This is a genomic window from Polaromonas sp. P3_A5 (assembly GCF_056403055.1).
This window is the reverse complement of the sequence record NZ_JBFUGF010000002.1, coordinates 1-57,420: the sequence shown is the minus strand read 5'-3', so window position 1 is coordinate 57,420 and position 57,420 is coordinate 1. Positions and strand designations below refer to the sequence as shown.

At 62.7% G+C, this 57,420-nt stretch carries 47 protein-coding genes (1 of these 47 only partly in view); 23 read left to right on the top strand and 24 right to left on the bottom strand.

Annotated elements, in window-relative coordinates; all coding sequences use genetic code 11:
- The 4 genes in view from AC1DU8_RS17805 to AC1DU8_RS17790 are tightly spaced (at most 32 nt apart) and all read right to left on the bottom strand, a layout consistent with a single transcriptional unit that may run on beyond the window.
- Positions 1-1,534, bottom strand: partial view of an ABC transporter ATP-binding protein gene (locus tag AC1DU8_RS17805; RefSeq protein ID WP_477727072.1) — the 5' portion only. It extends 155 nt beyond the left edge of the window; only the first 1,534 of its 1,689 coding nucleotides appear in the window; its start codon is at positions 1,532-1,534; its stop codon lies beyond the left edge, outside the window.
- A complete protein-coding gene (locus AC1DU8_RS17800; protein WP_477667382.1) occupies positions 1,531-2,352 on the bottom strand; it encodes an ABC transporter permease in 822 nt (273 codons plus the stop codon). The genes AC1DU8_RS17805 and AC1DU8_RS17800 overlap by 4 nt, the downstream gene beginning before the upstream one ends.
- The gene (locus tag AC1DU8_RS17795) at positions 2,349-3,293 is read right to left on the bottom strand and encodes an ABC transporter permease (protein ID WP_457282571.1); all 945 of its coding nucleotides are present in this window, start codon (positions 3,291-3,293) and stop codon (positions 2,349-2,351) included. Before AC1DU8_RS17795 ends, AC1DU8_RS17800 begins: the two co-directional genes overlap by 4 nt.
- Before the next feature lie 32 nt (positions 3,294-3,325).
- Positions 3,326-4,225 (bottom strand): alpha/beta hydrolase, encoded by a 900-nt coding sequence (locus tag AC1DU8_RS17790; RefSeq protein WP_457282572.1) that lies wholly within the window; start codon positions 4,223-4,225, stop codon positions 3,326-3,328.
- Positions 4,226-4,446: 221 nt separating this feature from the next.
- Between AC1DU8_RS17790 and AC1DU8_RS17785 the strand changes: the two genes are divergently transcribed.
- Positions 4,447-5,397, top strand: coding sequence for a LysR family transcriptional regulator (locus AC1DU8_RS17785; protein ID WP_457282573.1), 951 nt, complete (start codon positions 4,447-4,449; stop codon positions 5,395-5,397).
- Positions 5,398-5,446: 49 nt separating this feature from the next.
- On the top strand, positions 5,447-5,851 hold the full coding sequence (locus tag AC1DU8_RS17780) for a DoxX family protein (protein WP_457282574.1): 405 nt from the start codon (positions 5,447-5,449) through the stop codon (positions 5,849-5,851).
- A gap of 71 nt (positions 5,852-5,922) precedes the next feature.
- On the opposite strand, the gene AC1DU8_RS17775 is transcribed toward AC1DU8_RS17780, so the two are convergent.
- The 5 genes from AC1DU8_RS17775 to AC1DU8_RS17755 all read right to left on the bottom strand — a co-directional run bounded on the left by AC1DU8_RS17775 (position 5,923) and on the right by AC1DU8_RS17755 (position 10,596).
- The gene (locus AC1DU8_RS17775) at positions 5,923-7,383 is read right to left on the bottom strand and encodes an MFS transporter (protein ID WP_477727071.1); all 1,461 of its coding nucleotides are present in this window, start codon (positions 7,381-7,383) and stop codon (positions 5,923-5,925) included.
- Positions 7,380-8,276 carry a sigma-70 family RNA polymerase sigma factor gene (locus AC1DU8_RS17770; RefSeq protein WP_457282576.1) on the bottom strand — a complete coding sequence of 299 codons (897 nt, stop codon included), beginning with the start codon at positions 8,274-8,276 and terminating at the stop codon, positions 7,380-7,382. Before AC1DU8_RS17770 ends, AC1DU8_RS17775 begins: the two co-directional genes overlap by 4 nt.
- A gap of 12 nt (positions 8,277-8,288) precedes the next feature.
- The gene (locus tag AC1DU8_RS17765; RefSeq protein ID WP_477727070.1) at positions 8,289-8,741 is read right to left on the bottom strand and encodes a carboxymuconolactone decarboxylase family protein; all 453 of its coding nucleotides are present in this window, start codon (positions 8,739-8,741) and stop codon (positions 8,289-8,291) included.
- Between the two features lie 171 nt (positions 8,742-8,912).
- A complete protein-coding gene (locus tag AC1DU8_RS17760; RefSeq protein ID WP_477667377.1) occupies positions 8,913-9,719 on the bottom strand; it encodes an isocitrate lyase/PEP mutase family protein in 807 nt (268 codons plus the stop codon).
- Between the two features lie 109 nt (positions 9,720-9,828).
- Entirely contained in the window at positions 9,829-10,596 is a 768-nt protein-coding gene (locus AC1DU8_RS17755) for a 2-keto-4-pentenoate hydratase (protein ID WP_477667376.1), read from the bottom strand.
- A gap of 233 nt (positions 10,597-10,829) precedes the next feature.
- Between AC1DU8_RS17755 and AC1DU8_RS17750 the strand changes: the two genes are divergently transcribed.
- Together AC1DU8_RS17750 and queC are read left to right on the top strand one after the other, a co-directional pair.
- Positions 10,830-12,008 (top strand): fumarylacetoacetate hydrolase family protein, encoded by a 1,179-nt coding sequence (locus AC1DU8_RS17750; protein WP_477667375.1) that lies wholly within the window; start codon positions 10,830-10,832, stop codon positions 12,006-12,008.
- Between the two features lie 15 nt (positions 12,009-12,023).
- On the top strand, positions 12,024-12,764 hold the full coding sequence (queC, locus tag AC1DU8_RS17745; protein WP_477667374.1) for a 7-cyano-7-deazaguanine synthase QueC: 741 nt from the start codon (positions 12,024-12,026) through the stop codon (positions 12,762-12,764).
- A gap of 180 nt (positions 12,765-12,944) precedes the next feature.
- On the opposite strand, the gene AC1DU8_RS17740 is transcribed toward queC, so the two are convergent.
- The 8 genes from AC1DU8_RS17740 to ilvA all read right to left on the bottom strand — a co-directional run bounded on the left by AC1DU8_RS17740 (position 12,945) and on the right by ilvA (position 22,016).
- The gene (locus AC1DU8_RS17740; protein WP_457282582.1) at positions 12,945-14,552 is read right to left on the bottom strand and encodes an MFS transporter; all 1,608 of its coding nucleotides are present in this window, start codon (positions 14,550-14,552) and stop codon (positions 12,945-12,947) included.
- Positions 14,553-16,343, bottom strand: coding sequence for an ABC transporter ATP-binding protein/permease (locus AC1DU8_RS17735; protein WP_477667373.1), 1,791 nt, complete (start codon positions 16,341-16,343; stop codon positions 14,553-14,555). It abuts the gene before it with no gap.
- Between the two features lie 17 nt (positions 16,344-16,360).
- Entirely contained in the window at positions 16,361-17,329 is a 969-nt protein-coding gene (locus AC1DU8_RS17730; RefSeq protein WP_457282584.1) for a 5'-nucleotidase, read from the bottom strand.
- Between the two features lie 172 nt (positions 17,330-17,501).
- Positions 17,502-18,050 carry a histidine phosphatase family protein gene (locus tag AC1DU8_RS17725; RefSeq protein WP_477689929.1) on the bottom strand — a complete coding sequence of 183 codons (549 nt, stop codon included), beginning with the start codon at positions 18,048-18,050 and terminating at the stop codon, positions 17,502-17,504.
- Between the two features lie 130 nt (positions 18,051-18,180).
- On the bottom strand, positions 18,181-19,035 hold the full coding sequence (locus AC1DU8_RS17720; protein WP_477727069.1) for an adenosylcobinamide-GDP ribazoletransferase: 855 nt from the start codon (positions 19,033-19,035) through the stop codon (positions 18,181-18,183).
- Between the two features lie 17 nt (positions 19,036-19,052).
- A complete protein-coding gene (gene cobT, locus AC1DU8_RS17715) occupies positions 19,053-20,114 on the bottom strand; it encodes a nicotinate-nucleotide--dimethylbenzimidazole phosphoribosyltransferase (protein WP_477689930.1) in 1,062 nt (353 codons plus the stop codon).
- The gene (locus AC1DU8_RS17710) at positions 20,071-20,247 is read right to left on the bottom strand and encodes a cysteine-rich CWC family protein (RefSeq protein ID WP_477667450.1); all 177 of its coding nucleotides are present in this window, start codon (positions 20,245-20,247) and stop codon (positions 20,071-20,073) included. The genes cobT and AC1DU8_RS17710 overlap by 44 nt, the downstream gene beginning before the upstream one ends.
- Before the next feature lie 125 nt (positions 20,248-20,372).
- Complete coding sequence (gene ilvA, locus AC1DU8_RS17705) at positions 20,373-22,016, bottom strand: threonine ammonia-lyase, biosynthetic (RefSeq protein WP_477667370.1); 1,644 nt, start codon at positions 22,014-22,016, stop codon at positions 20,373-20,375.
- A 252-nt stretch (positions 22,017-22,268) separates the two neighbouring features.
- On the opposite strand from ilvA, the gene AC1DU8_RS17700 reads away from it, so the two are divergent.
- Positions 22,269-22,727 carry an OsmC family protein gene (locus AC1DU8_RS17700; RefSeq protein WP_457282593.1) on the top strand — a complete coding sequence of 153 codons (459 nt, stop codon included), beginning with the start codon at positions 22,269-22,271 and terminating at the stop codon, positions 22,725-22,727.
- Between the two features lie 96 nt (positions 22,728-22,823).
- Here AC1DU8_RS17700 and coq7 read toward each other — a convergent pair whose 3' ends face one another.
- Complete coding sequence (gene coq7, locus AC1DU8_RS17695) at positions 22,824-23,453, bottom strand: 2-polyprenyl-3-methyl-6-methoxy-1,4-benzoquinone monooxygenase (RefSeq protein WP_457282594.1); 630 nt, start codon at positions 23,451-23,453, stop codon at positions 22,824-22,826.
- 151 nt (positions 23,454-23,604) lie between these two features.
- Positions 23,605-24,894, bottom strand: coding sequence for a porin (locus tag AC1DU8_RS17690; RefSeq protein ID WP_457282595.1), 1,290 nt, complete (start codon positions 24,892-24,894; stop codon positions 23,605-23,607).
- A gap of 763 nt (positions 24,895-25,657) precedes the next feature.
- Here AC1DU8_RS17690 and AC1DU8_RS17685 point away from each other — a divergent pair.
- The 4 genes from AC1DU8_RS17685 to AC1DU8_RS17670 all read left to right on the top strand — a co-directional run bounded on the left by AC1DU8_RS17685 (position 25,658) and on the right by AC1DU8_RS17670 (position 30,625).
- Complete coding sequence (locus tag AC1DU8_RS17685) at positions 25,658-26,719, top strand: porin (protein WP_457282596.1); 1,062 nt, start codon at positions 25,658-25,660, stop codon at positions 26,717-26,719.
- A 355-nt stretch (positions 26,720-27,074) separates the two neighbouring features.
- On the top strand, positions 27,075-28,175 hold the full coding sequence (locus tag AC1DU8_RS17680) for a porin (protein ID WP_457282597.1): 1,101 nt from the start codon (positions 27,075-27,077) through the stop codon (positions 28,173-28,175).
- Positions 28,176-28,393: 218 nt separating this feature from the next.
- Positions 28,394-29,254: a DUF3047 domain-containing protein gene (locus AC1DU8_RS17675; protein ID WP_457282598.1), complete on the top strand. Its 861-nt coding sequence runs from the start codon at positions 28,394-28,396 to the stop codon at positions 29,252-29,254.
- Positions 29,255-29,287: 33 nt separating this feature from the next.
- Entirely contained in the window at positions 29,288-30,625 is a 1,338-nt protein-coding gene (locus tag AC1DU8_RS17670) for a M20 aminoacylase family protein (protein ID WP_457282599.1), read from the top strand.
- Positions 30,626-30,758: 133 nt separating this feature from the next.
- Here AC1DU8_RS17670 and AC1DU8_RS17665 read toward each other — a convergent pair whose 3' ends face one another.
- Positions 30,759-31,604, bottom strand: coding sequence for a MurR/RpiR family transcriptional regulator (locus AC1DU8_RS17665; protein ID WP_457282600.1), 846 nt, complete (start codon positions 31,602-31,604; stop codon positions 30,759-30,761).
- Positions 31,605-31,732: 128 nt separating this feature from the next.
- Positions 31,733-33,205: a glucose-6-phosphate dehydrogenase gene (zwf, locus tag AC1DU8_RS17660; RefSeq protein WP_457282601.1), complete on the bottom strand. Its 1,473-nt coding sequence runs from the start codon at positions 33,203-33,205 to the stop codon at positions 31,733-31,735.
- Positions 33,206-33,346: 141 nt separating this feature from the next.
- On the opposite strand from zwf, the gene tal reads away from it, so the two are divergent.
- The 12 genes from tal to AC1DU8_RS17600 all read left to right on the top strand — a co-directional run bounded on the left by tal (position 33,347) and on the right by AC1DU8_RS17600 (position 46,128).
- Entirely contained in the window at positions 33,347-34,294 is a 948-nt protein-coding gene (gene tal, locus AC1DU8_RS17655) for a transaldolase (protein ID WP_457282602.1), read from the top strand.
- Positions 34,295-34,314: 20 nt separating this feature from the next.
- Positions 34,315-35,892, top strand: a complete 1,578-nt coding sequence (gene pgi, locus AC1DU8_RS17650; protein WP_477727068.1) for a glucose-6-phosphate isomerase — start codon at positions 34,315-34,317, stop codon at positions 35,890-35,892.
- Between the two features lie 90 nt (positions 35,893-35,982).
- Entirely contained in the window at positions 35,983-36,843 is an 861-nt protein-coding gene (locus tag AC1DU8_RS17645) for a DUF3047 domain-containing protein (RefSeq protein WP_457282604.1), read from the top strand.
- A gap of 277 nt (positions 36,844-37,120) precedes the next feature.
- Entirely contained in the window at positions 37,121-38,428 is a 1,308-nt protein-coding gene (locus AC1DU8_RS17640; RefSeq protein ID WP_477727067.1) for an ABC transporter substrate-binding protein, read from the top strand.
- A gap of 45 nt (positions 38,429-38,473) precedes the next feature.
- Complete coding sequence (locus tag AC1DU8_RS17635; protein WP_457282606.1) at positions 38,474-39,331, top strand: carbohydrate ABC transporter permease; 858 nt, start codon at positions 38,474-38,476, stop codon at positions 39,329-39,331.
- A 10-nt stretch (positions 39,332-39,341) separates the two neighbouring features.
- Positions 39,342-40,166, top strand: a complete 825-nt coding sequence (locus AC1DU8_RS17630) for a carbohydrate ABC transporter permease (protein WP_477689935.1) — start codon at positions 39,342-39,344, stop codon at positions 40,164-40,166.
- 13 nt (positions 40,167-40,179) lie between these two features.
- Positions 40,180-41,217, top strand: a complete 1,038-nt coding sequence (locus tag AC1DU8_RS17625; RefSeq protein WP_457282608.1) for an ABC transporter ATP-binding protein — start codon at positions 40,180-40,182, stop codon at positions 41,215-41,217.
- A gap of 86 nt (positions 41,218-41,303) precedes the next feature.
- A complete protein-coding gene (gene dalD, locus AC1DU8_RS17620; protein ID WP_457282623.1) occupies positions 41,304-42,707 on the top strand; it encodes a D-arabinitol 4-dehydrogenase in 1,404 nt (467 codons plus the stop codon).
- Positions 42,704-43,492, top strand: a complete 789-nt coding sequence (locus AC1DU8_RS17615) for an L-iditol 2-dehydrogenase (RefSeq protein ID WP_457282609.1) — start codon at positions 42,704-42,706, stop codon at positions 43,490-43,492. The genes dalD and AC1DU8_RS17615 overlap by 4 nt, the downstream gene beginning before the upstream one ends.
- Positions 43,493-43,508: 16 nt before the next feature.
- Positions 43,509-44,180, top strand: a complete 672-nt coding sequence (locus tag AC1DU8_RS17610; protein WP_477667361.1) for a transaldolase family protein — start codon at positions 43,509-43,511, stop codon at positions 44,178-44,180.
- Between the two features lie 20 nt (positions 44,181-44,200).
- Positions 44,201-45,169, top strand: coding sequence for a carbohydrate kinase family protein (locus AC1DU8_RS17605; protein WP_477667360.1), 969 nt, complete (start codon positions 44,201-44,203; stop codon positions 45,167-45,169).
- Positions 45,170-45,180: 11 nt separating this feature from the next.
- Positions 45,181-46,128 (top strand): AraC family transcriptional regulator, encoded by a 948-nt coding sequence (locus AC1DU8_RS17600; RefSeq protein ID WP_477667359.1) that lies wholly within the window; start codon positions 45,181-45,183, stop codon positions 46,126-46,128.
- An 18-nt stretch (positions 46,129-46,146) separates the two neighbouring features.
- On the opposite strand, the gene AC1DU8_RS17595 is transcribed toward AC1DU8_RS17600, so the two are convergent.
- The 3 genes from AC1DU8_RS17595 to AC1DU8_RS17585 form a co-directional block, all read right to left on the bottom strand.
- Positions 46,147-46,827 (bottom strand): OmpW/AlkL family protein, encoded by a 681-nt coding sequence (locus tag AC1DU8_RS17595; protein ID WP_477667358.1) that lies wholly within the window; start codon positions 46,825-46,827, stop codon positions 46,147-46,149.
- 291 nt (positions 46,828-47,118) lie between these two features.
- The gene (gene groL, locus AC1DU8_RS17590) at positions 47,119-48,771 is read right to left on the bottom strand and encodes a chaperonin GroEL (RefSeq protein WP_411877453.1); all 1,653 of its coding nucleotides are present in this window, start codon (positions 48,769-48,771) and stop codon (positions 47,119-47,121) included.
- Between the two features lie 92 nt (positions 48,772-48,863).
- Positions 48,864-49,154, bottom strand: coding sequence for a co-chaperone GroES (locus AC1DU8_RS17585; protein ID WP_007872916.1), 291 nt, complete (start codon positions 49,152-49,154; stop codon positions 48,864-48,866).
- A 571-nt stretch (positions 49,155-49,725) separates the two neighbouring features.
- Here AC1DU8_RS17585 and AC1DU8_RS17580 point away from each other — a divergent pair.
- Entirely contained in the window at positions 49,726-51,330 is a 1,605-nt protein-coding gene (locus tag AC1DU8_RS17580; RefSeq protein ID WP_477727066.1) for a ShlB/FhaC/HecB family hemolysin secretion/activation protein, read from the top strand.
- 39 nt (positions 51,331-51,369) lie between these two features.
- Positions 51,370-57,420, top strand: a 6,051-nt coding sequence (locus AC1DU8_RS17575) for a hemagglutinin repeat-containing protein (protein WP_477727065.1), incomplete at its 3' end; no start/stop codon positions are given.

Genomic DNA, 57,420 nt, shown 5'->3' with positions numbered 1-57,420 from the left:
GGTTGTCGAACACCTCGTCGCGGCTGCCTTGCTCAATGATCTGGCCGGCCTGCATCACGATCACACGGTCGGCCACCTGTTCGACCACGCCCAGGTCGTGGCTGATGAAGAGGCAGGCAAAGCCGTGGCGTTCCTGCAGCTCGGCCAGCAGCGCCAGCACCTGGGCGCGTACGGTCACGTCGAGTGCGGACACCGGCTCGTCGGCAATCACAAAGGCCGGCTCACGTATCAGCGCGCGGGCAATCGCCACGCGTTGGCGCTGGCCGCCCGAGAGTTCGTGCGCGTAACGTTGCGCATGCCGGGGCTCCAAACCAACCTCATCAAGCATCTTCGCTACGCGCGTTTGCCGCTCGGCTGAAGAGAGGCCAGGAACCAGTCGCAGCCCTTCACCGACCAGCTGGCCAATGCTCATGCGCGGGTTGAGTGATGAATACGGGTCCTGGAAAACCATCTGGCAATTGAGCCGGTAGTCCAGCCAGCCCGCATCGCTGCGCGCGATCGAACGCCCGCGAAAACGGATGTCGCCTTCGGTCGGCTTGAGCAAGCCCGCAATCGCACGGCCCAACGTGGTTTTTCCCGAACCGGAGCCGCCCACCACCGCGACGATCTCGCGCGGGCGCACCACCAGGTCTATGCCGTGCAGCACGCGCTTGGCAGCGGACTTGGCAAAGAGGCGCCGCTTGCCGGGGTAATCGAACACGAGGTTGCGCACTTCGATGACGGGTTGGTCATCGGCAATCGTGCGCGCGGCTTGCCGGCGCGGGATGGCTTCGAGCAGCTTGCGTGTGTAGTCCTGCCTGGGGCCTGCCAGCAAGGCGGCGGTGTCGCCGGCTTCGACGACCTCGCCCTGCTGCATGACGATCATGCGCTGGGTGTAGCGCGCCACCATGGGCAGGTCGTGGCTGATCAGCAGCACGGCCGTATTGTGTTCGCGTGTGAGGCCGACCATCAGCTCGAGCACATCGCGCTGCACCAGCGCGTCCAGGGCAGTGGTCGGCTCGTCGGCGATCAGCAGTGCGGGCTCCAGCAGCATCACAGAGGCCAGCATCATGCGCTGGCGCATGCCGCCTGAGAATTCATGTGGCCATGCGGCGAGCGCGGCCTGCGGGTCGGTGATGCCGACGCGCGCGAGCATGGCCAAAGCCTTGTCGCGGCGCGCGGCCGGCGAGAGCTCGGGCCGGTGCAGCGCCAGGCCTTCGTCAAGCTGCCGGCCGATCGTCATCGAAGGGTTGAGCGAGGTCATGGGCTCCTGGAACACCATGCCGATGCGCGCGCCGCGCAGCTGTCGCAAACGCGCATCGCCGGCCGCCGCCATGTCTTCGCCTTCAAACAAAATGCGACCCGCGCTGCGCACCAGTGGCGGCGGCGTGAGGCCCATGATGGCGCGCGCCGCCTGGGTCTTGCCACTGCCGGATTCACCGACGATGCCGACGATCTCGCCGGGCGCGACGGTGAAGGACACATTGCGCACGATTTCGCGGCCGCCCTTGCCGATGGAAAGGCTGAGGCCCGAGACATCAACAAGGTGGTTCATTCGATGCCCCTCATGCGCGGATCCAGCAGGTCACGCACCGCGTCACCCAGGAAGTTGATGCCCAGCAGCGTGAGCGCAATGCACAGGCCGGGGAAGATGGAAAGGTAAGTCGCCTGCGCCATGAAGGGCCGGGCGGCGGCCAGCATATTGCCCCAGGTGGGCGCCGGCGGCGGCACGCCCAGGCCCAGGAAGGACAGCGAACTCTCCGCCAGGATGACCCAGCCGAACATCGAGGTGGCTAACACGGTGAGCGGCGCCACGCAGTTGGGCAGCACGTGGCGGTACATGGTGTAGAGCTCCGAGTTGCCGAGCACGCGCGAGGATTCGATGAATTCCTTTTCGCGCAGCGACATCACCGTGCCGCGCACGATGCGGGTGACGGAGGGCGTGTACGCCAGGCCCAGCGCGAGGATGATGCCGTACTTGTTGGCGCCGAAGACAGCCAGTAATGCCAGCGCCAGCAGCAGGCCGGGGAAGGCCAGCAGGGCGTTGACAAAGGCCATGATGATGCGGTCGGTCCAGCCGCGCACAAAGCCCGTCAGCACGCCGATGGCAGTGCCTGCGGTGATAGAGAGCAGCACCGTGAGAAAACTGATCCAGACGCTGTTGGAGGCCCCGGCCATGAGGCGCGAGAGCTCGTCGCGGCCGAACTCGTCGGTGCCCAGCCAATAGGTGGCGCTGGGTGGTTTGAGGCGTGCCAGGAAGTTGATCTTGAGCGGCTCGTGCGGCGTCCAGAAGAAGGCCAGTACGGCCGCCACGAGGATGAGGCCCACGATGAAGAGGCCGATCAGGGCCTGAGGGGTGAGAAATTTTTTCATTCGGCCAACACCCTGGGGTCGAAGATCGGATAGCAGAGGTCGATGACCAGGTTGGTGACCACGTAGATCACGGCGACCAGCAGCAGACAGCCCTGGATCACCGGGTAGTCGCGCGCGAAGATCGCGTCCACCAGCAGGCGACCCAGCCCGGGGATGGTGAAGACGGTTTCAACAACCGCCACGCCGCCCAGCAGGTTGCCCAGCACCAGGCCGATCAAAGTCCAGGTCGGGCCGAAGGAGTTGCGAAAGGCGTGGTGCACCAGCACAGCACGCTCTGACAGACCCTTGGCGCGCGCATGCGTGATGTAGTCCAGCCGCAGCACTTCCAGCGTGCTGGCCCTGGCCATGCGGATCAGCACGCCGATCTCATGCAGGAACAGCGTGAGGATGGGCATCAGCAGGTACAGCAGGCCCGACTTCCAGTCGTTCATGATCGAGACATAGCCGACCACGGGCAGCCATTCGAGCTTCAGGCCGAAGAAGAGCAGAAGCAACAGGCCCAGCCAGAAGGTAGGGATGGATACCAGCAGGGTGGCCGTGCCGACCAGCATCAGGTCGGGCAGGCGGTTTTGCTTCCACGCGGCGATCATGCCGGCGGGCACCGCGACCAGGGTGGCGAAGAGCACGGCAATCAGCACAATCTGCGCGCTGACCAGGAAGCGGCTCAACACAAGGTGCAACACGGGTTCGCCGGTGTTGATGGAAACGCCCAGGTCGCCGCCCAGCACGTGCCGGCCCCAGATGCCGAACTGCACCGGCCAACTCTTGTCGAGCCCGAGCTGGGCGCGCAGGTCGGCCAGGCGCACCGGGTCGGCGAGGTCACCCAACAGCAGCTGCGCCGGGTCGCCGGGGATGAGCCGGATCAGCACAAAGACCGCCACCGCGACGATCAGCAGCGTCGGTATGGCCATGAAAAGACGGGACAGCGCAAAACGCAGCATGGTCAGTCTTCAGGTTTGAGGTTGGCGTGACATCACTGGGCCCGGCCCGCCGCTTTTTTCCGGACGTCGCGCAGCACGGTCGCGAGGAAGTCCTGCACCGTGTCGACGCAGGCCAGGCCGTCGTGGGGAACGTTGTCGATCAGGTCCAGCGTGACGTTGACGCCGGCCTGCACAAAGGACTGGCGCAAGGTCTCCAGCCGCTCCGGGCGCGTGCGCCCCGCGTCGTTGGCGCCGGCCATGTAGAACTTGCCGCCTTCGCGGTGGGTGATCTCCCAGGTCTCCATGTCAGCCTTGCCGGCCACCATGTGCACCGGCAGGGTTTTGAGGGCCGCAAGGTTCAGCGGTTTGCCGAAACGCTTTTCGAAGTCGCGCACGCCGACCCACCAGTCTTGCTGGTTGTCGATGAGAGTCACCGAGCCTGGCGCGCCTATGGAAAGCGCCCAGAGGCGCTCGGGGTGCAGCAGGCCGAAGCGGTTGACGAACTGGCCGCCGCCGGAATAGCCAAAGAGCGCGAACTTTGAAAAGTCGCAACCGAACTTGAGGGCTACCTCGTCGACCATGCTGAGCAGGATCTGGTCGTAGCGGATGTCGGCTTCGCGCAGGTGCTTGAAGCCGTCGCGGTTGCCGTCGCCCTGCGGGCCGGCCGGAAACAGCGGGCACAGCACGATGCAGTCGTTCCACTTGGCGAATGCGGCGAAGGCGTCGCGGTATTCGGTGAAGGCGCGGCCGGTGCCGTGAACAACGACCACGAGCTGCATGGGCTGCTTTGACTCACCCAGGTGCGGAGGGGCATAGGTGCAATAGGAAAAGCGCGGGTCGGTGCGCGACGCAAAAATCGTGCTGTGGCCCAGGTCGTAAATGGCTGCCGCCCGTTTCTCACCAAATGAGAGTGGTGAAGCCGTGCCGGTATTCGCCAGGAGTGCATCAGACATAAATCATCGCCCCAAAAAACAAGCCAGACAAGCGGCCGGGCTGCTGCGGAAGAAGCCCGAAAAAGCCGCGCGTTTCGAGGGAGATGCGCCGTTGCGGCGGGAGACATGTGTCCGTCACACAACCCTGTTAAGCCGGATTGTTCTCCATCCGGTTTGAAAAATATATCTATATTATGTTTTGAGATGCTAAAGTTATTCTTTTGTATTGGGGCGGTGCGCGAATGAGCACGATCCGGTTTTTGAAGACCTTCCTGGTTGTCGCGCAGGGCGGCTCGTTCGCCGCGGCGTCCGATCGCGTCGCGCTGACACAGGCTGCAGTCGGGCTGCAGATGCGCGCGCTGGAGACCGAGCTCAAGACCGTGCTGTTCGAGCGTTCGGGGCGCGGCGTGGTGCTTTCGGACGCAGGCCGCGCGCTGGTTGCGCATGCGGAAAAAATTGTCGGGTACTACGACCAGATGCGCGAAGGCCTGGACGGCGAGGGAGAGATCGCCGGCACCGTGACGGTGGGCTCCATCGTCACGGCGATGGGGCTGCTCTCAAACACCGTCGTCAGGATGAAGCCGCTCTATCCGCGTCTCAATGTGCGGCTGGTCATGCAGGAGTCCAGCGGCCTGGCGCGCAGTGTCAGGAGCGGTGAGCTCGATGCGGCGGTCTTCGTCGACGACTCGCCGCAGGAGCGAAAGGGCATGCGCTGGACGCCGCTGTACACCGAGCCGCTGACGGTGGTCGCGAGTTCCCAGGTAGCGTCGCCGGGCAGCGACTTCAAAAAGCTGCTGCGTGAGCAACCCTTCCTGCGCTTTGACCGGCGCACGCAAAGCGGCATCCGCATAGAGCAGACCTTGCGCAAGCTGGGCCTGGTGCCGCAGGACTTTCTGGAGCTCAGCTCGCTCTCGGCCATCATCGACCTGGTGCGACAGAACGTCGGTGTCACCATCGTGCCGCATGTCAAGAACGCCGACTGGGCCAACGATGCGCTTCTGCGTGTGCTGCCGCTGCCGGGCCGGCCACCGACACGGCTGATCGGCATGCTGGAGCAGGGCAAGCGCGAGCACATCACCGCGGTGATCCGGCAGCATCTGGTTCAACTGCTGGCCGAGAAAAGTTCGGCGAGCGTCGCCAGCTCCGCATCGGGTGGCCCCAGGCCCCGGCAGAAACTTGCGCAGCGGCGCTGAACTTTTTCGCTACAGGCCTGTCAGACATCTTTTTAACGGAGGGAACCTCATGGCCTTTGCCCAAAACGACCAACTGACTTCACGCGCGCTTTCAGTCCTGCGCATTGTTTCTGCTTATTTGCTTATTCAGCATGGCACGGCCAAGCTGCTGGGCTTTCCCCACGTGGCTTATTTCGACGGGCTGCAGGTGTTGTCGCTGATCGGCTTTGCCGGGATTCTTGAGCTCTTTGGTGGTGCGCTGCTGCTTGTGGGCTTGTTCACGCGCCCTGTGGCGTTTGTGCTGTCGGGCCTGCTGGCATTTGCCTATTTCATGGGCCATGCGACCAAGGGCTTTGTGTTGTCGCCCATGCTGAATGGTGGCGAGTCGGCCGTGTTGTTCTGCTTTGTGTTTTTGTTCTTTGCTGCTGCCGGCGGTGGTGCATGGAGCGTTGACGCGCTGCGTTCGCGGAAGTAAGCAAGACGCCAATCTCGGTGTAAAGCCGGTGCATCCTTTGCGGGTGCGCCGGCTTTTTCACGCCTCACACCTTATGCGGCGCTGTTGGCTGTCTGCCTGAGGGCAGGCGGGTCTGGCTTCGCCGTTTGCCGTGAAGTCAGCAGGCACAGCGCGGGTGCCAGGGCGAACACGACGAACAGCCATTGCGCTGCGCCCGCCGTTCCGGGTACACCACCGGGGCTGGTGAGGCCCCCGAGGTTGGCGACCATGCCGGCCAGGGCCGCACCCATGGCGGTGGCAAACAGCTCCACTGTCATGATGGAAGAGGCAGCCAGGTCTTCTTCGCCGGGCGGCGCAATCTGCAGCACACGCGTGCTCAGGTGCGGCCAGGCGATGCCGACGGCAAAACCCACGGCCACCATGGCGGCGCAGATTGGCGCCAGCACGGGCCAGCCGCCATTACTGGGTGCGGGCATCAGCACAGCCATGCCCACCAGGCCCGCCAGTGCCAGCACTGGTGCAACGCGGATGGCCAGCCTGGCCCGGCTGCCGGTGGCGCTGGAGCTGATGAGTGAGCCCAGGGTCCAGCCCGCCGACATGATGGCGGCGAGATAGCCTGATACCAGCGGTGTCTGGGCATGCAGGACCTGAAAGAACAAGGGTGAAAAAATCTCGGTGCTGGTGACCGTCATGCCCAGCAGCCCCATCGCGAGGTAAAGGGCGCCCAGCGCCCCGGGGCGAAACGCATCCTGCGGCAACAGGCGGTTGGCGGCGTGCTTGTCGACGATGACCAGCAACGCGCTGAGCGCAACCGCTGCACCTACACCGGCCGCATTCCACATGACTTGTGTGCTGACGCTGCCAGCAGAAACGGCGAAGACCGCGCCGGCCAGCAGGAGCAACTGCATCCACGGTACGGATGTCGGCGGGCTGCTGATGGAGTTGTGCCGTGGAATCACGCAGACGGCGAGCACGGTGAACAGAACCGCCGCCGGAATGAGCGCGCCAAACGCCCAGCGCCAGGCATCCATCTGGGCAAACACGCCCCCTATGGCGGGCCCCACCAGTGTGGCCACGCCCCACATACCCGACAGCAGGCCGATGGCGCGGGACCACAAGGCCTCGTCATACAGCAGGCGAATCATGGCGTAGGGCAGGGCCAGCAGCAGGCCACCGCCAAAGCCCTGCACCACACGCCCGGCCAGCATGACGGGCATGGAAAGCGCCAGCGCACAGGCGAGCGAGCCCACGGCAAAGATCGCGGCGCCGAGCACATAGGCAAAGCGCGGCCCGAGCTTGCCCAGCACCTGCGTCGCCATGGCGGCGCTGATGATGGAAGCCACCACGAAGAGGGCGGTGTTCCAGGCGTAGAACTCCAGCCCGCCAATGTCGCGTACGACGGATGGCAGGATGGTGGTGCCGATGTAGAGGTTGATGGCATGTAGTGCGACGCCGCCGACCAGCGCCAGCGTGCGGATGGCATTGACGCCGGTCAGCAGGGTGATCCAGCCTGTGGGAGCGATGCCTGATGTGTTGCTTGAGGTGTTGTTCATTCCAGCGCCTCGGGTCCGAAGGCCAGCCCGTCAAGCTTGTCCGGGTTGCGCATGATGAAGATGTTGTTGGCCTTGCCTTCGTCGTTGTAGGCAAAGGTGATGGCGGCGGCGATCTCGCCGGTGCTCGTCCGCAGCTGGATGGCGCGGCCACCGTTGATCTCGCAGGGTACCCATTCGTAGTGGGCCCAGTAGCGGGCCAGCTGCGTCGTCAGCAGGGTGAGCACGCTGCCCTTGCCCTGGAAGATGCCTTCAACCGAGCTGACCTTGCCGCCGCTGTCGGTGCTCAGTGCGATGTCGTCCGAGAGCAGGCTGGCGAGTGATTCTGTACTGCCAGCGGTGATGGCTTCGCGGAAAGCGGTGAGCAGGTCGTCCTGCACCTTGGGCGGCGTCACGTGCCGTACCTTGCCCTGGGCGATGCTGGTGCTGGCGCGCGAGACCAGCTTGCGGCAGGCGGCTTCCTCCATGTCCAGCATCTCGGCCACTTCGGCATAGGGGGTCTCAAAAATCTCATGCAACAGGTAGGCAGCGCGCTCTTTGGGCGTGAGGCGTTCGAGCAGCAGCAAGAAAGCCATGCTCAGCGACGAGGCCAGCAGGGCGTGTGTTTCGGGTGTGTCTTCGGTCTGGGTATGGATGGGTTCAGGCAACCAGGTGCCGACATAGTCGACCCGGCTGCGCTGCGCGTCGCGCAGCATGTCGATGCAGTGGCGCGTGCAGATGGCGGTGAGCCAGGCGGCCGGTGTCGCGATGCTGGCGTGGTCGGCCGCCAGCCATTTGATGAAGACGTCCTGCACGGCGTCTTCGGCATCGGCCCGTGAACCGAGGATGCGGTAGGCCAGGCCAAACAAATGCCTGCGCCTTTCTTCAAATACGGCGGTGGGGTCGATGCTGGCCATGATGCGTAAACCTTAGTGTGCCGAGACCTGAATGCGGTTCCAGAGGTTGATCATGCCGATGGTAGCGGTCAGCGCGCCGATTTCCTTGTCGGTGAACGAAGCGCGCAGACGGCCGCGCAGGCTGGCGTAGTCGGTCTTGTGGTCGAGCGTGGTCAGGGCTTCCGTCCAGGCCAGTGCGGCTTTCTCGGCTTCACTGAAGTCGTTGACATGCGCCCAGACGACGAGGCGGTCCAGCCTGTCCTGGGTTTCGCCGTCTTCACGGGCTTCCCGCAGGTGCATCTTGACGCAGAAAGCGCAGCCGTTGATTTGCGAGGCGCGCAGGTGAATCAGGTGGTGCAGTTTTTTGTCCAGGCCCTGGGCGCCAATGGTTTGACTGACCTTGAGCAGGGCGGGGTAGACATCAGGAATCGCGAGATCGATACGGACGGGGGCAGTGTTGGCGGAGGTAGCGGTAGCGGCAGTCATGGTGTTTCCTTTAAAAACAAGTTGAAAAGTTGGGTGTCACACCGTATTGACGATTCAGCTTTGCCGTTTGTGACGCGTTGTGACGCCTGCCTTCAAAAAAAGATGAAATAAATGAAAAATCGCCTGATCCCCAAAGGAATACAGGCGATAGCGGGTAAGCGCCTGTGCGCTCTAGCGTGGCGTGTTCAACAAGGTGTTCATCGCCGAATAGTCCAGCTTGGGGCCGAGCAGCGGAGACAGGTCCTGTTTCAGCAAGGCCTCGACGCTGGTTCGGGCGTGTTCATAAGCCACCTGGAAAGGCGCCGGCCCTACGCTGACGCGCCGCACGCCGGCGGCTTGCAGCTCGGCAATGGCCGGCAGCCCGGGCATGGCCATCAGGTTCAGCGGCAGGCTGACAGCCGCGCAGATTTCCTTGACCTCCGGCAACGCCGTGAGGCCGGGTACAAAGGCGCTGTCCGCCCCGGCTTGCTGGTACAGCTTGAGGCGGGCGATGCTGGCCTGCGCCGGTGTGCCTTCGACTTTCAGCTTGCGCAGGTAAACATCGGTACGGGCATTGATAAACAGCGGTGCGCCTTTGAGTGTGCTGCGTATGGCCTTGATCTTGTCGGCCAGCAGGGCTGGGGCGCCGCTGCCGTCTTCGAGGTTGATGCCCGCCGCACCCACGGCGACCAGCTCGGCGGCCAGGCGGCCTACCTCGGCGGGGCTCTCGCTGTAGCCGTCTTCCATGTCGACGGTCAGCGGCAGGCTCAAGACACGGGTGATGCGGGCGACGGCATCGAGCAACTCGTCGGGCGGCAAGGCGCCGCCGTCGGCATAGCCGCAGGCCCAGGCCAGAGACGCGCTGCTGGTGGCCACGGCTTTGGCACCGGAAGCTTCAAAGATTTTGGCACTGGCAGCGTCCCAGGCATTAGGCAGCAGCAAAACGCCGTGGGGCGCCTGGTGGAGTTGGGCGAATTGTTGGTGGTGAAGGACTTGCATGGCGGCTCCGTCGTTGTTGGCGGGATTGGAGAATCGAGGCGCACAGCTTAGCAAGCCGGGCTGAGGCGCCTGGCCATTTCCGTCCCTTTTCTGACCTATTTACTTCAGGTTACGCGCCGCGAAATTCCACCTCAAACCGGGCCAGGCCCGCGTAGTCAAACTGCGTGCGCTTTCCGAGGGGCAACGTCAGTACACCGGCATAGGAGCCGGTGATCACCGCCTGGCCCGCCAGCAGGCCGATGCCGCGTTCGCGCAGGAAATTGGCCAGCCAGTACAGCGGCGTGCGTGGGTCGCCGTTCGGGTGTGTCGCTTCGGCGGTTTGCGCGGGCTCCCCGGCGACTTGCCAGGTCAATTCAAATGCCGCCACATCGGGCCCGCACAGTTCTGGCCCCAGCCACAGGCCGTTGTTGACGATGCCGTCGGCCAGCAGTTCGGGAAAAGGCAGGCTGCTGTGGTCGGTGTAGCGGCTGGCGCAGATTTCCAGTGCGGCATGGACGGAACCAATGGCTGCATCCACCTCGGCCTCGGTGTAGGGCTGTGCGCGCGGGGGCAGGTCTTTGGCCAGCACAAAAGCCAGCTCTGGTTCAACCACTACGGCGGTGGCACCCAAGGGAAAGGGGACGGCGCAGATCGCTGCATGGTTGAGGGCGGGCTGGTAGATGGGGGCGGCCACCAGCTTGCCGGGGCTGGGCGGTGAAGCCTTCCAGCCGGCCACCGGCTGGCCCAGCCGGCGGGTGACTTCCTGCTGCACCTGCCAGCCGTCTTCCAGGTCGACAGGACGGCAGCTGTCGGGCAAGCGTGGGCCCGCCTTTCCCGTGGTTCGCCTTGCTATTAATTCGATAGCTGCTTGCGCAAGTTTTTCGGGGGATAGAGGCATATTTCGCTTAAAAATCAGGGGTGTGAAGGTTTGGCTGCCTCCCGGGTGGCATGAAGGCAGTGTTCCGCAAGCGGGTGCGTTTTAGTGTAGCGGCGCACGCTTGGGGCCGAGACGTGTGCGTGCGCTTTTCCTCAACCCTCAGCGGGGCGCCTGGGCTTTTCGTACTTCCTTGTACTATTGACAGCTTCATACGCTTTTGTGTGCTGCCCTTCCTGTTCTTCCCTTCCAACATCATGAAAAACTCCCTGAGCCCTGCTTCCACCCTGCCTGTTGACGCCGCTGATGCCTTGCTGGTGGGGCGTGTCTGGATAGAAGGCACTGGCCCGGTGCTGGCCTTGGTCACACCCGACGGTGTGTACGACCTTTCCAGCGTTGCGCCAACCGCCAGCCAGCTGCTGGAATTGCCGGGTGTCGCCAGGGTTGTGCGGGCCGCTGCGGCGAAGCTGCCGCGACTGGCGGGCACGGCCGAAGTGCTGGCCAATTCCGCTGAGGATGCACATGACACCAAGCTGCCCTGGCTGCTGGCGCCATGCGACCTGCAGGCACTGAAAGCCTCGGGCGTGACGTTTGTCGAATCGATGCTCGAGCGCGTGATTGAAGAACAGGCCGGCGGCGACGCCAGCAAGGCTGACGAGGCGCGCAAGGCGGTGATCGCCGTGATCGGCGAGAACCTGGGCAAGATCAAGCCCGGCTCACCCGAAGCCGCCCAACTCAAAGACGTATTGATCGCAAAAGGCATGTGGTCGCAGTACCTGGAAGTGGGCATTGGCCCCGACGCGGAAATCTTTACCAAGAGCCAGCCGATGAGCGCGGTCGGCACGGGCGCCGAAGTGGGCATACATCCGGGCAGCGACTGGAACAACCCCGAGCCTGAAGTCGTGCTGGCCGTGAACTCGCGTGGCGAGACGGTGGGTGCGGCGCTGGGCAACGACGTGAACCTGCGCGACTTCGAAGGCCGCAGCGCATTGCTGCTGGGCAAAGCCAAAGACAACAACGCCTCGTGCGCGATCGGCCCCTTCATCCGCCTGCTCGACGAGCGCTTCACCATCGACCATGTACGCAGCAGCGACCTGAGCATCACCGTGACGGGACCTGAGGGCTTTGTGATGAAGGGCGGTAGCTCGCTGAAGAAAATCAGCCGCGACCCACTGGACCTGGTGGCGCAGGCCATTGGCCCCAACCACCAGTACCCTGACGGTTTCATGCTCTTCCTGGGCACCATGTTTGCGCCCACGCAAGACCGCCATGGCCCCGGCCAGGGCTTTACCCACGTGGTGGGTGATGTGGTGACGGTGGCCACGCCGCAGCTGGGCAGCCTGGTCAACCGCGTCACCACCTCCGACAAGGCCGCGCCGTGGACCTTCGGCATTTCGGCGTTGATGAAAAGCCTGGCCAAGCGCAAGCTGCTGTAAAGAAGGAGAGGGCGGATGCATACCTCTGCATTGGTGCTGTTTTCCGGCGGGCAGGATTCCACCACCTGCCTGGCGCAGGCGCTGTCGAAATACGAACGTGTCGAGACGGTGGCGTTTGACTACGGCCAGCGCCACAAGGTGGAGCTGGAGGCGCGGCTCAATGTGCTGCGCGAAATCAAACAGCAGTTTCCACAGTGGGCCCACAAGATTGGTGAAGACCACCTGCTGGATCTCGCGGTGCTCGGGCAGGTCAGCGACACCTCATTGACACGTGACGTCGCTTTCAAGATGGAAAGCTCGGGCCTGCCCAACACTTTTGTGCCGGGGCGCAACCTGCTGTTCCTCACGCTGGCGGCCGCGCTGGCCTACCGGCGAGATTTGCAGGTGCTGGTCACCGGCGTTTGCGAAACCGACTTTTCGGGCTACCCCGATTGCCGCGACGACACCATGAAAGCCATGCAGCTGGCGTTGTCGCTGGGCATGGACAAACGCTTCCTGATCGAGACGCCGTTGATGTGGATCGACAAGGCCGACACCTGGCGGCTGGCGCATGACATCGGTGAAAAATCCGGCGAGCCCAACGGCGGCGAAGCGCTGGTCAACCTGATCGTGGAACACACCCACACCTGCTACCTCGGCGATCGCGTGCACCGGCATGCCTGGGGCTATGGGTGCGGGACGTGCCCGGCCTGCGAATTGCGGGCGCGGGGCTATGCGGGCTATAAAACCACCCCCGTCCAGGCTCACTCCGTGTAGCCTGTTCCCCCCTCGAGGGGGCGGCGCCTGCGGTCCGGCAAAGCCGGTTCCGCGGCCCCCACTGGTCGCGCCCAATGAACTCTTAAGCCAGCATGAGCCGTGGAACCGGCTTTGCCGGGCCACGGGCGGGCGGCCCTCTCGGGGGGCAGGGAGCTACACGAAGTGAGCGACCGTGGGGGCCTAACTCTCGACGATGCTGCGGGTGACAAGCGGGGGTTCTTCGCCCAGGTGAAATCCGAGTTTGCGTTCGCGCAGCGCCACGTCGCTGGCCGTCACGCGGTCAAAGCGGCGCAGGTGCTCGGTCCATGACTCGTCAATGATCTGCTCGATGTAGTGGCCGGGTTTGTTGACGTCGCGCAGCAGTTCCCATTCCAGCGCGCCCTGGCGCAGGCGGCTGCGGCGGCTTTCCTGCATCAGCGCGCGAAAATCGTCGGCGCGCGCCATGTCTATCTGGTAGTGAATCCTCACCACCACGCGGCCTGCACCAGGTGGCTCTTCAGCCACTGGCGCCTTGAACTGGCGCGACGGCGTCAGGTCTTCTTCAATGCTGAGGTCCGACACGAGGTACTGCGCCACCATCATCACGATCGAGCCGCTGGCGGCAGCCATCAGCAGGCCGGTGGATACGCTGGTGAGGCCTGCCACGTGGCCCCAGAGCGCCGCACCCGCTGCGCTGGCGCCCATGATGGCCATCTGGTACATCGACATGCCGCGCGCGCGCACCCAGTCGGGCAATGACAGCTGGGCCGACACGCTGAGCGAATTGGCGCAGGTTATCCAGGCCATGCCGTTGAGCAGCATGGCCGGAACGGCCACATACACATTGGGCGCGAAAGCCATGGCGGCGGTGGATGCCGTCTGCAGGAGTGTCGATCGCATTACGAGCACGTCGCGCGGCATCATCTGGCGCAGCCGCGCCAGGTTCAGCGCCGCGATGATGGCGCCTGTGCCCATGGAGGCCAGCAGCAGCGTGAAGGTGCCGGCGTCACCGCCGTGCAGGCCGCGCGCCACCAGCGGCAGCAAAGCCAGCAGGGCGGTGGAGTGAAAAAAGAAAATGGCCACGCGCAGCAGCACCGCACGCAGGCGCGCCGACTGGCTCACAAACTGCAGGCCGACGCGCATGGCGCTGACCAGGCGCTCGCGCCCCAGCGGGCTGGGCGCGTGGTCGCGCCGCCAGCGCATGATGACAAAGCCCGAAATGACCGACAGCACGGCGTTGAGTACGAACACGTATTCGGTGCCGGCGCCGGCAATCAAAGCGCCGGCAACGAGTGGGCCGACGATGCGCGACGCGTTCATCGAAACACCGTTGAGCGCCAGCGCGGCGGGCAACTGCACGCGGGGAACCAGCTCGGGCACGATGGCGGCAAACACCGGCCAGCGCATGGCCAGGCCCACGCCGTTGGCAAAGGTCAGCGCCAGCAGCAGCGGCGGCGTCATGACATCGGAAATCACGGCGATGCACAGCAGCGTGGCCACCACCGCCACCCAGAACTGCGTCATGATGAAGTAGCGGCGCCTGTCCAGGATGTCGGCCAGTGCGCCGCTGGGCAGCCCGAGCAAGAAAACCGGCAGTGTGGAAGCCGACTGCACCAGCGCCACCCAGAGGGGCGAGGTGGTCATGGAGGTCATCATCCATGCGGCCGCCACATCGTTCATCCACATGCAGATGTTGGCGACCAGCCAGGTGCTCCACAGCATGCGGAACACCGGGCGCTTGATGGGCGCCCAGGCGGAGAGGGATTCAGCCGTTACCGGCTCGGGGGTTCTTGAAGCTTCCTCGGGCATTCAGGGCGCTTCCTGTGCGGCACGCTGGTTCAGCGTGAACAGCGCGGGTGAGCCTTCGGGCAGCTTTTCGAAAGCCCAGGTCTTGTTGTGAAAGGCTGCCACGTTGGGGCGGTGGGCGATCGAGATGATCGCGCCTCCCGATGTTTTGACGAGCGCCAGCAAACGTTCATACAGCGTTTTTTCAGCTGCCTCATCGAGCGCGCTGGTGGCTTCGTCCGCAAAAATCCATTTGGGTTTCTTCAGCAATACCCGAGCGATGGAGAGGCGCTGTTGCTCACCGCCAGAAAGCTTTTGACTCCAGGCGTCTTCTTCGTCCAGCCGTGCGGCCAGGTCGGGCAGCAGGGCTTCATTGAGGGCTTGCTTCAGTGTGTCGTCGGTGTAGCCTGCCGCCAGTTCGGGGTAAGCCAGTGCATCGCGCAAGGAGCCGTTCGGGAAATACGGACGCTGCGGGATGAACATGGCGTTTTCAGGTCGGGCGATACGGCCGGTGGCAAACGGCCAGATGCCTGCCAAAGCGCGAAAAAGGGTGGACTTTCCGCTGCCGGAAGGGCCTCTGAGCAGAATGTGATCGCCGGCGTCGGCATGCAGTTCGACGCCTGTCAGGAGAACGGTTCCGGTCGGCAGGGCCAGATTGAGGTCGCTCGACGTGAGCGATGTGGACGCACTGGTGACCAGGCCGACGTTGTCTTTTGCCTGCGCAATCATGCTGTCTTCGAAGCTTGTCAGGCGATCTGTTGTCGCGCGCCAGCTGGCGAGATTGTCGTAGTTATCCACAAACCAGCTGAGTGAGTCCTGAACCTTGCCGAAGGTCGAGGAAATCTGAATCAGCTGGCCAAGCTGGATTGCTCCGCCGAAGAAGCGAGGTGCCGCAACAAGGAACGGAAAAATCAAGGCAGCCTGGCCGAAGAAGCTCTGGAACCAGATGAGTTTTTTGTTGGCGCGTATCAGGTTCAGGTAGTTCGCCAGCACCGTCGTGAAACGACCATCGAGCTGGCTGCGCTCCACCGCCTCGCCATGGTCCAGCGCAATGGATTCGCTGTATTCACGCGCCCGTACCATGTGGTGGCGAAAATTGGCTTCGTAGCGCTGCTGCAAGAAGTTGAGTTTGATCAGTGGCCGACCGATGTAATGCGCCAGCACGCTGCCGACCAGGCAATAGGCCACCGCGGCCCAGACCATGTAACCCGGGATGAAATAGCTGCTTCCGCCCAGGGTGAAGTCCAGCGGACCCGACTGAACCCAGAGAAGGCCGACAAAACTGACCAGCGTCACGACCGCATTGAGCAGGCCCATGCTCAGTGTGATCGTGGAGGTGGTGAAAGACTGCACGTCTTCCTGAATCCGCTGGTCCGGGTTGTCCGGGCTGGCGTTGATGTCGGTTGTCGCCGAATAACGCGCGAGCTCCATCTTGTAGAAGGCGTGGTGCGACAGCCAGCGGCGCAGGTAGTCGCGTGTCATCCACGCGCGCCAGCGCATTTGCAGCAACTGTGTCAGGTAGAACTTGTAGACGGCGATGATGATCGCGCCAAAGGCCAGATAGCTGAATCGGCCCATCTGCTGCCAGAAGACGATCTGGTCGCGTTTTTCAAGTGCGTCATAAAACACGCGGTACCAGTCGTTGAACTGCACTGCCATGTAAACCGTGCCGAGGTTGAGCAGCACGATGGCCACGAGAAGGCCGCGTGCCTTCCATTTTTCTTCGGACCGGAAGTAAGGGGCGGCCAGTGCGGCTATCCGCCTGGCAAAAAGACTGAATGCGGCAAATTTTGCGAAAAGACTGGACGGATTCATGAAAGCCCTTTCGCGGCTCAGGAAAGCTGGTTGGAAACACCGCTGGCCACGTGGCCCGAGGGCACATGCTGCGAGGCGGAGTGCACGTGACCGGTCTGGTCGTCGAAGAAAAAGTCGGGCTCGAATTCGCGCAGGAATTCGCCTTTGGCGAGACCCCCCAGGAACATGGCTTCATCGACCTCGATGTTCCAGTCCATCAGCGTGCGGATGGCGCGTTCATGCGCGGGCGCGCTGCGGGCGGTGACCAGGGCGGTGCGTATGCGCATGTGCGAGGTGCCGACCTGCTGCAGGCGGTGCAGTGCTTCGAGCAGGGGCTTGAACGGGCCGGCCAGCAGCGGCTGTGTGGCCTTGTCGCGTTCGTGCTGCTGGAAGGCTGACAGGCCCTGTGCCTGGAAGACGCGCTCGGCTTCGTCCGAAAACAGCACCGCGTCACCGTCGAAGGCGATGCGCACTTCGTTGGGGTGTGCATCGCTGGCGCGCACCGAATGCGGATACACCTGCGCGGCCGGCACGCCTGCCAGCAGGGCGTCACGTACATCGCTCAGATGGGCGGACAGGAAAAGATTGGCGTGCAGGGGCTTGAGGTAGCGCCAGGGCGCCTCGCCGCGGTTGAAGGTGCCGCGTTCTATCTTGAGGCCGTAATGTTGGGCCGAGCGAAAAACCCGCATGCCGGAGACGGGGTCGTTGCGCGAGAGGATCACGACTTCGACGCGCTGGGTGGGTGCAGTGGGACTGGCCGCTTCCCCGGCGCTTTCGGGTACCTCGTTGAAGGCCAGCAGTTTTTTGACCAGCGAAAATGCTACGCCGGGCTTGGCCGGAACATCCAGGCGCTCGAGTTGCAGCTTCATGTAAGCCGCGTCTTTTTTTGCACCGGGCACGGGCTCGGCCGTCATGCCGGTTTCGAAAACCTGGTTTTCTTCTTCAAAGTCAAACAGCGCGCGTGACGAGATCGCCACCACGAGCTGACCATCCAGAGTTGCTGCCATTGTTTGATGCCTTGTTGTTGTCAGTGTGTTTTTCGGGATGGCTTCCCGGCGTTGATCGCCGAGCTACGGCGCGATGCAAGCAGATGCCGTGGAACTGGCTTTGCCAGGCCACAGGCATCGCCCCCTGCAAGGGGGGAAGGTGCTACGCGCAGCGAGCATCCGACGGGGGTGTTCATACAAGCTCCAGTTTGCACCATTGTCCATAGCTGGGTGCGTTGATCGGCCACTCGTCTGCCCTTGTGATCTGACGCTGGCCACGTGCAATCAGTTCCGCGGCGCGGATGACGCCTGCATGCGTGACCCACAAGGTATCAACCTCGCCCTGCAACTCGTCAAAGGCCGCGGCCACACGCGCCATGACTTGCATAGTGCTCTCGCCGCTGCCGCCCACGGCATGTTGGGCAAAGCCATCGGTCCAGGCTTGCAGCTCGGCCGGTGCAATGTGCTGCCAGCTGCGGCCTTCCCAGTTGCCGAAGTCCATTTCCTGCAATCGTGGGTCGGTTTTATAGGTCAAATCGGCCCGCAAGCCGCTCAGGACGAGCGCAAGGTGCTCACATCTTTGTAGCGGGGAGCTGATGACACGGGTGGCAAGAGGGAGCATCTCTGCCAGCGTTCGGGCGCATTCGGCGGTTGCGTCGGCGTCGGCCGCCACATCCTGCCGGCCGTAGCAAACGCCGGCGTCAATCAGGGGCTTTGCGTGGCGGACCAGCCAAAGTTTCATTCAAAGACCGGCCTGGGGTTGTGCTGCGAATACCAGCCAGGGCCGCGGAACCGGCTTTGCCGGGCCGCAGGCGCAGCGGCCCCCTCGGGGGGCAGCGACCCACACGAAGTGGGGAAGCGTGGGGGCCATTTCATAGACTGATGGCCAGGCCCAGGTAAAAAGCGATTTCGCAAACCTGCTGGGTGGCGCCCAGGCAGTCGCCGGTAAAACCCTGCAGCCGGCGTTTGAAGAGGCGGCCCATCCACAGCAGTGCGAGCACGGAAAAGCTGCAGGCGACGATGAGGTTCATGACGTCGAGCACGAAGGTGGCCAGTGCCAGCGCGGCAAGGCACCAGGAAAAACCCACCAGCAGGCTGCCGGGGGAGATCTGGTCCGCCAGCGGCTTGGATTTGGACTGGGCGGTGTCGCCCACGTGCGGCAGCAGGTAAATCAGCAGCAGCGGCAGGCCGCGCGACATGATGTGGCCCGTGCACAGCGCAGCACAGGCATACCAGCTGCCAAAGGGGGCTTCCTCCCAGTCACCCCAGCCGGCGGGCGCGCCTTCGACCGAGCCGAGGATGGCCAGCAGCGCGACCTTGCTCAGCAGGGCGAGCACCAGCGCCATGGCGCCAAAGGCACCCACGCGCGAGTCTTTCATGATTTCGAGCGCACGGCCTTTGTCGTGACTGCCGCCCAGGCCGTCGGCTACATCGGCAAGGCCGTCTTCGTGGAAGCCGCCCGTCAGCAGCGCGGTGGCGGCAGTGGAAAACGCCGCGGCCACCAGCGGCGAGAACGTGGTGTCGGGTAACACCGCATGAAACAGCGCGTACACGGCGGCGGCAAACAGGCCCACCAGAATGCCGACCCCAGGGAAGTGGCCGGCACTGGCGCGCAACAACTCGGGGCTGTAGCCCACCCAGGCGGCCAGCCGCCCTGTGATAGGGATGCGCGTGAAGAACTGGACGGCGAGCAGGAACTCGCGGACAAACAGGGTGATGGATGTCATGCGAGGCCCATGGTGGTTTATGCGTCTTCCCGCCCGCTCACACCGGCAGAGTCAAAGCTCGCCATTTCATTGAGAAAGCCGGCCGCCGATTGCACCAGCGGCCAGGCCAGCAGCGCGCCCGTGCCTTCGCCGAGGCGCAGGCCCAGGTCCAGCAGCGGTTGGGCTTTCAGGTGCGCCAACAGCAGGCGATGGCCGTGCTCGTCGGAACGGTGGCAAAACACCATGTAGCCCTGCACCGCGGGAGCGAGCGAGCGGGCCACCAGTGCTGCCGCCCCTGCGATGAAGCCGTCGACCAGTACCACGCGGCGCTCGCTGGCGGCCTGGAGCATGGCGCCGGCCATCATGGCGATTTCAAAGCCGCCCAGGGCGGCCAATGCATCCAGGGGCTGCGTTGCGTCGGGGTGACGGGCCAGCGCGCGCGCCAGCACGGCGCGTTTGCGTTGCAGCTGCTGGTCATCCAGGCCGGTGCCGCGCCCCGTGGCGTCGTCGATGCTGATGACGGCAAGGCGTGCCAGCAACAGGGCGGCAGGCGAGGTGTTGGCAATGCCCATTTCGCCAAACGCCACCACATTGCCGGGCAGCGCTTGCAGGATGTCCATGCCCGCCGTGAGCGCGGCGAGGGTTTGCAGGTGTGACATTGCAGGCCCGCTGCAGATGTTTTGGGTGCCGTGGGCGATCTTGCGCTGCAGCAGCTGCGGGTGCGCGGGCAAGTCCGCGGCCACGCCGGCATCCACCACGTGCAGGGCAAAGCCGTGCTGGCGCGCGAAGACGTTGATGGCGGCGCCGCCGGCCAGCATGTTGCCGACCATTTGCACCGTAACCGCTTGTGGAAAAGCCGAAACGCCTTCGGCGGCGATGCCGTGGTCGGCCGCGAAGACCACCATTTGGGGAGCTTGCAGCGTGATGTTCTCGCTTTGCTGGATCAGGCCCAGCTGCAGTGCCACACTTTCGAGCAGGCCGAGCGCGCCCAGTGGCTTGGTTTTGTGGTCGATCTTGTGCCGTAGCCTGGCCTCCAGCGTGAGGTCGGCAGTCGGCTCAATCGCGGGCAGGAGAAGGGGCGGAAAGTCGGATGCGTTCATCGGTGATTTGTTTAAGGCAGGCGGGGCAGAAGCACGACAGCGCACTGCCTTCCGGTTGGGGAGTTCGTTCAGAGGGCACGGGCATGATGTGCGGCAGTTGCACGCACCAGCATTCAGCGTCTCCTGCCGCCATGCCGCAGCGCAGGCCGGCGCCGCAGCGGGGGCACACCGAGGTGTCGGCCTGGGCAGGTGTTGGCGGGGGTGCGGCCTGTGGGCTCATGGCGGATGGGCTTGTCGGCTCTACGGTCAGCTTTGCGGTCAGCTCTGCAAGAACAGCCGGTAAACAGGGTTGGCGGTTTCCTCGACGTGAGGGTAGCCCAGCGTGTCCAGAAAATCCTTGAAGGCCTTGTTGTCGGCCTTGGGCACCTGCAGGCCGACCAGGATGCGGCCGTAGTCGGCGCCCTGGTTGCGGTAGTGAAAGAGGCTGATGTTCCAGCCTGGCCGCATGCTGGAGAGGAACTTCATCAGCGCGCCCGGCCGCTCCGGGAAGATGAAGCGCAGCAGGCGCTCGTCTTTGGACAACGCACTGTGCCCGCCCACCATGTGGCGGATGTGTTCCTTGGCGAGCTCGTCGTGCGTAAGGTCCAGTGTCTTGAAGCCGTGGCGCGAGAAGTTCGCGGCGATCTTGCTGCTCTCGCCCTTGGCCGAAGTGGTCAGGCCCACGAAGACATGGGCCTTGGCGTCGTCGTTGATGCGGTAGTTGAACTCGGTCACGCTGCGCGGCCCGCCGGGCAGCTCGCCGATCAGTTCGCAAAAGTGCCGGAAGCTGCCGCGCTCTTCGGGAATCGTCACGGCGAATAGCGCTTCGCGCTCCTCGCCGACCTCGGCCCGCTCGGCAATAAAGCGCAGGCGATCGAAGTTCATATTGGCGCCGGACAAAATCGCGGCGTAGGTTTCACCCCGGGTCTTGTTTTGGGCTACATACTGCTTGATGGCGGCCACAGCCAGCGCGCCGGCAGGCTCGACAATGCTACGGGTATCGACAAATACATCCTTGACAGCGGCGCATACCGCATCGGTATCGACAGTGATGAACTCATCAACCAGCTCGCGGCTGATGCGAAAGGTTTCCTCGCCCACCAGCTTCACTGCCGTGCCGTCCGAAAACAGGCCCACGTCGGTCAGCGTGACGCGTTTTTTCGCCGCCACCGACTGAATCATCGCGTCCGAGTCGTTCATCTGCACGCCGATCACCTTGATCTCGGGACGCACCGCCTTGATGTAGTTGGCCACGCCAGAAATCAGGCTCCCGCCGCCAATCGACACGAACACGGCGTCCAGTCGACGCGAGCCCAGGGTTTGCAGCTGACGCAGGATTTCCATTGCAATCGTGCCCTGGCCGGCAATGACGTCCGGATCGTCGAACGGATGCACGAAAGTCAGGCCCTGCTCTTTTTGCAGCTTCACCGAGTGGGCGTAGGCATCCGAATAGCTGTCACCGTGCAGCACCACTTCGCCGCCCCAGCCTTGAACGCCATCAATCTTGATTTGCGGCGTGGTTGTCGGCATGACGATCACCGCGCGGCTGCCGAGCTTTTGCGCGCTCATGGCTACACCCTGCGCATGGTTGCCGGCCGAGGCGCAAATCACGCCTTTTTTGAGCTGCTCGGGGCTCAGGTGAGCCATCTTGTTGTAGGCGCCGCGCAGCTTGAAGCTGAACACCGGCTGCTGGTCTTCGCGTTTGAGCAGCACGGTGTTTTTCAGGCGCAGGCTCAGGTTTTTCGCGGGCTCCAGATTGGATTCCACCGCCACGTCATAGACCCGTGCCGTCAAGATCTTTTTCAGGTAGTCGGCTGGTTTCAGTGCGGGCCTCGACGTTTTGCCGGAAGATTTCCCGGAAGCTTTGGTGGCTTTGGCAACTTTGGGAGCAGGGCGCGTGGCTTGTTTGGTGTGGGTTGGCATGTTTTTCTCGCAGCCTGACATCATAGTGGGCAAGAAAAAAGGCCCAGACTTTGCAGTCTGGGCCTGTAAATCCACCCTTAGAGGAGGTGGAGGAGACAACCGGTGCAAAAAGACCCTGAGTTGCCGGACAACTGATCTTGATGCGATGATTTCAGTATAGCGGGCCGATGTTGCGCTGCACAATATCTTGTGGCGTAAATTCGACATTTTTCACGGTTTAATCATAAATTTTATGCATGAGGAGAGAGATTCATGGAATGCACGGTGAGTTGGACGGGCCCGACGGCGGTCACAGGATCGCGCTCCGGCATGAGCTTTCTGGCTGAGACCGGCAGCGGCCATACCCTGGTGATGGACGGCGCGCCCGATGCCGACAAACCGGAAAACGGCGGCGCCAACCTGGCACCCCGGCCCATGGAAACCTTGCTGGCCGGCACCGGTGGCTGTACAGCCTACGACGTGGTGCTGATCCTCAAGCGTGGCCGCCAGGATGTTCGGGGCTGCTCGGTCAAATTGAGTGCTGAAAGGGCGCCTGTCGACCCCAAGGTATTCACCAAAATCCACATGCATTTTGTCGTCACAGGGCGTGGCCTGGCCACCAGCGCAGTGGAACGTGCGGTCGCCATGAGCCACGACAAATACTGCTCGGCCACCATCATGCTGGCGAAAACAGCAGAGATCACGACCAGCTTTGAGGTCATAGAGGCTTGAGATGATTTTGGCCGCAAGCCCTTTGTGGTCGGGCGCAAGTAGCTATCAAATTTATAGCTGCTGGACCTGCATCAGCTTGCGCTTCAGCGGAATCTTTCAGATGTAGTGCGCCGTTGTCGTCATGACGCGTGCCGCAGAGCGCATCAGGGCCTTGACCGGCTCGGGCAATTGCAGCGCGCCGGCCTGCTCGGCCTCGCGTGCATGCAGCGCTTCATCGTCTTTCATTTGGGCCACGATGGCGCGCGACTCGTGGTCGCCGGCCGGCAGGCGCTCCAGGTGGCTTGCCAGGTGGGCCTCAACCTGGCGCTCCGTCTCCACGACAAAACCCAGGCTCAGGCGGTCACCGAGCCGGCTGGCGACCAGGCCCAGGCCGAAGGCGCCGGCGTACCAGAGTGGATTGAGGAGGGAAGGCCGGGCGCCGAGTTCGTCGAGCCGGGTTTTTGTCCAGGCGAGATGGTCACCCTCTTCGCGGCTGGCCTGCAGGAAGTGCTCTCGCAGGGCCGGGTCGCGGGTACCCAGGGCCTGCGCGGCGTACAGGGCCTGCGCACAGACCTCACCCACATGGTTGACGCGCATCAGCGCGCCTGAACGCACCTTGTCCTGCGCGGCAAGCTCGGTTTTCTCCCCAGGTACGGTGGGACAGGTACGGCTGGCGCGCGGGGCGGCAAAAAGCGTGCGCAGGGCGCCGTCGGCGGCATTGAGGGCGGTATCGAGTGCGGTGGTCATGGTGCTTCGGTTCTTTTGGAACGATTTCTTGAGGCGGGATGGTTCCATGTTATCCCTCGTCCGGTGGAATGGAAACGGCCACAAAAAAGCCCCCATGCGGGGGCTTTTTGAAAAAGGAGGCCGGATCGGGATCCGGACGCAACCTTGATCTTTAGAACGTGTGACGAATACCCAGGGCGATGTTGGTGGAGCCAACGCCTGCAGAAGACGTCACGCCGCCGAGGAAACCGTTGCCACCGGGGGCTGCCTGGCCCGAACCCTTGTTGTCGAAGCGGGTCAGAACGGCATTCAGGTTGGTGCGCTTGGACAGCGCGTAGGTGTAAGTCACGCCGTAGGAGCTGGTGTCGGCATCTGCTGGGCGCTTGTCATCAAGGCGGTTGTACGCCACAACCCATGTGTGTGGGCCGCTGGTCATGCGGTAACCGATGTGCGCCAGGTTGGCGTCCTGCCTGAAGGCATTGTTGTAGGCGGATTGAAAGGCTGCACCTACAAGCGCGCTGCCGCTAGCGGTGGTAACGGTTGCGCCGATGGTGGAGAGACCGCTCGGGTTCTCATCCTTGATCGTGGCGTACTGGCCGTACAGGGTGCCGGGGCCCACGTCAACCGTCGCACCCAGCACATTGTTTTCCAGCGACTTTTGGCCGAGCTCGTTGTTGCGCTGGTTGTGGCCATAACCGACGGAGAATCCGGTGCCTTTATAGATGACCATGCCGCCGAAGAAACGGCTGGCAGAGTTGCCAACGGTTGCGGTAGCCGCTTCACCGGCGCCATACATCAGCGCGGCGGTGATGCCGCCCGTCTGAATGCCGTATTGCAGCGTGTTGCTCAGGCGAATGTCGAAAGCCGGCGGGAAGCTGGCAATCTGGCCGGCTGCCAGGCTGGACTGGGTCTGGGACGCGTCGAAGGTGGCGCCTACCAGGTAGCCAGGGGTGTACTGGCGGCCGAATGTGAACGCGCCGACCGGCGTGATCAGGCCCACGAATGCCTGACGGTCAAACAGCCGGCTGCCTGCGGTACCCGGCAGGTTCACACCAATCGTGCTTCCGATGGATGCATTCACGGCACTGATCAGCGCAGCCGTCGAGGCCGCCGGAATAGGGAGCGTGCTCAAGCCAAGTCCTGCGGCGGTAGACATGCGATCGGGCATTTGAGTCCCCGAGGCTGCTGAGTTCGACATGGCTCCCGTGTCGACTTCAAAACGGTTCTCAAGCGTAAAAATGGCCTTGTAGCCGCCGCCGATGTCTTCGGTGCCGCGCAGGCCGAAGCGTGACCCCTCCATGATGCCGCTGGCAATGTGGGTGATCGATCCGCTTCGCAGGCCGGTGACATGGTTGACGCCGCCATCAACAATGCCATACACGGTTACGGTGCTTTGTGCCATGGCGGCGGAAGTGGACAGCAGTCCCATGATCGCAGTTGCAACGAGGGTCAGTTTTTTCATGGAGTCTCCAGAGAGTTTTAATTGAGGGAAAACCTTCGCAGTCATTGCCGTAAATGCACACACCGGCTTGACTCGATGGAGCAAAGATTAGTGGGGATGCGGCGGCCCGTAAAGAGAGGCAATACGGGGGGTATCACTTTTGCGACAGGGGAAAACCCGATGTTTTCTTGCCCCGGCTGATGCTGGCGGCAAACCTTGGGAGGTTGCCAGGAAATTGTGTTTCCCCTCTCAAATTCTGATGCTGAAGATCGTTTTAAGCGAGGCTGGAGAACGACGCAGCCATGCGCAACCGGTGGCTAGGGTTTGACCTCTAATCCGGGGCGACTGGCGGGTTGGCGGCAGCAGAGTGACTCGCGTTTACAACGGTTCATGCCGCACTACGCCAGCCTGTCCCCCTTCTTGCTCGATTTTTTTTAGCCATAACGCTCTCCTGGAGATAGAAAACGACTTGGGTTTGTGTTTTTCACCAAGGCAGGGCATCTGGGGGCGGGTGCCCTGCTTTGGGGCAGTCTGCCCCGGCTACCTGCAAACTTCCCTCGTACGGCTTCGTTCGGCCGGCGCATCCGTGCGCGCACCTCCAGCGTGCGCAAATGCAATGCGTTGTTAGGGGCCAACAATTCGGGTATGAACGTTGCTAATAGTAGAGATAAGGCTTTGTGTGATTTGTGACTCTTTGGTTAAATTGGCCTAAGGGTAGTCACTGAGCCCTTATAAATGTTTGTTTCGTAGCAGTGTTTGTTTTCCACCTTTTGGAGATTTTCTAATGATGAAGAAAAGCCTAGTTGCTTTGGCCGTGCTGGCCGTTTCCGGCATGGCTTCTGCCCAGTCCACCGTGACCGTTTATGGACTCGTGGACGCTTGGGTTGGTACCGTCAAGGACAATGGCGTCAGCCAGTCCGGCGTGAACGTTGCCCATCCTTTTTCCGGTAGCGGCGGTGGTCTGCAGACCAGCCGTTTCGGCCTGAAGGGTTCTGAGGACCTCGGTGGCGGCCTGAAAGCCAACTTCCTGCTGGAAGCCGGCTTTGACCCCAGCACCGGTGCTGCAAACAACTACACCAACCCCTATACCGGCGCGACCTCCAATGCAATCTTTGGTCGTCAGTCCTGGGTTGGCCTTTCTGGTGGCTTCGGTGAATTGAAGCTCGGCAAAATGTGGACCCCGTACGACATGGTCAAGGGTTCCGGCGCCGCTGGCTTCGACTCGCTCCTGTTTGCGCCTTCCACCAGCGTGTGGGCCAGCAACAGCTACCAGGACCGTCCTGGCAACTCGATCTATTACCAGACCCCAGACCTGGCTGGTTTCTCTGCTGCTGCGATGTACAGCTTCGGCGAAAACAAAACCGCGACTGTCAGCGCCGGCAAGATCGCCAGCTTTAACGTTGCTTATGCAAACGGCCCCATCGGTGCTTCTTTGGCCTATCAGACCGAAAAAGCCACTGGTGCCAGCACTGCCATCAAGTACACGCAGTTGAATGGTTCGTATGACTTCGGCGTGGTCAAGCTGCTCGGCGCTTACGGTACTGTGAAGAACGGCACCACCCCCGTGACCGGTTTGGCACAGGACAAAGCGACCGAGTACCAAATTGGCCTTGACTTCCCTGTCAACAGCACGTTCACCCTGTCCGGCGGTTATGCCCGCTCCAAGAGCACCCGCCCAGCTGGTGCTTCCGAGCTGAAGCGTACCGGCTATAGCCTGGCTGGTCTGTATGCCCTCTCCAAGCGTACGAACCTGTACGCTGGTGTTCAGAGCGGCAAGGAAACCGGCGCTGGTGTGACTGATCGCAAGACCAGCACCTACGGTGTTGGCGTTCGCCACACGTTCTAATCCAGTTTGGATCTAAACCCGGGCTTGCCTGGGTTTTATCAAAAGCCGTTTCAGTGAAACGGCTTTTTTTTTGGGTCGACTGAAATCGGGCTAAAAAACCAGGTTCTGGCAAGCAGAAATCCCGGGTTTTCGCTGGCGTTGTTTCTTTTCCACGGGTCACCGTCCATTTGTGGCTTGAGCACAACGGCTTGACTGTTTTTTCGGGCATTCCTTTGCGAATTGAAGCCCAGTCTGGTGCAATAGACCCAACTTCCCGAAACGGGGGTTGGCCCGGGTCTCTGGTGGTGCCATGAAGGCGTAAGTCTGAAATGGTCCCCGTGCCGGAGCCCTATGTTTAACCTTGGAGAAACTCTCAATGAAAAAGACTCTTATCGCCCTGGCTGCACTCGCTGCAACCGCTGGCGTCGCGCATGCCCAATCCTCCGTGACCCTGTACGGCGTTGCTGATGCCTACATCGGCCAAAACGTTACCAAAGTGTCTACCGCTGGTACCGAAACCAAAGTTAGCCAAGGCCAGATCAATGGCAGCGGCTTGAGCAGCTCGCGTTGGGGCCTGCGTGGTAGCGAAGATCTGGGCGGCGGTTTGGCTGCAGTGTTCACGCTGGAAAGCGGTTTTGACATTTCTACCGGCGCATCCGCAAACAACGCTGGTGGTTCCGCTGCCGGCGCAGCCAGCACCCTGTTTGGTCGCGTGGCAACTGTTGGCCTGAAGGGCTCCTTCGGCGAAGTTCGCCTGGGCCGTCAGTACAGCGCTTATGACTCGCTCCGCGGCGCTACCAACAATACCTATGACTCCAACACCTTTGCCCAGACCGGCACTGTGTGGGGCACGGGCATTCAAGACTACAGCAACCGTGTTAACAATTCCGTGCGTTACGACTCGCCCGATTTCGGCGGCTTCAGCGGCTCGGTGGTTTATGGTTTTGGCGAAGACAAGACGGCTACCGCTTCTGCTTCCAACAGCTCCAGCATCCAGCTGAAGTACGCTAACGGCCCTCTGCTGGTCGGTTACGCATACCAGCGTGAAAAAGAATCAGTTGGTTCCACCATGTTCTCCGGTGCAACCGGTGCTGCTAACGCGGCAGGTGTTGGCGCCGCTGCTGCTGACTCGCGCAAGTACAACCTGCTCGGCGCAACCTACGACTTCGGCGTTGTCAAGCTGGTGGGTAGCTACAACACCGCCAAGAACAACACGCTCAAAGACAAAGAGTACCAAATCGGCCTGAGCGCTCCCTTCGGTGCAGCAACCGTGGCCATTGGCTACGAGCGCGCCAAGAGCGAAGGCGGCGGTTCTACCAACAAGGGTAAGGGCTACAGCCTGCTCGGTACGTACGATCTGTCCAAGCGCACGACCCTGTACGCTGGCTACATCAACACCAAGGTTGAGTCTGGCGTGAATGCCGCTACCACCAGCAAGCGTTCGCTGCTGGCCACTGGTGTTCGCCACACGTTCTAATCTGAAGCTGGCTTAAGCCAGTTTTTGATGAGAATCTAAAAGCCGTCTCGGGGTAACCCGGGGCGGCTTTTTTCGTGAAAAAATGTACGAACTGCCGCTTGATGTTGTGAGTCGTTGGAATTTGTGAAACTTTTTCGCATCTGCCGCGTTAGATACCAAGGTCTTGATATTTAGACAAGACGCAACTGACCAGGTTCATTGCTGTTCCCCCACGTTCAATGCCACTGACACATCACCGTTTCTTCGTTCGCACGTTGCGCTTGCTGGCTGCCGGCTACCTGTTTCTTGCCGCTGGCTGCGCGGGGTTCGGGACTTCCGCCCCTATAGCCAGCACGAATGTCGACTGGACTTCTGCATCGTCTACAAGCACTGATGCAGATACCGTTAAGTGGCAGCACTGCACTTTCCCGGGCAAGAAGTCGACACGTTACCGTGCCATTCGCCTGGACGGGCGCAATGCCGTTCTTGGTGAATCCGACAGCGCCGCCAGCATGCTGCGGCAGAACCTGCGTGTAGAGTCTGCAGAACTTGGAACCCTGGGCTTTTCCTGGAAGGTACCGAAGATGATTGTGGGTGCGGACATGACGCAACGCGACAGCGATGATTCACCCGTGCGTGTGGTCCTGGCCTTTGAAGGTGACAGGTCGAAGTTTTCGGCCAAGAACGCCATGCTTTCAGAGCTTGCATTGGCACTGACAGGCGAGCCGCTACCATACGCGACGCTCATGTATGTCTGGGGCTCTCACAGCGCGCCAGAAAGCGTGATCATCAATACACGGACCGACCGAATCCGCAAAGTGGTGATCGAATCCGGTCCCGGCCGCCTTGATCGCTGGCTCGACTACCAGCGCGACATTCGTGCCGACTACCAAAAGGCCTTCGGCGAGCCGCCCGGCGCTTTGGTCGGTGTCGCCATCATGACTGACAGCGACAACACGCGCCAAATCACCAAGGCCTGGTATGGCCCCGTCAGCCTCAAAAACAAAACCGCAAGCATCGTGGCCACGCCGGCACTGGCCCCGGAATTGCTGCAGGTTTCACAAACCCCTGGATTTGCACCGCTGTCCCTTCAGGACTAGTATTTAACCTGCTGAACTCGGGACTCCACTGACATGCGCGCTCCGGCAAACCTTCCAAGTGCTTCATCCATTCAGCCCGCCGCAGCGGGAGATATTGCAAACCCCGACCGCCCCTCGCCGCTTCGCGCCTCCGGCCGGGCCTTTGCGCAAATAGCGCAGTACCACCCCGAACTGACCGCCTTCCGGCGCGACCTGCATGCCCACCCGGAACTCGGGTTTGAAGAGGTTTACACCTCCAGCCGGGTAGTGCATGCGCTCAAGTTATGTGGCGTAGACGAGGTGCACACCGGTGTCGGTAAAACAGGTGTTGTGGCTGTCATCAGAGGTCAGCAGCCAGTCAAGGCTTCCGGTCAACCTGGTTTTAAGCCCATGATCGGATTGCGCGCTGACATGGACGCGCTTCCCATGACAGAGCACAACGAGTTTGGCTGGAAGTCCGCCAAGGCCGGGTTGATGCACGGTTGCGGGCATGACGGGCATACCACCATGCTGGTAGGCGCCGCCCGTTACCTCGCAGAGACCCGCAATTTTGCCGGCGATGCGGTGCTGGTTTTCCAGCCCGCGGAAGAAGGCCGTGGCGGGGCCGATGCGATGATCAAGGACGGCTTGTTCGAGCGTTTTCCCGTGCAGGCCATTTACGCCATGCACAACTGGCCCGCGATGCAGCCTGGCACCATCGGGATCAATCCCGGCCCCATGATGGCCGCGGCCGACCGCATCACCATCGAGATTACCGGCAAGGGTGGCCACGGGGCACACGCCTATCTCACGGTCGATCCGGTGCTGGTGGCCGCTCACATCATCACAGCGGTGCAAGGCATCGTCTCGCGCAACGTCAAGGCCATGGACAACGCCGTGATCAGCATTTGCGCCGTCCAGGCAGGCGACCTGGGCGCGATGAGTGTGGTGCCTGGCAATGCCACACTGGTCGGCACGGTACGCACCTTCAAACCGGAAGTGCAGGACCTGGTCGAGCGGCGCCTCAAGGAGTTGTGTGCCGCCGTGGCACAGGGCTTTGGCGCCACGGCCACCGTCAAGTACGAACGGATCTACCCGGCCACCATCAACTCACCGGTCGAATACGAGCTGGCCACCAGCGTCGCCGAACAGCTCGTGGGTGCAGAGAACGTTGTGCGCAACCTTGAGCCCAGCATGGGCTCCGAAGACTTTTCCTTCATGCTCAGGGTCAAGCCGGGTGCCTACTTGCGCCTGGGCCAGGGCGAGCAGTTGCCCGATGGCAAAGGCGGAACCGTGGGCGGCGTGGGCAGCCGCTTTTTGCACAACAGCTGCTATGACTTCAATGACAGCGTGCTGCCGCTGGGCTCGGCGCTGTTTGCAGGAATTGTCGAACGCTCGCTGCCGCTGCGCTGATGCTATTAATTTAATAGCTGCTCGCGCACACCCCTTATGGGCTGCGGGCGAATTCTTCTTGACATTCCAAGGGGCCGTTATCACAGGCGCGATGGCGTAGGCCGCGTCTGCGCCTCACCTGTCTGTGCTCGTCTCAGGCATAACGCTTGTTACGCAGGTTGTTTTTCATTTCCTTGAGCAACGGCTGCAGCTTGCTGCCGATGCGCAGTGCCACACAGGTTGCCAGGATGTCGATGATCATCAGGTGCATCAGGCGCGACACCATGGGGCTGTAGCGGTCGTAGCCCTCGGGGTGGTCGGCTGCCAGGTGGATGTTGCCGGCTGCGGCCAACGGCGAACCGGTGACGGTGATGACGATCGTGGTCGCGCCGTTCTTGCGGGCGATGTCGCAGGCGTCCATCAAATCGCGCGTGCGGCCAGAGTTGGAGATCACCACCACGCAATCGCCCGGCCCCAGCAGCGAGGCGCTCATCACCTGCATGTGGCCGTCGCTGTAGGCGATGCTGGTGATGCCCAGGCGGAAAAACTTGTGCTGCGCATCCTGCGCCACGATGCCCGAGTTGCCCACGCCGAAGAACTCAATCCGCTTGCCGGTGTTGTACGTGGCCAGCAACGCGTCGGCGGCCCGCTCAACGGCCACGGAACTCGCATCGTTGCGGTATTTCAAAAACGCCGCTACCGTGTTGTCGATCACCTTGACCATCACGTCGCCGGTCTTGTCGTCCGCGTCCACACTGCGGTGGATGAAAGGTACGCCCTCACTCACGCTGCCCGCCAGCTTGAGCTTGAAGTCCGACAGCCCGTCATAGCCCATGCTGCGGCAAAACCGCACCACTGTCGGCTTGCTCACATGCGAGCGGCTCGCCAGCTCCGTGATCGGCAAATTGGCAAATGCCCGCGGGTCGGCCAGCACCAACCGGCCCACGCGTTGCTCGGCGGGTGCAAGAGAGGGAAGGGACGCCTTGATTCGGTCGAGCATTGGCTATGTCTCCAGTGGCGCGTGGCGTTTGCTCCAACCAGCATGAGCCGCGGAACCGGCTTTGCCGGGCCGCAGGCGGGCGGCCCCCTCGGGGGGCAGGGAACACACGAAGTGAGTGACCGTGGGGGCTAACATTCCTCTGACCAGCAATAGCCGTCGCGCGCAATCATCGCGCTCGCAGCGCTAGGCCCCCAGGTGCCGGCGGCATAAGGCCGTGGCGCGCTCGCCTGGTTACTCCAGCTGTCCATGATGGGTTCGACCCAGCGCCAGGCTTCTTCCTGCTCGTCGCTGCGCACGAACAGATTCAAGCGCCCGTCAATCACATCCAGCAGCAGCCGTTCATAAGCGCCCACGCGCTCGGAGCCGAAGCGTTTGTCGAAATCCAGGTCCAGCTGCACCGGCGCCAGCGAAGGCGTGCCGCGGCCCCCCGTGCGCTGGTCGGCACCCTGCGCAAGCAGGTGCAGCTCCAGGCCGTCCTTGGGTTGCAGGTTGATCACCAGCCGGTTGGCCACATTGGAGCCGGCCAGCGCCGACTTGAAAATCGCGTGCGGCGCGGGGCGAAAGTTCACCTCGATGTGCGCGTCCCGGCCAGCCAGACGCTTGCCGGTGCGGATGTAAAACGGTACACCGGCCCAGCGCCAGTTGGCGATCTCGGTGCGCAGGGCCACAAAGGTTTCGGTCCTGCTGTCAGGGGGCACGCCTTTTTCGTCGCGGTAGCCGGGCACGGCCTCACCGTCGATGTTGCCGGCCGCGTACTGGCCGCGCACCACATGCTGGCTCAGCGTTTCAGGCGTCCAGGCTTTCAGCGATCGCAATACCTTGAGTTTCTCGTCGCGGATGGCATCGGCGTGCGAGTTGATGGGTGGCTCCATGCCGATGGCACACAGCAGCTGCAGCGCATGGTTTTGCACCATGTCGCGCAGCGCGCCGGTGCTGTCGTAAAACGCACCACGCTTTTCCACGCCCAGGTCTTCGGCGATGGTGATCTGGATGTTGGCAATGGTTTCGCGGCGCCACAGCGGTTCAAACAGCGAATTGCCAAAGCGCAGCGCAAACAGGTTTTGCACCGAGGGCTTGCCCAGGTAGTGGTCGATGCGAAAGATCTGCTGTTCGCTTAAAACACTGCGTACCGTCTTGTTGATGGCGCGGTTGGAGGCCAGGTCGTGGCCCAGCGGCTTTTCGAGCACCACGCGCGTCTGAGGGCCGTTCAGGCCCGCGGCGGCGATCTGCTCGCAGACCGTGGTGAAGAGGCTGGGCGCGGTGGCCACGTACATCACCACCACGTCGGCGGGCCGCTGCTGCAGTTTCGCAGCCAGTGCGGCATAGTCGGCCGGGTTGGACAAGTCCATGCGCAGGTAGCCCAACATCGCCGCGAAGCGCGAGAACTCCTCTTCGCTCGGCCGCTTGGCCAGCTCGACATTGTCAAACCGGGACTTGATCAGCGCGCGGTACTGGTCGTCCGACAAATCGTCGCGTGCCACGCCCACAATGCGCCCGCCCTCTGGTAATGAGCCGTGGCGGAAGGCCTGGAACAGGGCCGGCATGATCTTGCGCCACACCAGGTCGCCGGTGCCGCCAAACAGGATGAGGTCAAAACTCATGGTAAAAAATTGTCTTGGTAATAAAGTTTCATATTCTATGGGCATAATGGTAACTCGACATCGAACCCGTGAAATGCCTGCACCCAGGCACCGCGCGGTGTTTCATCCGGACCACTCCGCGTTTTGACCAGCCACCCAGCCATGACCCAACTTGACGCCCTGAAACAGTTCACCACCGTAGTCGCTGACACCGGTGACTTCAAGCAACTGGGGCAGTTCAAGCCGCAGGACGCCACCACCAATCCGTCGCTGATCCTCAAGGCGGTGCAGAAGGCTGATTACCAGCCGCTGTTGAAGGACACCGTGAGCCGCTTCAAGGGCCGGGCGCTTGACGAAGTCATGGACCGTCTGCTGGTGCGTTTTGGCTGCGAAATCCTTTCTATCATTCCGGGCCGAGTCTCGACGGAGGTTGATGCCCGCCTGAGCTTTGACGCCAACGCAACGTATACGCGCGGCGAGCGCATCATCGAGCTCTACCAGGCTGAAGGCATTCACATTGACCGCGTGCTGATCAAGGTCGCTGCCACCTGGGAAGGCATACAGGCGGCCGAAAAGCTGGAACAGCGCGGCATCCACACCAACCTCACGCTGCTGTTTTCGTTCTGCCAGGCCATCGCCTGCGGCCAGGCCAAGGTTCAGTTGATCTCGCCGTTTGTCGGCCGTATCTACGACTGGTACAAAAAATCTGCCGGCGCCGCCTGGGACGAAGCCGCCATGGCCGGCGCCAATGATCCCGGCGTGAAGTCGGTGCGCGAGATCTACAACCATTACAAGCACTTCGGCATTGCCACCGAGGTGATGGGCGCGAGCTTTCGCAACGTGGGCCAGATCACTGCACTCGCCGGCTGCGACCTCCTGACCATCAGCCCGGAACTGCTGGCCCAGCTTGCCGCCAGCGATACCGCGCTGCCGCGCGCACTCGATGCCAAAGCCGCAGCGGCGCTGGATTTGCCCCCAGTGAACTTTGACGAAGCCGGATTCCGTTACGCGCTCAACGAAGACGCCATGGCCACCGAGAAGCTGGCCGAAGGCATTCGCGCTTTCGCGGCCGATGCCGTGAAACTTGAGCAGCTGATGCTGGCCGCATAACCTCCCGCACAGGACACGTCATGAACCGACTGCGTTGCGACCAGACTTCCGCATGGCCTGCGCTGCAGGCGCTATATGCCGCTTCCGGCAAAGATTTCGACCTGAAGGCTGCATTTGCTGCCGATCCGGATCGCTTCACCAGCTTCAGCCAGGATGCACCACACGTTTTTGCGGACCTTTCCAAAAACCTGATCGACACCGGCAGCCAGGCTTTGTTGTTTGACCTTGCGCGCGCGTGCGGGCTGGAGCAGCACCGCAACGCCATGTTCGCCGGGGAACTGATCAACGGCACCGAAAAGCGCGCCGTGATGCATTTTTTACTGCGAAATCCGGCTGTAGCCCAGGATGGTGTTGCGCCGGCAGCTATTAAAAATATAGCAACCGAGTTGACCCAGGTTCACACCACGCTGGACGCCATGCTCGCTTATGCCGAACAGGTGCGCGCGGATGCCGCCATCACCGATGTTGTCAATATCGGCATAGGCGGCTCCGACCTGGGGCCCCAAATGGCGGTGCTGGCGCTCGGCGAATTTGCCGCCACGGGCAAGCGCGTTCACTTTGTCTCCAATGTGGATGGGGACGAGCTGGCTACCGTGCTCAAGGGGCTCAAGCCGCAAAGCACGCTGTTCCTGATCGCGTCCAAAACCTTCACCACCACCGAGACCATGACCAATGCGCATTCGGCCCGGCGCTGGTTTGAGGCACAGGGCGGACGCGACATCAGCCGGCATTTCGCCGCACTGACGACCAATGTCGCGGCAGCCAACGAATTCGGCATCAGCACCACCTTTGGTTTCTGGGACTGGGTGGGCGGGCGTTATTCGCTGTGGTCGGCCATCGGCTTGCCGGTGGCCATCGCCATTGGCGCAGCCGGCTTTCGCGAGCTGCTGGCCGGCGCGCACGCCATGGATGAGCACTTTCGCACCGCACCGCTGACGCACAACCTGCCGGTGCGCCTGGGGCTGCTCGACGTCTGGTACCGCAACTTTCATGGCTTCACCAGCCGCAGCATCGCGCCCTACAGCAGCGCGCTGCGCCGCCTGCCGGCCTACCTGCAGCAGCTGGAGATGGAGAGCAACGGCAAGCGTGTGGATGCGGATGGCAAGGCCTTGCCGTTTGAAACGTCGCCGGTGCTGTGGGGCGAACCGGGCACCAACGGCCAGCACGCCTACTTTCAGATGCTGCACCAGGGGACGTCGGTGGTGCCGGTCGAGTTTGTGGCGGTCAAAACAGCCGCGCATGCACCGCATGACCTGCCGGGGCATCACGCCAAATTGCTGGCCAACGTCCTGGCCCAGGCGCAAGCCCTGATGACCGGCAAAGAAGAGGTCGGAGGCCACAGGCATTTTCCCGGCAACCGCCCCAGCACCTTCCTGTTACTGGAACGGCTCACGCCGGCCAGCCTGGGCGCGCTGATTGCGCTGCAGGAGCACCGTGTATTTGTCAGCGGTGCGATTTGGGGCATCAACAGCTTTGACCAGTGGGGTGTCGAGCTGGGCAAGGTGCTGGCCAAAGACATCGAGCCACGCCTGCGCAGCGGGGACATATCCGGCCTTGACGGCTCGACCGCCGGCCTGCTGCGCAAGATTGCCGGCTGAATACCGCAAAACTGTGCGTTTTTCCATTGCGGGAGCGCGCGCTTCCGTGGTCAACTTGCCACATCGCCGATTTTTCGATGGCTTCGCATCATGTCTTTTTCCCTTCCGCTTCGCCGCCTTTCCCCCCGTTTTTCGATGTTCGCCGCAGCGTTTCTCACGCTGGCTCTGGTCTCCGGCTGCGCGACACGCTCAGCTCCTGACGAGGACACTGATGTCGATGAGCCGGTCAGCCGCGGCGGCACGCTGGGCCCGGCGGAGGGGGTCACGGGTACCGCCTGGGCCGAGATGTCGGCCCCGCCCAAGGCTGGCGAGCTCAAACCGGACGACCTCAAGTGGGAAATCTTCCGCGTGCCCGGCAAACAGCCGGCCAGCTACAGCTATGTGCGTCATGAAGGTCGCGACGCGGTGCTCGCAAAGGTCGAGGCGTCCGGCAGCATCCTGCGCCATCGCCACCGCATCGAGCCCGACCAGCTAGGGCTCGTGCGCTTTTCCTGGAACGTGCCGTACGCCGGTGCGGGTGCCAACCTCGCGCTGCCGCAACTCGAGGATGTGCCGGTGCGGGTGGTGCTCGCGTTCGAAGGTGACCGCTCGCGGCTGTCGATGAAAAATTCCCTGCTGTCCGAGTTGAGCCGACTGCTGACCGGCGAAGAAATGCCGTTCGCGACGCTGGTTTATTCGTGGTCGCGCGTCAACCGGCCGGGCGAAGTCGTCGTCAACGACCGCACCGACCGTATCCGCAAGATCATTGTCGATTCGGGCGACCACGGCTACAACGAATGGCGCAGCTACGAGCGTGACATCCGCGCCGACTACCGCAAGGCCTTTGGCGAAGATCCGGGCGCCTTGCTGAGCTTCGCCGTCTTCACCGAAGGCGAAAAGAACGAGGGTCAGCTGCAGGCCTTCTACGGGCCACTCAAGCTGGTGCCGGCATCGGCTGTCGCGCGCAAATAGCGCCGCGACCGGTCGGCGTGTCTATGCCGACCGATTTCATTTTTCTGCCTTTTGAGCAAGCAACGCAGGCTAGCGGCCCTGGATTGGCAGAGCGCGTCACGTCGGTCTTGACAATTTGTTGCATCTAATAATGCGGAGTTTAGGGAAATTACCACTCCTTCGATGCAACAAAGTATTGAAATTCCCTGATCTGGTATCAAACCCGCAAGGACCTTTCTTCAAAATGCAGTGAACGGCAAAGCGGCCGTTTCGACTGACATAACGAAGGAGACACCCTATGAAGCGTTTTATCCAGACAGGCCTGGTGCTTGCACTCTCAGGCGCCGGCATGGCCCATGCCGTGACCGAACTCGTGGTGGCGACGGTGAATAACGGCCACATGATCGAAATGCAGAAGCTCACGCCGGTTTTCGAGAAGGCCCATCCTGACATCAAGCTCAAATGGGTCACGCTCGAAGAAGGCACGCTGCGCCAGCGCGTCACCACCGACATCGCCACCAAGGGCGGGCAGTTCGACGTGATGACCATCGGCCTGTACGAAGCGCCGATCTGGTCGAAGAAGGGCTGGTTGCAGCCCATTGCCACCGATGCCGCCTATGACGTCGACGACCTGTTGCCCGCCATCCGCGCCGGCCTGTCGCATGAAGGCAAGCTCTATGCCGCGCCGTTCTATGGCGAGAGCTCGATGCTCATGTACCGCAAGGACCTCGCCGACAAGGTCGGCTTCAAGATGCCTGAGCAGCCCACCTGGACACAGGTGAAGGAACTGGCCGGCAAGATCCACGATCCGAAAGCCGGGGTGTACGGCATGTGCCTGCGCGGCAAGCCGGGCTGGGGCGACAACATGGCCTTCCTGACCACGCTGGTCAACACCAACGGCGGCCAGTGGTTCGACATGCAGTGGAAGCCGCAGATCGACACCAAGCCCTGGAAGGACGCGATCGGCTTCTACGTGGATCTGATGAAAGCCTACGGCCCGCCCGGCGCCTCGGCCAACAGCTTCAACGAAAACCTCGCACTCTTCAACGAAGGCAAGTGCGGCATGTGGGTGGATGCAACCATCGCCGCCTCGTTCATCAGCGATCCGAAGCAGTCGAAGGTGGCCGACAAGGTGGCCTTTGCCCAGGCCCCTGTTGCCGTCACGCCCAAGGGCGCCAACTGGCTGTGGACCTGGAACCTGGCCATTCCGGCCAGCTCGACCAAGGGCGCAGCTGCCCAGACCTTCGTGAAGTGGGCTACTTCCAAGGAGTACATCAACTTGGTCGCCAGGGAACATGGCTGGGGGACGGTACCCACCGGCACGCGCAAGTCGACCTACGCCAACCCCGAGTTCCAGAAGGTTGCGAAGTTTGCTGCCGCCGAGAAGAAGGCCATCGACAGTGCCAACCTCAGCGACAGCACGCTGCCCAAGTCGCCCTACGTCGGCGTGCAGTACGCGGCGATTCCCGAGTTCCAGGCCATCGGCGTGGCGGTGGGCCAGCAGATGAGTGCCGCACTGTCGGGCAAGGTCACGGTGGACCAGGCCCTGAAGACATCACAGACGGCGGCCGAGCGCGAGATGAAGAAGGCCGGGTATTACAAGTAAACCCACAGGCAGCATGCCCTGCCCTGACGCCCCGGGACCCACAACATGAACCGCCTCCTGCCACGCGCGCTCATGGCGCCCGCAGTGCTCACGCTCTTCCTCTGGATGATCGTGCCGCTCGTGATGACCCTGTACTTCTCGTTCGTGAGCTACAACCTCATGCAACCCGGCGAGCATCCGTTCATCGGCATCGAGAATTTCCAGTACTTCATCACCGATCCGGACTTCTGGCCTGCGACCTGGAACACGCTGCTGCTCATCGGCAGCGTGATCGTCATCACGGTGGTGTTCGGTGTACTGCTCGCGCTGCTGGTGAACGAGCCTTTTCCGGGGCGGGGCATCGTGCGCGTGCTGCTTATCTCGCCGTTCTTCGTCATGCCCGCAGTGAACGCGCTGCTGTGGAAGCACATGATGATGAATCCGATTTACGGCGTGCTTGCCGACCTCTGGCGTTTTTTCGGCGCGCAACCGGTCGACTGGCTCACCGATGTGCCGCTGTTGTCGGTGATCATCATGGTGGCCTGGCAGTGGCTGCCCTTTGCCTGCCTGATCTTCATTACCTCGCTGCAGTCGCTCGACCGCGAGCAGATGGAAGCGGCGCGCATGGACGGTGCAAGTTCGTTCCAGCGCTTCTTCTATCTCATCATTCCGCATCTCGGCCGGCCGATGGCGGTGGTGATCATGATCGAAATGATCTTTCTGCTCAGCGTGTTCGCCGAGATCGCCATCACCACCAATGGCGGTCCGGGCAACGAGAGCACCAATCTAACCTACATGATCTTCAAGCAGTCGCTGATGAACTTTGACGTGGGCGTGGCATCGGCAGGTGCGTTGTTTGCGGTGGTGGTGGCCAATATCGTGGCGGTGTTTCTCATCCGCATCGTCGGCAAGAACCTCGACTGAAGGAACGACCATGCAACCAAGCAACTTCCTTCCGCAACTGCTTCGCACCGTGGGCGCGTGGGCCGCCGCGCTGCTGCTGTTCTTTCCGCTCGGCTGGCTGTTTCTCACAGCCTTCAAGACCGAACTGCAGGCGATTCATGTGCCGCCGCTCTTTATTTTCGAGCCCACGCTCGACAACTTCAGCGAAGTGCAGCGCCGCAGTGACTATTTGCTGTATGCGCGCAACTCGCTCATCACCAGCCTGGGCTCAACCCTCATCGGCCTGTTGATCGCGGCACCCGCCGCGTACTCGATGGCCTTCTTCCGTACGAAGAGGACACGCGACATCCTGATGTGGATGCTTTCCACCAAGATGATGCCGGCGGTGGGTGCGCTGGTGCCGATCTACGTTCTCGCACAAACCGCGGGCCTGCTGGATTCGCTTACCGCGCTGACCATCGTGTTCACGCTGGCGAACCTGCCGATCATGGTGTGGATGCTCTACAGCGCCTACAAGGACATTCCTAACGAGATCCTGGAAGCCGCACGCATGGACGGTGCGAGCCTCTGGACCGAATTCCGCCATGTGGTGCTGCCGCTGTCGGTGGGCGGTCTCGCTTCGACCGGCCTGCTGTGCCTGGTGCTGAGCTGGAACGAGGCCTTCTGGGCGCTCAACCTCAGTTCGGCCAAGGCCGGCACGCTGGCGACATTGATCGCATCGTACTCCAGCCCTGAAGGCCTGTTCTGGGCCAAATTGTCAGCCGCCTCGCTGATGGCGATCGCACCCATCGTCGTGTTCGGCTGGTTCAGCCAGAAACAGCTGGTGCAAGGCCTCACATTCGGTGCGGTGAAGTGAAAGGAATTGACTTATGGCTTATCTGGAACTCAAGAACATCGAGAAAAGTTTCGGGGAAACCCAAATCATCCGCGGTGTTGATCTTGAAATCAACAAGGGCGAGTTCATCGTCTTTGTCGGCCCTTCGGGTTGCGGAAAATCGACACTGCTGCGCCTCATCGCGGGGCTTGAGCCCATCACCAAAGGCAACTTGCTGCTGGACGGCAAAGACATCACCTGGACGCCTTCGGGCAAGCGTGACCTGGCGATGGTGTTCCAGAGCTACGCGCTCTACCCGCACATGAGTGTGTACGACAACATGTCCTTTGCGCTCAAGCTTGCGGGCGTGCCGAAGGACGAGATCCAGGCCAAGGTCGAGTACGCGGCCAAAACGCTCAACCTCACCCAGTACCTGGGCCGCACACCGAAAGACCTGTCGGGCGGACAGCGGCAGCGGGTGGCGATTGGCCGCGCCATCGTGCGTGCGCCCAAGGTGTTCCTGTTCGACGAGCCCTTGTCCAACCTGGATGCCGCGTTGCGCGGCAACACGCGCGTCGAAATCCACAAGCTGCACCGCGCGCTCGGCGCGACGACCATTTACGTCACGCACGACCAGGTCGAGGCGATGACGCTGGCCGACCGCGTAGTGGTGCTCAGGGACGGACTGATCGAGCAGGTCGGCACGCCGCTGGAACTCTACGACCACCCGGCGAACCGGTTTGTCGCGCAGTTCATCGGCATGCCGTCGATGAACATGGTGGCGGCGAGCGCCATTCCGAGCTTCTCGGCGGCCACCGGCGGGCGCCTGCCGAGCGATGGTTTCCTGGGCGTCCGGCCGGAAGGCTTGCGCGTGCATCCGAAGCAGGCCGCTGCTTTGGGTGTGCAAGGCCGCGTGGAGCTGATCGAGGCACTCGGTGCCGATACCCTGATTCACGTCGACGTCGGCGGCGTACCGTTGATAGCGCGCCAGAACGAGCGGACACCGCTTCATGCGGGTGACGATGTGGCGGTCGAGCTCGACTCCTCGGTGCTTCATCTGTTCAACCGTGAAGGCCGTGCGGTTCCGGCCTGATTTCTTCCTTCTTCCTTTCGGACATTCCCTTGACTCTCGCAACAGCGCTTCTTGTGCAAACGCCACCGGCGCCTTCGGAATTCACGGTGCTTCACCTTGGACTGGGTTCATTTCATCGAGCCCACCAGGCCGTTTATCTTCAGCGGCTTATCGATGCGGGCGACACCCGTTGGTCCATCGTGGGCGCCAACATCCGGCCCGACATGGCCGAGGTCGTCGCGGCCTTGCAGGCACAGGGCGGGCGTTACACGCTGGAAACCGTATCGCCGGCCGGCGAGTACCGCTATGAACAGGTTGAGGCCATCCGCGAAGTGCTTCCCTGGGAAGCCTCGCTGGCTGCGGTGATCTCTCGCGGCGCGGCGCCGTCCACCCGCATCGTTTCATTCACCGTGACCGAGGCAGGCTACTACCTCGACACGAAAGGCAAGCTGGACTTGTCTTTCAATGATCTCGAAGCAGACCTTGAGCGTGCACGCCGCGGCGAGGCGGGCGGGGAGGGCGTGACCATCTACGGCGCCGTCTGCGCGATCCTGCGCGCGCGCAAGGCGGCGCTGGCCGGCCCGGTGACCCTGCTCAACTGCGACAACCTGCGCCACAACGGCGACCGCTTCTATGCCGGGTTGCGCGAATTCATTGAACTCACAGGCGATACCGGGCTGCTTTCGTGGGTCGCGGGGAACACCCGTTGTCCCAACACGATGGTCGACCGCATCACGCCGCGTCCGCCACCCGAGCTGCGCGCTCGCGTCAAGGCCGCCACGGGGAGGGATGATGCGGCCGCGATCACTGGCGAGAGTTTCATCCAGTGGGTGATCGAAGACAATTTCGCGGCCGGGCGACCCGACTGGGGCCGTGTGGGCGTGGAACTGGTCGAATCGGTGCAGCCTTACGAGGAGGCCAAGATCCGCATCCTCAACGCCACGCACAGCTGCATTGCCTGGGCCGGCACATTGGTCGGGCTGGATTTCATCCACGAAGGAACACACCACGCGGCAATCCGGAAGATGGCCTACGACTATGTGACGGACGACGTGATTCCCTGCCTGAGTTCTCCCGACACTCCCGGGCCGATCGACCTCGCGGCGTACCGCGATGTGGTGCTCGAGCGCTTTGGCAACCCTGCGATCCGCGACACCAACCAACGCGTGGCGGCGGACGGTTTCTCGAAGATTCCAGGGTTTATCGCGCCCACGGTACGGGAGCGGCTCGCCGCGGGACAGCCCATCGACAGCGTCGCAATGCTGCCTGCGCTGTTCCTTGTTTTTCTGCGGCGCTGGCACCGGGGAGCGCTGCCCTATGCCTATCAGGACCAGGGTATGGACGAGGCCGTGGCCCGCGCGATCTGCGACGCTGTCGATCCTGTGCGCGCGCTGTGCTCCGACGCGGGGCTATGGGGGAGTGCCGCAGGCGATACGCGGCTGACGGATGCCGTGCGCGGAGCGATCGGGCGGGTAGCCGGTTTTGTCAATTCAGGGGTAAAAAAAACATGAACGAACGTCTGAAGAACCATCATGTGCTTCTGACGGGTGCCGGTGGCGGCATCGGTCTGGCGGTGGCTGAAGCCTGCATCGCCGAGGGCGCGCACTGCAGCGTGGTCGACCGGGCAGTGGCGACGCCTGAAGCCGTGCAGGCACTGCAGAAACGTCATCCCGGCTGCCTGGCCTACATCGCGGCGGACGTGACGGACGCGCAGGCGATTGCGCGCCTGCTGGCGCAGGCACAGGCCGCTTTTGGCCCCATTCATACCCTGTTCAACAACGCGGCCGTGTTCGACCTCGCGCCTTTGCTTGACAGCGACGAGGCATCTTTCGACAAGCTCTTTGCCGTCAATGTGAAAGGCATGTTCTTTGTCATGCAGGCCGTGCTTCGCCACATGGTCGAAGCTGGCACGCAGGGTGCGTCGGTCATCAACATGGCCTCGCAGGCCGGGCGGCGCGGCGAAGCGCTGGTGTCGCACTACTGCGCCACCAAGGCCGCGGTCATCAGCTACACCCAGAGTGCCGCATTGGCCATGGCGCCGCATGGCATTCGCATCAACGGCATCGCACCCGGTGTGGTCGATACGCCGATGTGGGACCATGTCGACAGCCTGTTTGCCAGGGCAGAAGGGTTGCCACCGGGAGAAAAGAAGCGGCGCGTGGGCCTCGAAGTGCCGCTCGGCCGCATGGGTGTACCGGCAGACATCGCGGGAGCGGCGGTATTTCTGGCAAGCGACGAAGCGCGTTACATCACGGCGCAGACCCTGAATGTCGATGGCGGCAACGTGATGAGCTGATTTTCCGTTTGCGAGCATGAACGACGATTTCCACCTGTACCTCGACAGCGCCGATCTGGCCGAACTGAAGGCCTGCCTGCCGCATCCGGTGGTGCACGGCGTAACCACCAACCCCACGCTGCTGCAGCGAGCGGGCGTCTGGCGCGCCGCGGTGCCCGGCCTCCTGGCGCGCTGTATCGAACTGGGTGCGCGGCAGGTGCAGGCGCAGGTGTATTCGAGCGAAGTCGATGGCATGCTCGAAGATGCGCGGGACCTGTTGCGGCACTTCGACCAGGGCCAGCTGGTCGTGAAGATTCCCGCCACGCGCCAGGGCTTCGATGCCGGCGCCCGGCTTGTCGCGCAAGGTGTGCCGGTCACGTGGACGGCTGTCTACGCACCCGAGCAGGCGCACTTTGCCGCCCTACTGGGTGCGGCTTATGCGGCACCCTACCTGGGACGGCTGGAGGATGCTGGTGTCGACGGGCTGGCGCTGATCGCGCAGATGCAGGCGCTGGTAGCGCAGCGGCCTTCGTCCGGCACCCGACTTCTGGTGGCCAGCATACGCTCCCGCGAGGCCTATCTTTCCTTGCTTCGATTAGGTGTGGGCGCCATCACGATTGCGCCGCGTCTCTTTGCAGAATTGCTCGATCATCCCGCCACGCTGGATGCCGAGCGCGGATTCCTGGCCGACGCCCGCGCCTTGCCCTGACAGAGGACAATCCGGAAACCATGCGCATTGCACTCACGGGCGAAGCCCTGATCGATTTCACTGCCAGCGAGGCAGGCACGCTGGCGTTCCTGGGCCACGAGGGCGGCTCGCCGCTCAACACGGCTGTCGCCTGCGCGCGCCTCGGACAGCCCACCGGGTTCCTCACGCAACTGTCGACCGACCTGTTCGGCGAACGCTTGATGCGTTTTCTCGAACGCAACGGCGTGGACACCCGTTTCATCCTGCGTAGCCACGCGCCGTCGACCCTGGCCTTCGTTGAGCGCACACCACAGACCAACCGCTATGCCTTCTACACGCACGGCAGCGCCGATGCGACCTGGGCGCCAGAGCCGCTGCCGCAGTTGCCGGCGGAATGCCGTTTTCTGCATTTCGGCTCAATCGCGCTCCTGCAGGAACCTGCTGCCACGTGCATCACCGGGCTGATGGCCGCCAATGCCGGGCGCCGTGTGATCGTGTTCGATCCCAACGTGCGGCCCAGCCTGATTTCCGACATGGCAGCCTACCGCGCGCGCGTCATGAGCTGGTTTGCGATGGCCGATCTGGTCAAGCTCAGCGACGAAGATGCCGGACTGCTGGCGCCCGGCAGGCCTGTCGATGCGCTGGCAGCGGATTGCCTGCACGCCGGTGCGCGAGCGGTCATCGTCACGCATGGCGCTGGCGGTGCCACGCTTTGGCGCACGGGGCACGAGCCGTTGACTGTGGCGGCACCGCGTGTTGAGGTGGTCGACACCATCGGCGCGGGCGATACTTTTACGGCCGGGCTTTCAGTCTCGCTGCTTGCGCATGGCGTCGAACACCCGGCCCAGCTTGGCGAGCTGAGCGGCGACGCCTGGCGCGCAGTGATGCGCTTCGCCGCCACGGCCGCTGCACTGAACTGCACCCGCGAAGGTGCCGATCCGCCCACGCTGGAGGCCGTTCACGCCGCGCTCGTGCGAGAGGACAATGAGGCCGTTGCTTCACGGTCCTGACCCAGACTGCCATGACAACGTCTACATCCAAACGCCCGATCCCCCGTCAGCGCCAACCCGAACTGGAGCGCGATATTGCGCGCTCCCCATCACTGGGTTACGAGTCACCTGAAACCGGTCTGGTGCGCTGTCTTGCACATGGCTTTCCGAGCCCGCTGGTACGCTGGCATTTTCATGAAGAGTATGAACTGCACCTGATCACCGAGACCTCGGGCAAGGCGTTTGTCGGCGACTGGATCGGACCGTTTCAGCCCGGTCATCTGGTGTTGTGCGGCCCGCGCCTGCCGCACAACTGGATTTCGCTTGACGTGCCCGAAGGCGGCGCCGCGGGACGCGACCGGGTGATCCAGTTCCATCACGAGCCCATCGAGCGCGCGGCAACCGGGATTCCTGAATTGCGCGAAGTGATGCAGCTGCTCGAACGGGCACGCCATGGTATCGAGTTCTTCGGCATGTCGCAGCAGGCGCAGACGCACTGGGACAACATCAAGGCCGCGCGCGGCGTGCGCCGCCTCGGCCACTTTTTTGAGTTCATGGCCGACCTGGCGCAATGGACGGACTACCGGCTGCTGTCGAGCGTACAGATGCAAGGCACGCAGGGCGCCGATGGCGACGCACAGGTTGACCAGATCAACGGCATCGTCAACCGCATTACCGCCAACATGGCGGAGCCGATCTCGATGTCAGTCGTGGCAGCCGAGCTCGGCATGAGCGAGAGCCGCTTCAGCCGCTTCTTCCAGCGCTCCACCGGCAACAGCTTTACCGACTTCGTCAACCGTGTGCGCATCAACAGCGCCTGCCACCTGCTGATGCAGACCGACCACAACGTCACCGACATCTGCTATCAGGTCGGTTTCAACAATGTCGCAAACTTCAACCGGCGTTTCCTGGAGATCAAGGGCATGACGCCTACCGAGTTCAGGCGGCAGACAGACGACCGTTTTGGCCGGTTATCCTGATGGTCCTGGGGCGTGAAATTAAAACTTGTACCCCAGTTGCAAGGTGAAGCAATCCGGGTCAAGGCCCACATCGATGGTCTGGTTGGTACTGAGCGTGCCGCGGGTTTTCAGGAAAGTCTTGGTATAGCTGGCTTCCACAAACCATTTTTTGTCGAGGTTGAAAATACCACCCAGTTGCAACGCGGGGGCAAATTTCGACTTGAAAGATACGCTTGTGGCGGGGCCGCCTGGGTTGGTCAACGCGGTCAGCAGGGCTGTGCCGCGTTCCTTGTAGAACTTCACGTAGGAGAGGCCTGCACCCAGGTAAGGACGAAACCGGGCGTCGGCATCAAGAAACCGGTATTGCGCGATCAGCGTGATGGGCAAGGCCCGGGTGTCGGCCACCGTGCCAACGCCAGCGAGCACACCTGCGCCGCTGACGTCATGCCTGAAGCCCAAACCGAGCGGCAGGTGCAAGCTGATGTGATCGGTGACCATGTAGTTCACGGCGGCCGTTAACCTGGAACTGCTGCTGACGTCGACTTTCGCGTCCTGAATTACGCCAGTTCCGGACGGCGCCGAAAGGCTGCCGCTGTTCACGGAAGGCGCAATCCGCGTGACGCCGGCCGACACGGACCATGTGCCCGCCTGTTGTGCAAAGCCGTATACGGAAGAAACCGCCAGGGCGGCCGCTATGAATAGTTTCTGGGAGGGATTCATGGGCGAGTGCAGTGCGAGGATGTGTTCGGGTTGCTATGGCGTCATTGTTTGTGCCGGCGGTTTTCGCGCCATCGCACGGGCGAGGGAAGTCATCCGGTGGCTCATGAGAAATCATGGTAGCGGCAGGCGCCAACGTGCAGCATCTTCCTCGCCGTTTTTGTGAAGAGACTGTGGCGCCGCAGACGAAAGGCCTTGCTGTGTGAAAACGTTTTTCGTACAAAGTGAGCGGGCAATAAAAAAGGGCCGCGAAAGCGGCCCTTTTTTTGCTGGAGCGAGAAGCTCAGGCAGGCATTACATGCCCATGTCGCCCATGCCGCCCATTCCACCCATGCCGCCTGGCATGCCGCCGCCGGCGCCGGACTCTTCCTTCGGAGCTTCGGCGATCATGGCTTCGGTCGTCAGCATCAGGGATGCGACGGAGGCTGCGTTCTGCAGTGCGGTGCGGGTGACCTTCGTGGGATCCAGGATACCCATTTCGATCATGTCGCCGTAGGTGTCGTTGGCTGCATTGAAGCCGTAGTTGCCCTTGCCGGCCAGAACCGCGTTCACCACCACAGAGGCTTCGCCGCCTGCGTTGTAAACGATTTCGCGCAGGGGGGCTTCAATGGCGCGCAGCACCAGCTTGATACCGGCGTCCTGGTCAGGGTTGTCGCCGGCGATCTTGCCAGCAGCTTGCTTGGCGCGCAGCAGGGCCACGCCGCCGCCGGCCACAATGCCTTCTTCCACGGCAGCGCGGGTAGCGTGCAGTGCGTCTTCCACGCGGGCCTTCTTTTCCTTCATTTCGACTTCGGTGGCAGCGCCAACCTTGATCACGGCAACACCGCCGGCCAGCTTGGCCACGCGCTCTTGCAGTTTTTCACGGTCGTAGTCGCTGGTCGCTTCTTCGATCTGGACGCGCACTTGCTTGACGCGTGCTTCGATGTCGGCAGCGGCGCCGGAGCCGTCGATGATGATGGTGTTTTCCTTGCCCACTTCGATGCGCTTGGCCTGGCCGAGGTCAGCCAGCGTCACTTTTTCGAGCGACATGCCGACTTCTTCAGCGATGACCTTGCCGCCGGTCAGGCAGGCGATGTCTTCCAGCATGGCTTTGCGGCGGTCGCCGAAGCCAGGGGCTTTCACAGCCACAACCTTCAGGATGCCGCGCAGGGTGTTCACGACCAGAGTTGCCAGGGCTTCGCCCTCGACTTCTTCGGCAATGATCAGCAGCGGACGGCCGGCCTTGGCGACTTGCTCCAGGGTAGGCAGCAGGTCACGGATGTTGCTGATCTTCTTGTCGTAGAGCAGAACAAAGGGGTTGTCCAGCAGTGCGGACTGCTTTTCAGGGTTGTTGATGAAGTAAGGGGAGAGGTAGCCGCGGTCGAACTGCATGCCTTCGACGACGTCGAGCTCGTTTTGCAGGGACTTGCCGTCTTCCACGGTGATCACGCCTTCTTTACCAACCTTGTCCATTGCGTCGGCAATGATCTTGCCGATGGATTCGTCGGAGTTGGCAGAGATCGAACCGACCTGGGCGATTTCCTTGGAGGTGGTGGTGGGCTTGGAAGCCTTCTTCAGCTCTTCCGTCAGGGCCAGCACGGCCTTGTCGATACCGCGCTTCAGGTCCATCGGGTTCATGCCCGCGGCCACGTACTTCATGCCTTCGCGGACGATGGCTTGAGCCAGAACGGTGGCGGTGGTGGTGCCGTCGCCGGCGTTGTCGGAGGTCTTGGAAGCAACTTCCTTGACCATCTGCGCGCCCATGTTCTGCAGCTTGTCTTTCAGTTCGATTTCCTTGGCGACGGACACGCCGTCCTTGGTCACCGTGGGGGCGCCGAACGAGCGCTCCAGAACCACGTTACGGCCTTTGGGGCCCAGGGTTACCTTGACGGCGTTGGCCAGGATGTTCACACCCTCGACCATGCGTGCGCGGGCTTCGCCGCCGAAAATTACGTCTTTTGCTGCCATGATGCAGATTCCTTAAAGTTTATGGATGAAATCGCCTGCTAGCCCAAGTAGGACGTGCGCCGGCAGCTATCAAATAAATAGCAGAAGAGAGATTACTTCTCGACCACTGCAAACAGGTCTTCTTCTTTCATGACGAGCAGTTCGTCGCCGTCGACCTTGACGGTCTGGCCGCTGTATTTGCCGAACAGCACGCGGTCGCCAACTTTCACGCCCACGGGGCTCAGTTCGCCCTTGTCGTTCTTCTTGCCTGGGCCAACGGCCAGCACTTCGCCCTGATCAGGCTTTTCAGCGGCGCTGTCAGGAATGACGATGCCGGAAGCGGTTTTGGTTTCGTTTTCCACGCGTTTGACGATCACGCGGTCGTGCAAAGGACGAAGTTTCATGAGAGCTCCTTGTTTGAGAACAATGGTTTTGGGAATCAAAAAGCACCCACGTAAAAGTGAGTGCCTGTTAACTTGGTGGATTGACTGGGCTTTGTTAGCACTCAATACCATCGAGTGCTAATCATAGAGGCATTCCGGACGGTTTTCAAGGTGAAGGGCTGAAAACTGCCTTTTGCTGAACGGGTGCCAAGACCGCAGTCCGCGTAGATGGACCCCAATGATTCCTCTCATCGCGCCCAAAAAACCAACACTTCCAAGGTCTTGTAAGTAACATTCCTTACATTTCCACTCCGCAAAATTTAAACTTCGGGTTAACCCAGGTGTACGGCCTGGCGAGAACAACAAACCGGAAACAGGGAGAGCGTGATTGGCCAAGCCACACGATGACTTGGGTGTATCACTCGGGGCGGTGCCAGCATGCACCCCAAAATTTGCAAAACCAACAGCCAGCCTGCGCAAACTGTGCGTCGGCCTTGCCACGGCTGTCATAGTTTGTAACGTTTTTGCCCAGCCCGCGCCGCAAAGCAGCGCCGAGCAGGAGCAGCGCCGTGCAGAGGAGCGCGACCGGCTGATGCGAGAGCAGCAGGAACGTACGCCCGATGTGCGGCCGCCCAAGGCTCCTGAGGCAGAGGCTGCCAGGCTGCCTACGGCCGAATCGCCGTGCTTTCCGGTCCACACCCTGAAGCTGCGCACCGCTGCCGGCGAATCAGCCGCGCTGGCGACCCAATTCGCCTGGGCGCTTGATGCCGCAGCCGGGCCGGACGCGAGCGATTCGCCAACAGGCCGCTGCCTGGGCACAAGCAGCATCGGCATCGTGATCAAGCGCGTGCAAAACGCCGTGATTGCCCGCGGCTACGTCACCACGCGTGTGCTCGCCGAGCCGCAAGACCTCAAAACAGGCATCCTCGCGCTCACGCTGATCCCCGGCCGTATCCGTGCCGTCCGGTTCTCCGAAGGCAGTGACGCACGTGGCAATGCCTGGACGGCCCTGCCTGCCAGGCCGGGTGACATCCTGAACCTGCGCGACATCGAGCAGGCTTTGGAAAACTTCAAGCGTGTGCCCACGGCCGAAGCCGACATCCAGATCGAGGAAGCCAAGGGCGCGGAGGTCCAGCCGGGCCAGAGCGACCTGGTCATCAGCTACAAGCAGGCCTTTCCGTTTCGCTTCTCGGTGTTTGCCGATGACAGCGGATCCAAAGCCACCGGTAAATACCAGGGTGGCATCACCCTGTCTTACGACAATGCGCTGACGCTCAACGACCTGTTCTATGTATCGCTCAATACCGACCTGGGCGGCGGTGAACCGGGTGGCCGCGGCACGCGCGGCAGCACCGTGCATTACTCGCTGCCTCTGGGCTACTGGACGCTGGGCGCCACCGTCAGCGACAACCGCTACTTTCAGAGCGTCGCTGGCCTCAACCAGGATTACGTTTACCGCGGCACCAGCAGCAACGCCGAACTCAAGCTCTCGCGCCTCGTCTACCGCGACGCCAGCCGCAAAACTACCGTCAGCGCCAAGGCTTTCCAGCGCCGCTCCAACAACTTTATTGACGACACCGAAGTCGAGGTGCAGCGCCGCGTCGTCGGCGGCTGGGAGCTCGGCGCCGGCCACAAGGAGTTCATCGGGCAGGCCACGCTGGAAGGCAATGTGGCCTACAAGCGCGGCACCGGTGCCTTCGGCTCCTTGCCCGCACCCGAAGAGAGCTTTGGTGAAGGCACTTCGCATTTCGCTGTGGTCAATATGGACGCCAACCTCAATGTGCCGTTCAAGCTGGCCGAACAAAGCATTCGCTACAACGCAAGCTGGCGCCTGCAACACGACCGCACGCCCCTGACCCCGCAAGACCGCTTCGCCATCGGCGGGCGCTACACCGTGCGCGGCTTCGACGGCGAATCGTCGCTGAGCGCCGAGCGCGGCTGGCTGCTGCGTAATGAACTCAGCACCGCGTTGGGCGAGAGCGGCCAGGAGGTTTACATCGGCCTGGACCACGGCGAGGTGGCCGGGCCCAGCAGCGAGTTCCTGGCGGGCAAGCGGCTGACTGGCGCCGTGATCGGTTTGCGCGGCAGCTTCAAAAAACTGCAATACGACTTCTTCATCGGCACCCCCGTCAAAAAGCCCGAATTCTTTCGCACCGCCAACAGCACAGTGGGCGTCAGCCTCAGCGCGTCGTTCTGACGCTTCCCATTTTTTTGTGCTCCCAGCCGACCCTTCGCCATGAACAAAAACCTGCACCGCATCATCTTCAATTCAAAGCGCGGCCAGCGCATGGTGGTGGCCGAGACGGCCAGCAGCCAGGGCAAGGCGGCAGGTGGCGAGACGTCGGGCGGGGCGGCTTCCGGGGATATTCTGGCGTGCCTGCACCCCGTGCGCCTTGCCGTGCTGGGTGCACTGGGCGCGGTGCTGTGGCTGCAACCCGCCGTACAGGCACAGGTCATCGCAGACCCATCCGCCCCAGCCAGCCAGCGTCCCACCATCCTGCAAACCGCCAATGGCTTGCCGCAAGTCAATATCCAGTCACCCAGTGCCGGCGGTGTCAGCCGCAACACGTATATCCAGTTTGATGTGCCGCAAAGCGGCGTCATCCTCAACAACAGCCGCGGCAATGTGCAGACCCAGCTCGGCGGTTTCGTCGGGGCCAACCCCTGGCTGGCCACAGGCGCAGCGCGCGTCATCCTCAATGAAGTGAATTCGTCCAACCCCAGCCAGATCAGGGGCTATGTCGAAGTCGCCGGCCAGCGTGCCGAGGTCATCATCGCCAACCCGGCGGGTATCAATGTCAATGGCGGCGGCTTTCTCAATGCCAGCCGCGTCACCCTCACCACCGGCAGCCCGGTGCTCAACAGCGGTGCGCTTGACGGCTTTCGCGTGCAGGGCGGCAGCATCACGGTGAATGGCGCAGGCCTGGACACCAGCACAGCCGACTACACCGGCATCCTCGCCCGGGCCGTGCAGCTCAACGCGGGCATCTGGGCCAAAGAGCTCCGCGTGACGACCGGCGCCAACCAGATTGATGCGGCACAGACCAGCGCCACACCGATAGCCGGCACCGGCCCTGCACCGACCTATGCGATTGACGTAGCCCAGGTCGGCGGCATGTATGCCGGCAAGATTTTCCTGATCGGCACAGAAACAGGCCTGGGTGTGCGCAACGCCGGTGCCATAAACGCAACAGGCGGCGACCTGGTGCTGCAGTCCAACGGCTGGCTTACCAACACTGGCAGCCTGCTGGCCAGTGGCAACCTGCAGTCCGCCACCACCGGCGTCACCACCAATAGCGGCACGATGTATGCCAATGGCAACGCCGCGGTGGCCGCACAGGCCGGCGTGAGCAATATCGGCAGCGCCACACTGGGGGCCCAGGGCAACACCACGGTGCAGGCCAACGGTGCGGGCGCGCAGGTCACCTCGGCCACCGGCGCCGTGATCGCCGCGGGCCTGAACAGCGACGGCAGCCTCGCCGCCAGCGGCAACCTGGCCATCAACGCGGCCAGTGCCGTCACCATCTCAGGCAAGGCCCTGGCCGGCGGCAACGCCTCTCTCTCAGGCAGCCAGCTCAACCTGGCCGACAGCACCTTGCGCGCCCAGGGCATGTCGCTCACGGCCACGGCCGGCGACATCGACGCCAGCCGCGCCAACCTCAATGCCACCGGCCTCTTGGCCACCAGCACGGCGCAAACCCTGCGCACCGACGCGGCCACCGTGGTGGCCGGCCAGCTGGGCCTGGCGGCAGGCAGCCTGTCCAACCTCGGCGGGCAAATCACCCAGACCGGCACCACCGCCGGCAGCGTCAACGCGCAGGGCCAGATCAACAACACCGGCGGCACGCTGGCCAGCAACGGCAACACCACCCTTCAGGCGCAGAGCCTGGCCAACCAGGGCGGCACGGTGCAAACTACCGGCAGCGCCGACCTGGCCATCACCACCGCCGGTGTGCTCGACAACACTGCTCGTGGCCAGCTGGTTGCGGGGGGTAACCTCACCCTCAACGCGGCCGGCATCACCAACGCCGGCAAGCTGCAAGCCGGCAGTACGTTGACCGCGTCAGCCACCGACATCGACAACGCGGCCACCGGCGAAATCACCGGCGCCACCACGCAGCTCACGGCCACCAACAGCCTGACCAACCGCGGCCTCATCGATGGCCAGGTCACCCGGCTCGATGCGCAGCTCATCACCAACACCGGCACCGGCCGTATCTACGGCGACACCCTGAGCATCGCCACCGCCACCCTCAACAACACACCCGAAACCATTGCCGGCGTCACCAAGGCCGGCGTGATCGCCGCGCGCAACCGGCTCGACATCGGCGCGGGAACCATCAACAACGGCATCGGTGCGCTCATCTTCAGCGGCGGCACGGGCGCAGCGGCGCTCAACATCGGCGGCAGCCTGGACGCATCGCGCCAGGCCACGGGCCTGGCCCAGGCGGTCAACAACGCCGGCGGCACCATCGAGTCGCTGGGCGGCCTCACGATCGCCGCCGCGCAGATCAACAACACCAACCCTGACTTTGCCTACACGGTGCAGTTTTCGCCCGGCGCCAACGGCAAGGAATACGTTACCGGTCAGGGCACTTATTCGCCCGATGATGTGGGCTGGCTGCTCAACGACGGCAACCTCAGCCCGGCGCCCATCGGCGGCTATCTCTACGCCGCCAATGTCGACAGTGTTGCCGCCCAGTCTTTGGGGGGCCGGTGGTTTTCGGAAGACGGCGCATTGCCACCCTACACGGGGCACCTGAACACTCTCGGCAAGGGCAGTATCCTGCTCAAGGGCGCGCCCTATGCAGACCCCAAATACGCACCCTACTTCAGCGGCCCCTACGCCTACATCGCCCCGCACAACTCAGTCACCGGCGCCCGTGAGTCGCTGACCTCTACCTACATGCCGGCGTATTTCGGTTATGACGCCAGCAGCCCGGTCTGGGACATCTTTGGTGTCGCCAGGCCCACCAGCGGCATTCCCGGCCCCCGGCCAACAGGTACTTACACGGGCCATGAATCCAGTTACGTGCCCCCCAATCCGGTGGCGGTTGCCGCCTGGGATGCGGCCGCCGCACCCTGGGTTGCCCTGCAGGCCAGCATCGACGCCTTCCGCGCCACGGTGGTGGCCAACGCCGTCAGTTTTGACGCCTTCCGTGACTACAACCAGTCAGTTCCCAGCGCCACCATCACCCGCAGCGCGCCCGGCCGCATCCTGAGCGGCGGGGCCATGACGCTCAACGCCCGCGATGCGCTCCTGAACGACCAGGCGCAGATCGTTGCCGGCGGCGCCCTCAACATCACCGGCCAGGCCGTGGACAACCGCGGCCGCAGCATCACCGTCAACGCCCCGCGCAACGGCACCGCCTATGCCTGGAGCAACTACAACGAAGGCTGCGGCGGCTGGGACGGCTGCGACTACAACTACAACGCCTACCGCGACTCCGCCTACGTGCAGGACGTGCCCAAGACCTTTGTGCTGGACGTCAACCGCAGCCAGGGCATGACGGCGCCTTCCAGCCAGGGCCTGGCCAGCGGCACCCAGCTGGCGGCGGCCGTGGTGGCCGGCGGCGCTGCGGCGCTGCCCGCCAGCAGCAACAGCCTGACGGTGCCCAGCAGCAGCTTGTTCCGCGTCACCCCCAACCCCGTGGGCAACTTCATCGTCGAGACCGATCCGCGCTTTGCCAACTACCGCAACTGGCTCGGCAGCGACTACATGCTCAATGCCCTGGGCCTGGACCCGGCCACCACCCAGAAGCGCCTGGGCGACGGTTTTTACGAGCAGCGCCTGGTGAACGAGCAGGTAGCCCAGCTCACCGGCCAGCGCTTTCTGGCCAACTACACCAGCGAAGAAGTCCAGTACAAGGCCCTGATGGACGCCGGCGTCACCTTTGCCCAGCAGTTCCAGCTGCGCCCCGGCGTCGCGCTGACGGCCGCGCAGGTGGCCCAGCTCACCAGCGACATCGTCTGGCTGGTCGAGCAGGACGTCACCGTGCCCGACGGCCGTGGCGGCACCGTGCAGGTCAAGGCCCTGGTGCCCGTGGTCTACGTCGTGCCCCGCACCGGCGATTTGAACGGCAAGGGCGTGCTGCTCGCCGGGCGTGAGGTCAACATCAACCTCAGCGGCGACCTCAGCAACAGCGGCACCATCGCAGGCCGCAACGTCGTCAGCCTCACGGCAGAGAACGTACAGAACATCAGCGGCCGCATCACCGGCGACACCGTCACCGTGGCCGCCCGCAACGACATCAACATCACCGGTGGGCAGATCGATGCCGTCAACAGCCTCACGGCTCTGGCCGGGCGCGACATCAACATCGTCACCACCACCAGCAGCGCTACCAACCGCACCGGCGGCCTGGGCACCAACGGCGCAGCCACCGCCGTCAATGCCTCCAGCAACAACACCTTCAGCATGACCGGCATAGACCGCGTGGCCGGCCTGTATGTCACGGGCAATGTCTCCGGCACCGCAGGTACCCTGATCGCCAGCGCCGGCCGGGACCTCAACGTCATCGCCGGTGTCATCGGCAACAACAACACCAGCGGCAGCACCATGCTTGCTGCCGGCAACAACATCAACCTGGCCACCGTCACCACCGCCAACAGCAGCGACCAGCGCCGCGGCGACGACGACTTTGTGCGCGACGCGCAAACCAAAGAGGTCGGCAGCCAGATCCAGACCGCAGGCAGCCTGAGCCTGAACGCCGGCAACGACCTCAACGCCCGCGCCGCCAACGTCCAGGCGACTGGCGACCTCACCGCCAGCGCCGGCAACAACGTCAACCTCACTGCAGGCCGGCAGACCAACAGCTTCGGCTTTGGCATGACCACCGCCGAGAGCGACCTATTCAGCAGCACCAGCACCAAAGAGCGCCGCACCACCGACCAGGACAACGCCGTCGGCTCCAGCCTGGGCGGCAAAACGGTCACCGTGGTGGCAGGCAAAGACATCAATGTCAAAGGCAGCGCCGTCATCAGCGACACCGGCACCACCCTGGCTGCCGGCCGCAACATCGCCATCGAGGCCGCGCAGAACACCAGCAGCAGCACGTCTTTCTTTGAGAAGAAGGAATCCGGTCTGCTCGACGGGGGCGGTATAGGCATCACCATCGGCACGCGCGAGCAGTCCAATGACCAGAAAAACAAAGGCGCCACCGCCGCAGCCTCCACCGTTGGCGCCGTCAGCGGCAATGTGACCCTGGTGGCCAATGACGTCTACAAACAGGTCGGCAGCGACGTGATCGCACCTAAAGGCGATATCACCATTGCCGCCAAAACTGTAGAGATCGTGGAAGCCCGCGAAGCCAGCCGCACCGAGACCGAGCAGAAATTCAAGCAAAGCGGCCTGACGCTGGAAGTCACATCCCCCGTCATCAGCGCGCTGCAGACCATCGACAAGATGAGCGAAGCGGCCAGCCAGACCAAGGACAGCCGCATGCAGGCCCTGGCCGGCGCCAACATGGCCTTTGCTGCCAACAATGCTTACAACGCCATCCAGGCTGGCCAGAACACAACGGGCAACAACCCCAGTGCAGCAACAGAACACAGCGCGGCCGAGCAGGCGGGTGGTATCAACCTGGCCATCAGCATCGGCAGCAGCAAGAGCCAGAGCAACTCCCTGAGCGAAAGCAACACCGCGCGCGGCAGCAACATCACGGCCGGCAACAACATCACCATTGCCGCCACCGGCGGCGGACAAGCCAGCAACCTGACCATCCAGGGCAGCACCGTCGAAGCCGGCAAGGCCGTGCAACTCATCGCCGAAAACGAAGCCCGGCTTCTGGCGGCGCAAAACCTGGCTAGCGAACGCAGCACCAACAGCAGCAGCTCGGGCAGCCTCGGCGTGAGCTTTGGCACCGACGGCTTCCTCGTCAATGTCAGCGCCAGCAAAGGCAAGGGCCGCACCAACGGCGACGACACCAGCTACACCAACAGCCAGATCAAGGCCGGTGAAAAAGTCAGCCTGACCACAGGCGGCGACGCCACCCTGCAGGGCGCCGTGATCCGGGCCGAGCAGGTCAAGGCCGACATTGGCGGCAACCTCAACATCGCCTCATTGCAGGACAGCAGCACCTACACCAGCAGCCAGCAAAGCCTGGGCGGCTCACTGAGCGTGGGCGTCGGCAAGATCAGCGGCAGCCTCAGCGCTTCCAGCAGCAACATCAACTCCAACTTCCAGAGCGTTGCCGAACAAAGCGGCATCAAGGCCGGCAGCGGAGGCTTCCAGGTCAGCGTGGCGGGTAACACTGCCTTGCTGGGCAGCGTCATTGCCAGCGACACC

What these genes read in the sequence shown, in the direction of transcription:
- AC1DU8_RS17605 (WP_477667360.1), top strand. Translation starts at nt 44,201, where the DNA reads ATGCGCATTGCACTCACGGGCGAAGCCCTGATCGATTTCACTGCCAGC.
- AC1DU8_RS17645 (WP_457282604.1), top strand. Translation starts at nt 35,983, where the DNA reads ATGTCTTTTTCCCTTCCGCTTCGCCGCCTTTCCCCCCGTTTTTCGATG.
- AC1DU8_RS17610 (WP_477667361.1), top strand. Translation starts at nt 43,509, where the DNA reads ATGAACGACGATTTCCACCTGTACCTCGACAGCGCCGATCTGGCCGAA.
- AC1DU8_RS17740 (WP_457282582.1), bottom strand. Translation starts at nt 14,552, where the DNA reads ATGCCCGAGGAAGCTTCAAGAACCCCCGAGCCGGTAACGGCTGAATCC.
- ilvA (WP_477667370.1), bottom strand. Translation starts at nt 22,016, where the DNA reads ATGCCAACCCACACCAAACAAGCCACGCGCCCTGCTCCCAAAGTTGCC.
- AC1DU8_RS17765 (WP_477727070.1), bottom strand. Translation starts at nt 8,741, where the DNA reads ATGACTGCCGCTACCGCTACCTCCGCCAACACTGCCCCCGTCCGTATC.
- AC1DU8_RS17770 (WP_457282576.1), bottom strand. Translation starts at nt 8,276, where the DNA reads ATGGCCAGCATCGACCCCACCGCCGTATTTGAAGAAAGGCGCAGGCAT.
- AC1DU8_RS17755 (WP_477667376.1), bottom strand. Translation starts at nt 10,596, where the DNA reads ATGCCTCTATCCCCCGAAAAACTTGCGCAAGCAGCTATCGAATTAATA.
- AC1DU8_RS17725 (WP_477689929.1), bottom strand. Translation starts at nt 18,050, where the DNA reads ATGAAACTTTGGCTGGTCCGCCACGCAAAGCCCCTGATTGACGCCGGC.
- AC1DU8_RS17730 (WP_457282584.1), bottom strand. Translation starts at nt 17,329, where the DNA reads ATGGCAGCAACTCTGGATGGTCAGCTCGTGGTGGCGATCTCGTCACGC.
- AC1DU8_RS17700 (WP_457282593.1), top strand. Translation starts at nt 22,269, where the DNA reads ATGGAATGCACGGTGAGTTGGACGGGCCCGACGGCGGTCACAGGATCG.
- AC1DU8_RS17720 (WP_477727069.1), bottom strand. Translation starts at nt 19,035, where the DNA reads ATGACATCCATCACCCTGTTTGTCCGCGAGTTCCTGCTCGCCGTCCAG.
- AC1DU8_RS17750 (WP_477667375.1), top strand. Translation starts at nt 10,830, where the DNA reads ATGAAAAACTCCCTGAGCCCTGCTTCCACCCTGCCTGTTGACGCCGCT.
- AC1DU8_RS17800 (WP_477667382.1), bottom strand. Translation starts at nt 2,352, where the DNA reads ATGAAAAAATTTCTCACCCCTCAGGCCCTGATCGGCCTCTTCATCGTG.
- AC1DU8_RS17640 (WP_477727067.1), top strand. Translation starts at nt 37,121, where the DNA reads ATGAAGCGTTTTATCCAGACAGGCCTGGTGCTTGCACTCTCAGGCGCC.
- AC1DU8_RS17675 (WP_457282598.1), top strand. Translation starts at nt 28,394, where the DNA reads ATGCCACTGACACATCACCGTTTCTTCGTTCGCACGTTGCGCTTGCTG.
- AC1DU8_RS17615 (WP_457282609.1), top strand. Translation starts at nt 42,704, where the DNA reads ATGAACGAACGTCTGAAGAACCATCATGTGCTTCTGACGGGTGCCGGT.
- coq7 (WP_457282594.1), bottom strand. Translation starts at nt 23,453, where the DNA reads ATGACCACCGCACTCGATACCGCCCTCAATGCCGCCGACGGCGCCCTG.
- AC1DU8_RS17600 (WP_477667359.1), top strand. Translation starts at nt 45,181, where the DNA reads ATGACAACGTCTACATCCAAACGCCCGATCCCCCGTCAGCGCCAACCC.
- AC1DU8_RS17775 (WP_477727071.1), bottom strand. Translation starts at nt 7,383, where the DNA reads ATGAACAACACCTCAAGCAACACATCAGGCATCGCTCCCACAGGCTGG.
- AC1DU8_RS17685 (WP_457282596.1), top strand. Translation starts at nt 25,658, where the DNA reads ATGATGAAGAAAAGCCTAGTTGCTTTGGCCGTGCTGGCCGTTTCCGGC.
- AC1DU8_RS17625 (WP_457282608.1), top strand. Translation starts at nt 40,180, where the DNA reads ATGGCTTATCTGGAACTCAAGAACATCGAGAAAAGTTTCGGGGAAACC.
- AC1DU8_RS17795 (WP_457282571.1), bottom strand. Translation starts at nt 3,293, where the DNA reads ATGCTGCGTTTTGCGCTGTCCCGTCTTTTCATGGCCATACCGACGCTG.
- queC (WP_477667374.1), top strand. Translation starts at nt 12,024, where the DNA reads ATGCATACCTCTGCATTGGTGCTGTTTTCCGGCGGGCAGGATTCCACC.
- AC1DU8_RS17780 (WP_457282574.1), top strand. Translation starts at nt 5,447, where the DNA reads ATGGCCTTTGCCCAAAACGACCAACTGACTTCACGCGCGCTTTCAGTC.
- AC1DU8_RS17785 (WP_457282573.1), top strand. Translation starts at nt 4,447, where the DNA reads ATGAGCACGATCCGGTTTTTGAAGACCTTCCTGGTTGTCGCGCAGGGC.
- AC1DU8_RS17790 (WP_457282572.1), bottom strand. Translation starts at nt 4,225, where the DNA reads ATGTCTGATGCACTCCTGGCGAATACCGGCACGGCTTCACCACTCTCA.
- zwf (WP_457282601.1), bottom strand. Translation starts at nt 33,205, where the DNA reads ATGAGTTTTGACCTCATCCTGTTTGGCGGCACCGGCGACCTGGTGTGG.
- AC1DU8_RS17595 (WP_477667358.1), bottom strand. Translation starts at nt 46,827, where the DNA reads ATGAATCCCTCCCAGAAACTATTCATAGCGGCCGCCCTGGCGGTTTCT.
- AC1DU8_RS17665 (WP_457282600.1), bottom strand. Translation starts at nt 31,604, where the DNA reads ATGCTCGACCGAATCAAGGCGTCCCTTCCCTCTCTTGCACCCGCCGAG.
- tal (WP_457282602.1), top strand. Translation starts at nt 33,347, where the DNA reads ATGACCCAACTTGACGCCCTGAAACAGTTCACCACCGTAGTCGCTGAC.
- AC1DU8_RS17760 (WP_477667377.1), bottom strand. Translation starts at nt 9,719, where the DNA reads ATGCAAGTCCTTCACCACCAACAATTCGCCCAACTCCACCAGGCGCCC.
- pgi (WP_477727068.1), top strand. Translation starts at nt 34,315, where the DNA reads ATGAACCGACTGCGTTGCGACCAGACTTCCGCATGGCCTGCGCTGCAG.
- AC1DU8_RS17630 (WP_477689935.1), top strand. Translation starts at nt 39,342, where the DNA reads ATGCAACCAAGCAACTTCCTTCCGCAACTGCTTCGCACCGTGGGCGCG.
- AC1DU8_RS17680 (WP_457282597.1), top strand. Translation starts at nt 27,075, where the DNA reads ATGAAAAAGACTCTTATCGCCCTGGCTGCACTCGCTGCAACCGCTGGC.
- cobT (WP_477689930.1), bottom strand. Translation starts at nt 20,114, where the DNA reads ATGAACGCATCCGACTTTCCGCCCCTTCTCCTGCCCGCGATTGAGCCG.
- AC1DU8_RS17585 (WP_007872916.1), bottom strand. Translation starts at nt 49,154, where the DNA reads ATGAAACTTCGTCCTTTGCACGACCGCGTGATCGTCAAACGCGTGGAA.
- AC1DU8_RS17690 (WP_457282595.1), bottom strand. Translation starts at nt 24,894, where the DNA reads ATGAAAAAACTGACCCTCGTTGCAACTGCGATCATGGGACTGCTGTCC.
- AC1DU8_RS17710 (WP_477667450.1), bottom strand. Translation starts at nt 20,247, where the DNA reads ATGGCGGCAGGAGACGCTGAATGCTGGTGCGTGCAACTGCCGCACATC.
- AC1DU8_RS17670 (WP_457282599.1), top strand. Translation starts at nt 29,288, where the DNA reads ATGCGCGCTCCGGCAAACCTTCCAAGTGCTTCATCCATTCAGCCCGCC.
- AC1DU8_RS17580 (WP_477727066.1), top strand. Translation starts at nt 49,726, where the DNA reads ATGCGAGAGCAGCAGGAACGTACGCCCGATGTGCGGCCGCCCAAGGCT.
- AC1DU8_RS17735 (WP_477667373.1), bottom strand. Translation starts at nt 16,343, where the DNA reads ATGAATCCGTCCAGTCTTTTCGCAAAATTTGCCGCATTCAGTCTTTTT.
- groL (WP_411877453.1), bottom strand. Translation starts at nt 48,771, where the DNA reads ATGGCAGCAAAAGACGTAATTTTCGGCGGCGAAGCCCGCGCACGCATG.
- AC1DU8_RS17635 (WP_457282606.1), top strand. Translation starts at nt 38,474, where the DNA reads ATGAACCGCCTCCTGCCACGCGCGCTCATGGCGCCCGCAGTGCTCACG.